General features: G+C 73.4%; 52 protein-coding genes (1 of these 52 cut by a window edge). 26 read left to right on the forward strand and 26 right to left on the reverse strand.

All coding sequences use genetic code 11. The features are described from left to right. The first annotated feature begins 199 nt into the window (after window positions 1-199). Window positions 200-631 (forward strand): GNAT family N-acetyltransferase, encoded by a 432-nt coding sequence (locus AC07AL_RS05950; RefSeq protein WP_478316964.1) that lies wholly within the window; start codon window positions 200-202, stop codon window positions 629-631. A gap of 69 nt (window positions 632-700) precedes the next feature. Next, window positions 701-1,225 (forward strand): GNAT family N-acetyltransferase, encoded by a 525-nt coding sequence (locus AC07AL_RS05955; protein WP_478316966.1) that lies wholly within the window; start codon window positions 701-703, stop codon window positions 1,223-1,225. Window positions 1,226-1,527: 302 nt separating this feature from the next. On the opposite strand, the gene AC07AL_RS05960 is transcribed toward AC07AL_RS05955, so the two are convergent. Next, window positions 1,528-2,094, reverse strand: coding sequence for a hypothetical protein (locus tag AC07AL_RS05960; protein WP_400844291.1), 567 nt, complete (start codon window positions 2,092-2,094; stop codon window positions 1,528-1,530). A 13-nt stretch (window positions 2,095-2,107) separates the two neighbouring features. After that, the gene (locus AC07AL_RS05965) at window positions 2,108-2,557 is read right to left on the reverse strand and encodes an ATP-binding protein (RefSeq protein ID WP_400844288.1); all 450 of its coding nucleotides are present in this window, start codon (window positions 2,555-2,557) and stop codon (window positions 2,108-2,110) included. Between the two features lie 161 nt (window positions 2,558-2,718). Here AC07AL_RS05965 and AC07AL_RS05970 point away from each other — a divergent pair, with 161 nt between their 5' ends. From AC07AL_RS05970 to AC07AL_RS05980, 3 genes are all read left to right on the forward strand, one after another. Continuing rightward, a complete protein-coding gene (locus AC07AL_RS05970) occupies window positions 2,719-3,666 on the forward strand; it encodes a helix-turn-helix domain-containing protein (protein WP_363618958.1) in 948 nt (315 codons plus the stop codon). Then, window positions 3,629-3,763, forward strand: a complete 135-nt coding sequence (locus AC07AL_RS05975) for a DUF397 domain-containing protein (RefSeq protein ID WP_400810825.1) — start codon at window positions 3,629-3,631, stop codon at window positions 3,761-3,763. The genes AC07AL_RS05970 and AC07AL_RS05975 overlap by 38 nt, the downstream gene beginning before the upstream one ends. A 129-nt stretch (window positions 3,764-3,892) precedes the next feature. Continuing rightward, the gene (locus AC07AL_RS05980; RefSeq protein WP_478316969.1) at window positions 3,893-5,143 is read left to right on the forward strand and encodes a chymotrypsin family serine protease; all 1,251 of its coding nucleotides are present in this window, start codon (window positions 3,893-3,895) and stop codon (window positions 5,141-5,143) included. A gap of 43 nt (window positions 5,144-5,186) precedes the next feature. Here the strand turns inward: AC07AL_RS05980 and hrpB are convergent, their stop codons facing one another. After that, entirely contained in the window at window positions 5,187-7,715 is a 2,529-nt protein-coding gene (gene hrpB / locus AC07AL_RS05985) for an ATP-dependent helicase HrpB (protein ID WP_478316971.1), read from the reverse strand. 4 nt (window positions 7,716-7,719) lie between these two features. Next, entirely contained in the window at window positions 7,720-8,574 is an 855-nt protein-coding gene (locus AC07AL_RS05990; protein ID WP_363584190.1) for a class I SAM-dependent methyltransferase, read from the reverse strand. Between the two features lie 414 nt (window positions 8,575-8,988). On the opposite strand from AC07AL_RS05990, the gene rpsA reads away from it, so the two are divergent. Both rpsA and AC07AL_RS06000 read left to right on the forward strand, forming a co-directional pair. Beyond that, on the forward strand, window positions 8,989-10,479 hold the full coding sequence (gene rpsA / locus AC07AL_RS05995; RefSeq protein ID WP_063347134.1) for a 30S ribosomal protein S1: 1,491 nt from the start codon (window positions 8,989-8,991) through the stop codon (window positions 10,477-10,479). Window positions 10,480-10,726: 247 nt separating this feature from the next. Next, window positions 10,727-12,943, forward strand: a complete 2,217-nt coding sequence (locus tag AC07AL_RS06000) for an MMPL family transporter (protein WP_363584189.1) — start codon at window positions 10,727-10,729, stop codon at window positions 12,941-12,943. Here AC07AL_RS06000 and AC07AL_RS06005 read toward each other — a convergent pair. Beyond that, window positions 12,923-13,348, reverse strand: coding sequence for a MarR family winged helix-turn-helix transcriptional regulator (locus AC07AL_RS06005; RefSeq protein WP_363584187.1), 426 nt, complete (start codon window positions 13,346-13,348; stop codon window positions 12,923-12,925). The two genes, AC07AL_RS06000 and AC07AL_RS06005, sit on opposite strands and share 21 nt — an antisense overlap. Before the next feature lie 62 nt (window positions 13,349-13,410). On the opposite strand from AC07AL_RS06005, the gene AC07AL_RS06010 reads away from it, so the two are divergent. Together AC07AL_RS06010 and coaE are read left to right on the forward strand one after the other, a co-directional pair. Continuing rightward, the gene (locus AC07AL_RS06010) at window positions 13,411-14,052 is read left to right on the forward strand and encodes an MBL fold metallo-hydrolase (RefSeq protein ID WP_363584185.1); all 642 of its coding nucleotides are present in this window, start codon (window positions 13,411-13,413) and stop codon (window positions 14,050-14,052) included. A gap of 88 nt (window positions 14,053-14,140) precedes the next feature. Further along, complete coding sequence (coaE, locus tag AC07AL_RS06015) at window positions 14,141-14,743, forward strand: dephospho-CoA kinase (RefSeq protein ID WP_400334352.1); 603 nt, start codon at window positions 14,141-14,143, stop codon at window positions 14,741-14,743. 3 nt (window positions 14,744-14,746) lie between these two features. On the opposite strand, the gene AC07AL_RS06020 is transcribed toward coaE, so the two are convergent. Then, complete coding sequence (locus AC07AL_RS06020; RefSeq protein WP_478316973.1) at window positions 14,747-16,087, reverse strand: sensor histidine kinase; 1,341 nt, start codon at window positions 16,085-16,087, stop codon at window positions 14,747-14,749. Window positions 16,088-16,188: 101 nt separating this feature from the next. Between AC07AL_RS06020 and AC07AL_RS06025 the strand changes: the two genes are divergently transcribed. Then, on the forward strand, window positions 16,189-16,728 hold the full coding sequence (locus AC07AL_RS06025; RefSeq protein ID WP_363584179.1) for a GNAT family N-acetyltransferase: 540 nt from the start codon (window positions 16,189-16,191) through the stop codon (window positions 16,726-16,728). A gap of 44 nt (window positions 16,729-16,772) precedes the next feature. Here the strand turns inward: AC07AL_RS06025 and AC07AL_RS06030 are convergent, their stop codons facing one another. After that, on the reverse strand, window positions 16,773-17,414 hold the full coding sequence (locus AC07AL_RS06030; RefSeq protein WP_400810817.1) for an HD domain-containing protein: 642 nt from the start codon (window positions 17,412-17,414) through the stop codon (window positions 16,773-16,775). After that, the gene (locus AC07AL_RS06035) at window positions 17,411-18,226 is read right to left on the reverse strand and encodes a CTP synthase C-terminal region-related (seleno)protein (RefSeq protein WP_400810816.1); all 816 of its coding nucleotides are present in this window, start codon (window positions 18,224-18,226) and stop codon (window positions 17,411-17,413) included. The genes AC07AL_RS06030 and AC07AL_RS06035 overlap by 4 nt, the downstream gene beginning before the upstream one ends. Before the next feature lie 79 nt (window positions 18,227-18,305). On the opposite strand from AC07AL_RS06035, the gene AC07AL_RS06040 reads away from it, so the two are divergent. Together AC07AL_RS06040 and AC07AL_RS06045 are read left to right on the forward strand one after the other, a co-directional pair. Further along, the gene (locus AC07AL_RS06040; RefSeq protein WP_400810828.1) at window positions 18,306-19,193 is read left to right on the forward strand and encodes a LysR family transcriptional regulator; all 888 of its coding nucleotides are present in this window, start codon (window positions 18,306-18,308) and stop codon (window positions 19,191-19,193) included. Window positions 19,194-19,348: 155 nt separating this feature from the next. Next, window positions 19,349-19,903, forward strand: a complete 555-nt coding sequence (locus tag AC07AL_RS06045) for a hypothetical protein (RefSeq protein WP_363630281.1) — start codon at window positions 19,349-19,351, stop codon at window positions 19,901-19,903. Window positions 19,904-20,060: 157 nt separating this feature from the next. On the opposite strand, the gene AC07AL_RS06050 is transcribed toward AC07AL_RS06045, so the two are convergent. From AC07AL_RS06050 to AC07AL_RS06070, 5 genes are all read right to left on the reverse strand, one after another. Continuing rightward, window positions 20,061-20,183, reverse strand: coding sequence for a hypothetical protein (locus AC07AL_RS06050; protein ID WP_478316976.1), 123 nt, complete (start codon window positions 20,181-20,183; stop codon window positions 20,061-20,063). 462 nt (window positions 20,184-20,645) lie between these two features. Beyond that, entirely contained in the window at window positions 20,646-21,905 is a 1,260-nt protein-coding gene (locus AC07AL_RS06055; protein WP_478316978.1) for an alpha/beta hydrolase, read from the reverse strand. A gap of 249 nt (window positions 21,906-22,154) precedes the next feature. Then, window positions 22,155-22,502 carry a Scr1 family TA system antitoxin-like transcriptional regulator gene (locus AC07AL_RS06060; protein ID WP_478316979.1) on the reverse strand — a complete coding sequence of 116 codons (348 nt, stop codon included), beginning with the start codon at window positions 22,500-22,502 and terminating at the stop codon, window positions 22,155-22,157. Window positions 22,503-22,581: 79 nt separating this feature from the next. After that, window positions 22,582-23,013, reverse strand: coding sequence for an SRPBCC family protein (locus tag AC07AL_RS06065; protein ID WP_363584163.1), 432 nt, complete (start codon window positions 23,011-23,013; stop codon window positions 22,582-22,584). Window positions 23,014-23,111: 98 nt separating this feature from the next. Beyond that, entirely contained in the window at window positions 23,112-23,756 is a 645-nt protein-coding gene (locus AC07AL_RS06070) for a CatB-related O-acetyltransferase (RefSeq protein WP_478316981.1), read from the reverse strand. A gap of 76 nt (window positions 23,757-23,832) precedes the next feature. On the opposite strand from AC07AL_RS06070, the gene AC07AL_RS06075 reads away from it, so the two are divergent. Together AC07AL_RS06075 and AC07AL_RS06080 are read left to right on the forward strand one after the other, a co-directional pair. Continuing rightward, window positions 23,833-24,471, forward strand: a complete 639-nt coding sequence (locus AC07AL_RS06075; protein WP_363618978.1) for a formylglycine-generating enzyme family protein — start codon at window positions 23,833-23,835, stop codon at window positions 24,469-24,471. Window positions 24,472-24,537: 66 nt separating this feature from the next. Next, window positions 24,538-25,044 (forward strand): GNAT family N-acetyltransferase, encoded by a 507-nt coding sequence (locus tag AC07AL_RS06080; protein ID WP_363584158.1) that lies wholly within the window; start codon window positions 24,538-24,540, stop codon window positions 25,042-25,044. 13 nt (window positions 25,045-25,057) lie between these two features. On the opposite strand, the gene AC07AL_RS06085 is transcribed toward AC07AL_RS06080, so the two are convergent. After that, window positions 25,058-25,981 (reverse strand): phosphotransferase family protein, encoded by a 924-nt coding sequence (locus AC07AL_RS06085; protein WP_400988478.1) that lies wholly within the window; start codon window positions 25,979-25,981, stop codon window positions 25,058-25,060. 116 nt (window positions 25,982-26,097) lie between these two features. Next, the gene (soxR, locus tag AC07AL_RS06090) at window positions 26,098-26,637 is read right to left on the reverse strand and encodes a redox-sensitive transcriptional activator SoxR (protein WP_400988480.1); all 540 of its coding nucleotides are present in this window, start codon (window positions 26,635-26,637) and stop codon (window positions 26,098-26,100) included. Between the two features lie 57 nt (window positions 26,638-26,694). On the opposite strand from soxR, the gene AC07AL_RS06095 reads away from it, so the two are divergent. Both AC07AL_RS06095 and AC07AL_RS06100 read left to right on the forward strand, forming a co-directional pair. Beyond that, on the forward strand, window positions 26,695-27,408 hold the full coding sequence (locus AC07AL_RS06095; protein ID WP_350881656.1) for a transketolase: 714 nt from the start codon (window positions 26,695-26,697) through the stop codon (window positions 27,406-27,408). 105 nt (window positions 27,409-27,513) lie between these two features. After that, window positions 27,514-28,407 (forward strand): transketolase family protein, encoded by an 894-nt coding sequence (locus tag AC07AL_RS06100; RefSeq protein WP_363584151.1) that lies wholly within the window; start codon window positions 27,514-27,516, stop codon window positions 28,405-28,407. Between the two features lie 41 nt (window positions 28,408-28,448). On the opposite strand, the gene treZ is transcribed toward AC07AL_RS06100, so the two are convergent. From treZ to glgX, 3 genes are all read right to left on the reverse strand, one after another. Beyond that, window positions 28,449-30,194: a malto-oligosyltrehalose trehalohydrolase gene (gene treZ / locus AC07AL_RS06105; protein ID WP_363630266.1), complete on the reverse strand. Its 1,746-nt coding sequence runs from the start codon at window positions 30,192-30,194 to the stop codon at window positions 28,449-28,451. A gap of 2 nt (window positions 30,195-30,196) precedes the next feature. Further along, window positions 30,197-32,686 carry a malto-oligosyltrehalose synthase gene (gene treY / locus AC07AL_RS06110; RefSeq protein WP_478316986.1) on the reverse strand — a complete coding sequence of 830 codons (2,490 nt, stop codon included), beginning with the start codon at window positions 32,684-32,686 and terminating at the stop codon, window positions 30,197-30,199. Window positions 32,687-32,756: 70 nt separating this feature from the next. After that, a complete protein-coding gene (gene glgX / locus AC07AL_RS06115; protein ID WP_478316988.1) occupies window positions 32,757-35,039 on the reverse strand; it encodes a glycogen debranching protein GlgX in 2,283 nt (760 codons plus the stop codon). 455 nt (window positions 35,040-35,494) lie between these two features. Between glgX and AC07AL_RS06120 the strand changes: the two genes are divergently transcribed. From AC07AL_RS06120 to AC07AL_RS06140, 5 genes are all read left to right on the forward strand, one after another. Then, a complete protein-coding gene (locus AC07AL_RS06120) occupies window positions 35,495-36,769 on the forward strand; it encodes an SAV2148 family HEPN domain-containing protein (RefSeq protein ID WP_371516519.1) in 1,275 nt (424 codons plus the stop codon). Between the two features lie 320 nt (window positions 36,770-37,089). Next, a complete protein-coding gene (locus AC07AL_RS06125; protein WP_478316990.1) occupies window positions 37,090-38,649 on the forward strand; it encodes a carboxylesterase/lipase family protein in 1,560 nt (519 codons plus the stop codon). Between the two features lie 129 nt (window positions 38,650-38,778). Further along, window positions 38,779-39,234, forward strand: a complete 456-nt coding sequence (locus AC07AL_RS06130; RefSeq protein ID WP_363584142.1) for a GNAT family N-acetyltransferase — start codon at window positions 38,779-38,781, stop codon at window positions 39,232-39,234. Window positions 39,235-39,376: 142 nt separating this feature from the next. Next, window positions 39,377-40,630, forward strand: coding sequence for an iron uptake transporter deferrochelatase/peroxidase subunit (efeB, locus tag AC07AL_RS06135; RefSeq protein WP_400810800.1), 1,254 nt, complete (start codon window positions 39,377-39,379; stop codon window positions 40,628-40,630). A gap of 188 nt (window positions 40,631-40,818) precedes the next feature. Next, the gene (locus AC07AL_RS06140; RefSeq protein ID WP_363584138.1) at window positions 40,819-41,520 is read left to right on the forward strand and encodes an exonuclease domain-containing protein; all 702 of its coding nucleotides are present in this window, start codon (window positions 40,819-40,821) and stop codon (window positions 41,518-41,520) included. 34 nt (window positions 41,521-41,554) lie between these two features. Here AC07AL_RS06140 and AC07AL_RS06145 read toward each other — a convergent pair whose 3' ends face one another. Beyond that, entirely contained in the window at window positions 41,555-42,571 is a 1,017-nt protein-coding gene (locus tag AC07AL_RS06145; RefSeq protein WP_478316992.1) for a polysaccharide deacetylase family protein, read from the reverse strand. Window positions 42,572-42,855: 284 nt separating this feature from the next. After that, window positions 42,856-43,749, reverse strand: a complete 894-nt coding sequence (locus AC07AL_RS06150) for a phosphotransferase enzyme family protein (protein ID WP_478316994.1) — start codon at window positions 43,747-43,749, stop codon at window positions 42,856-42,858. A 470-nt stretch (window positions 43,750-44,219) separates the two neighbouring features. On the opposite strand from AC07AL_RS06150, the gene AC07AL_RS06155 reads away from it, so the two are divergent. From AC07AL_RS06155 to AC07AL_RS06175, 5 genes are all read left to right on the forward strand, one after another. Beyond that, a complete protein-coding gene (locus tag AC07AL_RS06155) occupies window positions 44,220-46,361 on the forward strand; it encodes an MMPL family transporter (RefSeq protein WP_478317030.1) in 2,142 nt (713 codons plus the stop codon). Window positions 46,362-46,684: 323 nt separating this feature from the next. Then, on the forward strand, window positions 46,685-46,891 hold the full coding sequence (locus tag AC07AL_RS06160) for a cold-shock protein (protein WP_350881634.1): 207 nt from the start codon (window positions 46,685-46,687) through the stop codon (window positions 46,889-46,891). 157 nt (window positions 46,892-47,048) lie between these two features. Then, window positions 47,049-48,713: a DEAD/DEAH box helicase gene (locus tag AC07AL_RS06165; protein ID WP_478316996.1), complete on the forward strand. Its 1,665-nt coding sequence runs from the start codon at window positions 47,049-47,051 to the stop codon at window positions 48,711-48,713. 183 nt (window positions 48,714-48,896) lie between these two features. After that, complete coding sequence (locus AC07AL_RS06170) at window positions 48,897-49,118, forward strand: type II toxin-antitoxin system VapB family antitoxin (RefSeq protein WP_350881630.1); 222 nt, start codon at window positions 48,897-48,899, stop codon at window positions 49,116-49,118. Beyond that, entirely contained in the window at window positions 49,115-49,525 is a 411-nt protein-coding gene (locus AC07AL_RS06175; protein ID WP_363584130.1) for a PIN domain-containing protein, read from the forward strand. The genes AC07AL_RS06170 and AC07AL_RS06175 overlap by 4 nt, the downstream gene beginning before the upstream one ends. 13 nt (window positions 49,526-49,538) lie before the next feature. Here the strand turns inward: AC07AL_RS06175 and AC07AL_RS06180 are convergent, their stop codons facing one another. The 6 genes from AC07AL_RS06180 to cysD all read right to left on the reverse strand — a co-directional run. Next, window positions 49,539-50,267, reverse strand: a complete 729-nt coding sequence (locus AC07AL_RS06180; RefSeq protein WP_363584128.1) for a sirohydrochlorin chelatase — start codon at window positions 50,265-50,267, stop codon at window positions 49,539-49,541. 11 nt (window positions 50,268-50,278) lie between these two features. Next, a complete protein-coding gene (locus AC07AL_RS06185; RefSeq protein WP_400810792.1) occupies window positions 50,279-51,208 on the reverse strand; it encodes an ABC transporter permease in 930 nt (309 codons plus the stop codon). After that, window positions 51,195-51,998, reverse strand: coding sequence for an ABC transporter ATP-binding protein (locus tag AC07AL_RS06190; protein WP_363630256.1), 804 nt, complete (start codon window positions 51,996-51,998; stop codon window positions 51,195-51,197). Before AC07AL_RS06190 ends, AC07AL_RS06185 begins: the two co-directional genes overlap by 14 nt. 194 nt (window positions 51,999-52,192) lie before the next feature. Next, window positions 52,193-53,353 (reverse strand): aliphatic sulfonate ABC transporter substrate-binding protein, encoded by a 1,161-nt coding sequence (locus AC07AL_RS06195; protein WP_400810789.1) that lies wholly within the window; start codon window positions 53,351-53,353, stop codon window positions 52,193-52,195. Between the two features lie 195 nt (window positions 53,354-53,548). After that, window positions 53,549-54,883: a sulfate adenylyltransferase subunit 1 gene (locus AC07AL_RS06200; protein WP_363630252.1), complete on the reverse strand. Its 1,335-nt coding sequence runs from the start codon at window positions 54,881-54,883 to the stop codon at window positions 53,549-53,551. A gap of 2 nt (window positions 54,884-54,885) precedes the next feature. Next, window positions 54,886-55,073: the final stretch of a sulfate adenylyltransferase subunit CysD gene (gene cysD, locus AC07AL_RS06205; protein WP_478316999.1), read on the reverse strand. It continues 772 nt past the right edge of the window; 188 of the gene's 960 nt are visible here — the last part of the coding sequence; its start codon lies off the right edge, out of view; its stop codon occupies window positions 54,886-54,888.

The raw sequence follows: 55,073 nt of genomic DNA on the forward strand, positions 1-55,073 counted from the left end.
AACAAAAAACCCCCCCCCCCCCCCAACCCCCCCCTCCCCCCCCACCACTCCCCCCAGGGCCAACCCGGGGGGGGGACCCCAGCCCGCCCCCCCCCCCCCCCCCCCCCAGCTCGGCCCGTCGCCGTCGACGACCGCGCGCGGGGTCGCCGCCTTCGAGGTCTCGGGCGACGAGTGGAGCGGCGATCACGGCCGTGGATGCATGGCAGGCTGGCCCTGCATGGTGGTCAGTGATGTGTCGTGGGCCGATGACGAGGTGTTGGCGGTGTGTCCTGAGCTGACGGATGCCGAACTCGACGAGTTGTTCAGCGCGTCGTGGCCGAATCACAAGCCGACCTCCTTCGCGCCGATGCTGGCCCGCAGCCTGGCTTGGATCGCGGCGCGCCGGGGGAACCGGCTGGTCGGATTCGTCAACGTCGTCGGCGACGGCGGTGTGCACGCCTTCGTCCTGGACACCACCGTGCACCCGGACGAGCGCGGGCAGGGGCTCGGGACCCGGTTGGTGAGGGCGGCTGCCGACGAGGCGAGCGCACGCGGTGCCGAGTGGCTGCACGTCGACTACGAACCGCACCTGGAGTCCTTCTACGGTCAGTGCGGATTCCGGCCGACCGCCGCCGGGCTCATGCGACTCTGAGCGTTCCGCCTCCGTCGCAGGGATGACTGGGCAGTCTGAAGCGGTGGGTGATCGGTGAGGATCGTTGCCATGACTTACGTGATCGAAGCTGCTCGTCCGGGTGACTCCGCGCAGTTGGGGCCGTTGCTGCTGAGGGCTTGGCTGCAGACATACCCCAACCCGGAGGTGGGGATCGACGAGGACTGGATCCGTGAGCATCGCGGCTCGTCAGCTACCGCGGAAGGCATCAACCAGTGGCGGGAGTTCATCGAGGCAGCGAACCAGGACCCGGATCTGCTGTTCTGCCGTGTTCTCCGTTCTGAAACCGAGATCGTCGGCGTTCTCTGCGGGCGCCGCGGCGAGGTGGTCACTCTCGGACCGATGTATCTGCTGGAACACGTCCAGGGCCAGGGACTCGGTGGCCGCATGATGACCGAGTTCCTCACCTGGGCCGGAGCCACACCCATATGCCTATGGGCCACCGACTACAACGACAGCGCGGTCCGCTTCTACCAGCGCCACGGATTCAAGGCCACGAGCGAGCGAGAGCTTTGGCAAGGAAGGCTGCCCAACCTCCGTATGACCCGCGAGGTCGCACCCAGCCTCAACAGCTGAGCTACCCGCGTTGGCAGCAACTGCCTCGAAGGCCAGCTGCGGGAGAACCCACGCCACGAGCTCGTGGGTGGGGCGAATGCAGACTCGACGGCCCGCCGCCGGAAGGGGTGGCGGGCCGCCCCGTGGACTGCTGCTGTTTCTCGTGAACATCCACGGTCCTCAAGATCGGCAACCGCGGCTCAAACCGGCAGACAAACGCTACTGCTGGAAGTGAACGAAGCCAGGGCGGTGTGCGGCAGGTGGGCTCTGCGGGGGTTGGGGGCGGGTGTGCGCAGGAAGTCGGGTGGGTCGACTTCCTGTGTTCATGGGTGGGTTGCGTGGGTGGCTTGGGCTTGGGTGCGGCAGTGGGTGAGGGCGGGTTTGAGGCGGGGGTCGGGGGAGGGGCGGGCTGTGAGGAGTTCGCCGGCGGTGGTGAGGGTGGTCCAGTAGTGGGTGGGGTCGCCGGTGGTGGGGTGGGGTTGGGTGGCGGTGAGGGAGAGGTAGGCGGTGGTGAGGTTGCCGGTGGTGAACCAGCGGGTGAGGCCGTGTTGGTGGCCGGCGCGGATGCTGCCGTGGGCGTCGATGGCGGTGAGGAAGAGGTCGATGACGGCGAGGTCGCGGTCGTCGGGGGTTTTGGGGATGTCGAAGACGCCGAGGGCTTCGAGGAGTTCGCCGGTGTCGTTCTCTGTGCCGGGGCGGGGGTTGGCGAGGAGGGCGTCGTAGCAGTCGTCGAGGCGGCGTTGGGTTTCGGCGGCGGGGATGCCGAGGGCGGTGCAGACGGCGCGGGCTGAGCGCAGGGGTTGGCGGGTGCGGCGGGCGAGGGTGGCGTAGGTGTCGGCGGGGGTGGAGCCGGTGTCGAACAGGTGGCGGGCGGTGAGGGGGAGTCGCATGGTGGGTGCCTGTTCAGACGGTGAGGAGGGTGGACGTGGGGGAGGGTGCGGGGGCGATCAGGGCCCAGACGAACTTGCCGACGCCGCCGGCGCGGGGGCAGCAGCCCCATTTCTCGGCGAGTTCGTTGACGAGGAGGACGCCGCGTCCGTGTTCGTCGTCGGGGGTGGGGGTGTGGAGGGAGGGGCGGCCGGTGCCGGCGTCGTGGACTTCGAGGCGCAGGCGGTCGGCGGTGAGGGAGAAGCGGATCTCGATGAGGCGGTCGGTGGGGGCGTCGGTGTGCTGGACGGCGTTGGCGAAGAGTTCGCCGAGGAGGAGTTCGGCGGTGTCGCGGTAGCGGTCGCCGGTGGGGAGGGCGGCGAGGTAGGCGCGGAGCAACTGCCGGGCGACGGGGGTGGATTCCGTGCGGGAGTCCAGGCGCGCGGCGAACGTTCGGGGGCGGGGCGCGGTACGGATTTTGAGCATGGCGGGGCACCTCAGGGGGCGGATGGGGGCGTGCGAAGGTAGTGCGCAATCACGCTTTGCATTCGAATGATCGCGTTCTGGTGTCAATCATCGAGGTTCCAGAGGTACGGTGATGGCCGAAATCGGGTGCCATGGGCACGTGGTGCGTGAGGGGGCCGGCTGTGGCACATCGGCGGTTCAAGCGGGAGCTGACAGCGAGTTCGGCGGAGCTGTTCGGCGAGGAGCTGCGGTTCTACCGGGAGCTGGCCAGCTACACCCAGGAGGAGCTGGGCAAGCTGCTGCACTGCAGCCGGACGAACATCACCCGGTACGAGACCGGTCAGCGCCGCATGCCGCCGGAACTGGTGGAGAAGGCCGACGAACTGCTCAACACGGGCGGTGCGTTGAGGCGGATCTGGGGGAGGGTGGACTGGAACGCCGGGATTGAACATCCGGACTGGTTTCAGAGTCACGTCGACATGGAATCCGAGGCCGTGGCTGCGAGGATCTTTCAGCTGGCCGTCGTGCATGGCCTCCTGCAGTGTCGCGAATACGCCGAATCAGTCCTGGCGGTCAGTGATGCGGCTGGGAAGCCCAAAGTGATCGAAGAGCGAGCGGCGGCTCGATTGGCGAGGCAGCGGCGGTTCCTGGAGTTGGATGGGCCGACTCTGCTGGTGATTCTGGACGAGAGCGCCATCCGAACTGTTGTCGGCGGGCCAAAGGTGATGAGGCGGCAGATGCAGCACCTGCTGGACGTTTCGAGACTTCCGAACGTGATCGTCCAGGTTGTGCCATTCACGCGTCGACCGGCCAATGCTGACAAGTCCATGGTGATGCTGGAGATGCCCGACGGCCGCACCTGCGTCTACTCCGAGAGCCTCGATCGCGGGCACTCCAGCGATGATCCGGCGATCGTTGTGCGGCATCGGTGGAGCTATGATCTGCTCCACGAGGCGGCACTGCCAGTAGCCGACTCGCTCGCGCTGATCGCCGACGCGCTGGAAGGGTTCAGAGATGACGAGGAACGAGCTCGACTCGACAGTCTGGCGCAAGAGCAGCTACAGCGGAAGCAACGGCGGAGACTGCATCGAGGTGGCCCCCGGATTCCCCGGCCTCGTCCCCGTGCGTGACTCCAAGGACCCGCAGGGGCCGGTGCTCGTCTTCCCGGCCTCGGCCTGGGCGTCCTTCCTCTCCTCCGTCCAGGCCGGTGACTTCCCGGAGCAGTGATCCGCTGACGGGGGCGCGTCGCTTTCCGCATGCGCCTGTCGCAGCCTGAAACGCGCCTTCTGACCAGGCGAAGCGCGGTTCGGTCCCTACGCTGGATATCGGCCCGCCAGCCCCGTCGAAGGACCGCGTATGCGCCGCTCCCGTCTCATGCTGTCCCTGGCCCTGTCCGCCGTGACCGCCTCCGCCCTCGTCGCCGCCGACGCCGCGCCGGACGGGCCGGTCCCGTCGGTCAGCCTGCCGGTGCTCCGCGACCCGCAAGCCCAGCAGAGGCTCCACCGCATGACGGACCCGGTGCAGGACTGGGTGGAGTCCGGCGCTCCGGCGGCGGACGGCTACGCCGGGACCGTGATCGACGCGTCGAACCAGCACGCCGACATCTACTGGAAGGGCGAGGCCCCGACCGAGGTCCGGGCGCTGCTCGACGCGAACGCCGGCCCCGGCTACACCGTCGACGTTCACCAAAGCCCTTACTCCCGTGCGGAGATGCGTGCCGCGATCGACCGGTTCACCGCCGCTGTGGCGCCCGAGGCATGGACGTCGATCGGCCCGCAGGAGGACGGCACCGCCATCGCGATCACGTACGTGCCGACGAAGGCGACGCGGCCGACCGGCGGCGCCACGACCGAGCAGGCGTACTCCCGGATGGCCGCCGAGATCGCCGGGATGCCGGTGACGGCCACCGTCGAGGGCATCCCGGCAGCGCTGTCCGGCAGCCGGCACTCCGACAGCGCGCCGTACTACGCGGGCGCCGAAGTCAACACCGGCAAGGCCTCGTTCTGCTCGACCGCGTTCAGCGGTTGGAAGGACAGGACGAAGGTGCTGCTGACCGCCGCACACTGCGGCGCCGGCCGGTACTACAACGGCACCAACGGCTACATCGGCGACCTGTACGCGATCGGCGACGGTTTGGACGTCGGCATGATCGCGATCAACGGCGGCGGCGCCGGCCGGTTCTACGACGGCGCCTGGTCGGACAGCGGCGGTTCGTCGCGACGCACGTACGGGATCGGACGCAACAACGTGGGGGACCTCGTCTGCCTCAGCGGCGCCCAGTCGGGGTGGAAGTGCGACGTGGAGGTCAAGAAGGTCGATGTCGAGACGACGAACGACGAGGGGACGAAGATCAAGCCGGTGGACATCGCGGAGTCGAAGGGTGGTGACCGACGGGCGATCGGCGCGAAGGGCGACAGCGGCGGCCCCGCACTCGCCAACCCGTCCGGCGCGAACGGCGACATGGAGGCTCGCGGCGTGATCGTGGCCGGAAGGTCGGAGGTCGGTTGCCCGGCTGGATCGACGGCACACTCGACGACCTGCTACGCGCAGGTGCTCTACGTGCCGATGACGCCGGTGGTGAACCAGATGGGCTTCTCGATCTCCTGACGGCAGCGCGAGCCGGGAATCCCGCCCCCGCCGAGGAGGAGTGTCAGTTCCGCGGGTTGAGGCGGCGGGTGGGCTCCGCCGTCGACGGGTCTTCGGGCCAGGGGTGGCGGGGGTAGCGGCCTCTCAGCTCTGCGCGGACGGCGCGGTAGCCGTTCTGCCAGAAGCTCTCCAGGTCGCCGGTGACGGCGGCGGGGCGACCGGCGGGGGAGAGCAGGTGAATGGTCAGCGGGACGCGGCCGGCGGCCAGGGCAGGGGTCTTGGTCCAGCCGAAGAGTTCCTGCAACTTGACGGCCAGGAACGGGCGTTCGGTGCTGTAGTCGACGCGTATCTTCGAGCCGGACGGCACGGTGATGCGTTCGGGGGCCAGCTCGTCCAGGCGGCCTGCCTCGCCGGTGGCCCAGGGGAGCAGGCGTTGCAGGGCGGCAGTCGTATCGATGCGGGCGAGGTCGGCGCGGCGACGGGCGCGGGAGAGTTCGGGCTCCAGCCACTCGTCGGCGCGTTCCAGCAGTGCTTCGTCCGAGACGTCCGGCCAGGGGGCGCCGATCGCCGCGTGCAGGAAGGCGAGGCGTTCGCGCAGGCCGGAGGGGAATGTCAGCAGGGTGCTGATGCCCTCGCGGGCCAGGCCTTCGAGGATGGCGGTGCGGACGAGGGCCCGGTCGGGGCGGCTGAGCGGCTTCTCGGCGAGTTCGATCGCGCCCAACGACTCGACCCGGCGGGAGACGACCTCGTCGCGGCGGGTGTCCCAGTGGACTTCCTCGCGGGATTCGAGCAGCGAGGCACCGGCAAGCCGGGCGGTGTCCTCGTCCAGTGCCGCAGCGTGCAGGATCCGGGCGGACGGGGAACCGGCCGGGCGGTCGGCGACTGCGATGGCGAGCCACGGCAGTGCGCCGAGCGCGGTGCCGGGCGCGAGTTCGGCCGCCGTCCCGGAGGCCATCAGGTACGGGCTGCGCTCGCCGGGGGCGGGGCGTTCGACCCGGGCGCGGGCGATGCGTTCGGGGAAGGCGAGGGCGACGACGAGGCCGGCGGCGGTCGTGTCGGGTAGCTGAGTGGCGGCTTCGGAGCCGGCGGCGCGCAGCAGGCGGCGGACTTCCTCGCGCCAGCGGCCGGCGTAGGGGTCGTTGGAGGAGCGGACCGCCCGCCAGACCGCGCCGAGGTCGTCGCCGAGGGCGCGCGGCGGTTCCTCGGAGAGCAGGGCGACCACCTCGGCGGCCCGACGGGCGCCGACGGCAGAGGCGCCGTCCACGAGCGCCCGCCCCAGCCGGGGGTGCAGCCCGGTGCGGGCGAGGCGCACGCCGCGCGGAGTCGCCCGGCCGTCGGCGTCGACGGCGCCGAGGGCCTGGAGGGTCTGCCGGGCGGCGGCCATCGCCCCGGCGGGCGGGGCGTCGGGCAGGGCGAGGCCGGTGGCGTCCGGGTCGCCCCAGCAGGCGGTCTGGAGAGCGAACGTGGTGAGGTCGGCGAGGGCGATCTCGGGGGTGGGGAAGCGGGCGGCGAGGGCGTCCTCGGCCTCGTTCCAGCAGCGGTACACGGTGCCGGGGGCCTCGCGGCCCGCACGGCCGGCGCGCTGGCGGGCGGCGGCGAGCGAGGCGCGGACGGTGACCAGGCCGGCCAGGCCGCGGGCGTGGTCGGTGCGCGGTTCGCGGGCGAGCCCGGCGTCGACCACGATCCGCACGCCGGGCACGGTGAGCGAGGACTCGGCGACGGCGGTGGCGAGCACGACGCGGCGGCCGTCCGAGGGGGTGAGGGCGGCGTCCTGGACGGCCTGCGGGGCGCGGCCGTGGAGTTGTAGTACGTCCGCCGCCACGGTGGACAACTGCCCGGCGACACGGCTGATCTCGCCGACGCCGGGCAGGAAGCAGAGCACGTCGCCCGCCTGCTCGGCGAGCGCCCGCCGGACGGTGGCGGCGACGTGGTCGAGCAGCGCCGGGTCGACCCGGGTGCCGTGGGCGGGCCGGACGGCGCGCGGCGGCGGTGCCCACACCGTCTCGACCGGGTGGGAGACCCCGTGCGCCTCCACCACCGGCGCGCCGCCGAGGAGTTCGGCCCAGGCCGCGGTGTCGGAGGTGGCCGAGGCGCAGACCAGCCGCAGTTCGGGCCGCAGTGCCGCCCGGACGTCGAGGAGGAACGCGAGCGCGGTGTCGGCGTCCAGGTGCCGTTCGTGGCACTCGTCCAGGACGACCACGTCCACTCCGGGCAACTCCTGGTCGCGCTGGAGCCGTTGCAGCAGCACCCCGGTGGTGACCACCTCGACCACCGTCTCCGGGCCGACGCGACGGTCCCCGCGCACGGTGTAGCCCACCCGCCCGCCGACCGCCTCGCCCAGCAGCCAGGCCATCCGCCGGGCAGCGGCCCGGACGGCGAGCCGGCGCGGTTCGGCGACCAGCACGCGAAGCGTCGGACGCTCGGGATCGAGCAGACCGGCGAGCGCGAGCGGCACCAGGGTCGTCTTGCCGGTGCCGGGCGGGGCGGCGAGGACGGCGGTGCCCGGCCCGTCCAGCGCGTCGTGCAGTGCGGGCAGGGCGCTGCGGACGGGCAGTTCGCGCCAGGCGGGGTTCAGCGGGGCGGGGTTCGGCAAGGCGTCAGCCCCGCTCGGCGACGAAGATCGCGGTGCCGGGGATCAGCCGCCCGCGCAGCGGGGACCAGCCGCCCCACTCCTGCTCCAGGCCGACCGGCCATTCGGGCTCGACCAGGTCGGTCAACCGGAAGCCGGCGCCGACGAGTTCGCGGACCCGGTCGCCGATGGTGCGGTGGTGCTCGACGTAGCTGGCACGGCCGTGCTCGTCCTCCTCGACGTAGGGGGTGCGGTCGAAGTAGGAGGAGGCGGCGGTGAGGCCCTCGACGCCGGGCTCGTCGGGGAAGGCCCAGCGGATCGGGTGGGTGACGGAGAACACCCAGCGGCCGCCGGGGCGCAGCACCCGGTGCACCTCCCGCATCAGGGCGGCGGTGTCGGCGCTGAACGGGACGGCGCCGTAGGCGGAGCAGGCGAGGTCGAAGGAGGCGTCGGCGAAGGGCAGGACGGCGGCGTCGGCCTGGACGACGGCGACGGGGGTGGCGCCGCGGCCGAGGTCGATCCGGCGGGAGTGCTGGAGTTGGCGGTGGGAGATGTCCAGGGCGACGGGGCGGGCGCCGCGGCCGGCCAGCCAGCGCGAGCACTGGGCGGCGCCGGCACCGATCTCCAGCACGTCCTTGTCCGCGACCTCGCCGAGGAGGTGGGCGTCGGCCTCGTCGAGGCCTTCGGGGCACCAGGTGAAGCGGTCGTCGCCGAGGAACTCCCCGTGCTCGTCCTGGTACTCGTCGGCGTTGCGGTCCCACCAGTGCCGGCTGGCCCGGCTGCTCTCCCCGGTGCCGGCCGCGCGCCGTACCGCGTCGTCGCCGTCGCCGTCAAGATCATGCAGGTCGGACTGGGGGGTGGTGGCCACGGTGATAATGCCCATCGCGTAGGGTGTGGAGTGCGGAAGCGCCGCTGCCGAGACCGGGCCCGTCAAGGACCCGATCCTGGTGGTGGCATCCGGGGAAGGGCCCCCTTCGGGCGCCACCGCAAGGTGCGCAATCGGAGGATATGGCCTGATCCACACCGGGCTCCACCGTCTTGCCGCTCTTGGCGTTGACCGTGCCTGGCCGTCCCCGTATGCTACAAGTTGCGCTGCGGGCCTGCGCGCCTCAGACGGAGCAGGTCGCGCTCGCATCTGTCGAAGACCCCACGGTCGCAAGACGGACGCCGGATTTCTCGCTGTGCGGGAATGCCGGTGCGCCGTGTTCTTGGCTGTCCGGCTTTCGGTGGGAGCGATACGGGCCCTCCGCGTGGCATTACCTACGACTTTCATGTCCGTACCGGAGCCCTTTTCCTAATGACGAGCCCCACCGACTCCTCCCTCAGCACCACCCCGCAGGTCGCGGTCAACGACATCGGCGACGCCGAGGCGTTCCTCGCCGCCATCGACGAGACCATCAAGTACTTCAACGATGGCGACATCGTCGAGGGCGTCATCGTGAAGGTCGACCGTGACGAGGTCCTCCTCGACATCGGTTACAAGACCGAGGGCGTCATCCCGTCCCGCGAGCTCTCGATCAAGCACGACGTCGACCCGCACGAGGTCGTCGCCGTCGGTGACAACATCGAGGCCCTGGTTCTCCAGAAGGAGGACAAGGAGGGTCGTCTCATCCTGTCCAAGAAGCGCGCTCAGTACGAGCGTGCCTGGGGCACGATCGAGAAGATCAAGGAAGAGGACGGCATCGTCACCGGTACCGTCATCGAGGTCGTCAAGGGTGGTCTCATCCTCGACATCGGCCTCCGTGGCTTCCTGCCGGCCTCGCTCGTCGAGATGCGCCGCGTCCGCGACCTCCAGCCCTACGTGGGCAAGGAGCTCGAGGCCAAGATCATCGAGCTGGACAAGAACCGCAACAACGTGGTCCTGTCCCGCCGTGCCTGGCTGGAGCAGACCCAGAGCGAGGTCCGCCAGACCTTCCTCACCACCCTGCAGAAGGGCCAGGTGCGCTCCGGCGTCGTCTCCTCGATCGTCAACTTCGGTGCCTTCGTGGACCTGGGTGGCGTCGACGGCCTGGTGCACGTCTCCGAGCTGTCCTGGAAGCACATCGACCACCCGTCCGAGGTTGTCGAGGTCGGCCAGGAGGTCACCGTCGAGGTTCTCGACGTTGACATGGACCGCGAGCGCGTCTCCCTGTCGCTGAAGGCGACCCAGGAGGACCCGTGGCAGCAGTTCGCCCGTACCCACCAGATCGGCCAGGTCGTTCCGGGTAAGGTCACCAAGCTGGTTCCGTTCGGTGCGTTCGTCCGCGTGGACGAGGGCATCGAGGGTCTGGTCCACATCTCCGAGCTGGCCGAGCGCCACGTGGAGATCCCGGAGCAGGTCGTCCAGGTCGGCGACGAGATCTTCGTCAAGGTCATCGACATCGACCTCGAGCGTCGCCGCATCAGCCTGTCGCTCAAGCAGGCCAACGAGGCGCTGGGTGCCAACCCGGCCGAGGTCGAGTTCGACCCGACCCTGTACGGCATGGCCGCCTCGTACGACGACCAGGGCAACTACATCTACCCGGAGGGCTTCGACCCCGAGGCGAACGACTGGCTGGCCGGCTTCGAGAAGCAGCGTGAGGAGTGGGAGCGCCAGTACGCCGAGGCGCAGTCCCGCTTCGAGCAGCACCAGGCCCAGGTCATCAAGAGCCGTGAGGCCGACGCCGAGGCCGCTGCCGAGGGTGGCGACGCCGTCGCCGCCGCTGCCGGTGGCTCCTACTCGTCCAGCAGCGACGAGGGCTCCGGCGCTCTCGCCTCGGACGAGGCCCTGGCGGCCCTGCGCGAGAAGCTGGCGGGCGGCCAGAGCTGAAGCTCTGACCCGCTGCCAGTGCCTGGCGCATAGCTGAACGATGGGCCCCACCCGGAGAAATCCGGGTGGGGCCCATTTCGTTTTCCGCCTTTGGCCGGGGTCTTTTACTTCACGTTCTTTCGTTTTTCGCCTTCACTTATTTGTGGTTTATGTGAAGGAATTTTGTGAGATGTGGCTCATTGTCCGTCTATAGGTCGAACATCGGGTTGCACCTACATTGAGGGGAGCTGCCCGAAAGGCCTCCTTGATGCGCAACGCTCCCACCGCTGCCGGCGACCCCGCGGTCCCCGGGCGGCTCGCCGCCCTCGGCCGGTTCTGCTTCCGCCACCGCCGCTGGGTGCTCGGCCTCTGGGCCGCCGTCCTGGTCGTGGGCGTGCTGATCGGCGGCCGGGTCTTCGAAGGAACAGTGGCCGGTGCCTCCTCCGCCACCGCCGAAGCCGACCGGGGCAACGCGGTGGTCGCCGCGACCGACCCGGCCCGCGGCACCGTCACCGCCGTCGTGGACGGGAAGCCGGTCGACGACCCGGCCGTACGGGCCGCCGTCACCAAGGCCACCGCCGACCTCGCCGCCCTCCCCGGCGTCTCCTCCGCGCTCGACGCCTACGGCACCGGCCCGGCGCCCGCCGCACTGCGCTCCGCCGACGGCACCGCGAGCCTGGTCACCGTACGGATGGCCGACACCAGCACCTCCGCCCAGACCGACGCCGTCACCCAGCGCCTCGCCGCGCTGAACGGCGAGGCCGGCGCCCACGTCACCGTCGGCGGGGACCTGGTGCTCCAGGACGAGGTCAAGAAGCAGACCGAACAGGACACCCGCTTCGGCGAGATGGTGACGCTGCCGCTCACCCTGATCGTCATGGTGCTGGTCTTCGGCGGCCTCGCCGCGGCCAGCCTGCCGGTGATCGGCGCGGTCGCCTCGGTGGGCGGCGCGCTGCTGGCCATGTTCGGTTTCAGCCGGATCATGGACATCGACACCAGCGTGCTGCCGATCGCCACCGTGCTCGGGCTCGGGCTCTCGATCGACTACGCGCTGCTCATGGTGAACCGCTTCCGGGAGGAACGCGGGCACGGCGCGGGCATCGCCGCCGCCGTCGAACGCACCGCCGCGACCGCCGGGCGCACCGTCGCCTTCTCCGGCCTCACCGTCGCCGTCGCGCTCTCCGGCCTGTTCGTCTTCACCAGCCCGGTGCTCGGCGCGGTCGCCGCCGCCGGGGTGAGCGTGGTGGTGATCGCGGTCGCCGCCGCGCTGACCCTGATCCCCGCGCTGCTCGGCTTCGCCGGCTCCCGGATCAAGGCGCCCGCCGCGCCCGTCCCCGACGAGGGCTTCTTCAGCCGGACCGTCCGCCGGGTCGGCAAGCGGGCGGTGCCGGTCGCGCTCGCCTGCGTCGCCCTGTTGATGGCCGCCGGCGCGCCCTTCCTGCACGCCGACATGCGCAACTCCGGCGCCGCCGTGCTGCCCGCCTCCTCGGCCGGGCGGCAGGTCGCCGACGCCGTCGACCAGCGCTTCCCGCAGGCCGCGGCCGCGCCGATCACCGTCGTCGTCGAGGGCGGCGCGCCCGTCGCCCAGGCGTACGCGGACGACGTCGTCGCCAAGCTGCCCGGGGTCGCCGGGGTGCGGGCGGTGACCCCGGTGAGCGACTCGGTGTCCACCGTCGACGTGCTCGTCCACGGCGACCCGCAGGGCCACCAGGCCAAGCAGGTCGTCCAGGAGCTGCGGGCCGACCGCGGCGGGCTGAAGACCTATGTCACCGGCGGCGCGGCCTCGGTCGTCGACTTCAAGGACGAGCTGATGTCGCGGGGCCCCTGGGCGCTCGGGCTGGTCGCGGTCGGCACGCTGGTGCTGCTCTTCCTGATGACCGGCTCGGTGGTGATGCCGGTCAAGGCGCTGCTGATGAACCTGCTGTCGCTGGGCGCCTCGCTCGGCGCGCTCACCCTGGTGTTCCAGGACGGGTACTTCAGCGGGCTGCTCGGCTTCAGCCCCACCGGCGGGCTGGAGACCTTCATCCCGGTGCTGGTCTTCGCCTTCGCGTTCGGGCTGTCCATGGACTACGAGGTGTTCCTGCTCGCCCGGATCAAGGAACTGCGGGACAAGGGACACAGCTGCACCAGGGCGGTGGAGCTCGGGGTCCAGCGCAGTGGCCGGATCATCACCTCGGCGGCGCTGCTGATGGTGATCGTGTTCGCCGGGTTCGCCCTCGGGGACATGCTCATGGTCAAGCAGATGGGCATCGCGCTGGCCGTCGCCGTCGCGGTGGACGCCACCCTGGTGCGCTGCCTGCTGGTGCCCGCCGCGATGAGCCTGTTCGGCGAGTTCAACTGGTGGGCGCCCGCCCCGCTGCGGCGCCTGCACCGGCGCTTCGGGCTGAGCGAGCACGTCGAACTGCCGACCGTCGGCGCGACGGCCGTTCCGGCTCCGCGGCCGGAGGCCAGGGACCTGGTGGGTTCAGCGCAGTCGGCGCAGTAGGTCGACGCCCGCCCTCAGGGTCAGCCGCTCCTCCGGGGTGAGGCGGGCCTCGATGGCGGTGGCGATCCGCTGCTCCCGGCGGGCGCGCTGCTCCAGCAGGGCGGCGCGGCCCGCTCCGGTCGCGGTGACCAGCAGTTTCCGGCCGTCGGTGGGGTGAGGCTGCTGGGTGACGAGCCCGGCCTCGGTCAGCAGGGCGACGGTGCGGGCCATCGACTGGTGGCGGACGCGCTGGTGCTCGGCGAGTTCGGCGACGGTGCAGGCGCGTTCGTCGCGGACGAGGACGCCGAGGACGCCGGCCTGGTTCTGCGGCAGCTCGTCGTCCGGGCGCAGGGAGCGGACCAGGTCGCCGATGGCGGCGCGCAGCTCGGCGGCGAGTTCGAGGGTTTCGGGAGCCGGACTGTTCATGGGAGAAGCCTACCGGGAGTCTCCACAGCAAAACTGTACAGTCATGCTGTATGGTCTGCCGCATGAGGATCACCAAGTTCGGACACGCCTGCGTACGCCTGGAGCACGACGGGACGACCGTCGTCGTCGACCCCGGGGCGTTCACCGACCCCGCCGCGCTGACCGGGGCCGACGCCGTCCTGATCACCCACGAGCACATGGACCACTTCGAGGAGGCCCGGCTGCGCGCCGCCCTGGAGGCCGACCCGGCCCTTCGGGTGTGGACCAACAGCGCGGTGGCCGCCCAACTGGACGGCGTGGCGCAGCGCGTCGCCGTGGTCGGCGAGGGCGACGCCTTCGAGGTCGGCGGGGTCGGGGTGAGCGTGCACGGCGAGTGGCACGCGGTCATCCACCGGGACATCCCGCGGGTGAAGAACATCGGCTTCCTCTTCGACGGCCGGCTGTTCCACCCCGGCGACGCCTTCACCGTGCCGCCGCACTCGGTGGACACCCTGCTGCTGCCGCTCGCGGCGCCGTGGAGCAAGGCCGGTGAGGTCGTCGACTACGTCCGGGAGGCCGCCCCGCGGGTGGCGGTGCCGGTGCACGAGGCGACGCTGAGCCCGATCGGGCACATGATCGCCACCCGGCTGCTCGGGCCGGACGGGCCGGGCACGGGCGCGGAGCTGACCGTGCTCGGCGAGGGCGAGAGCCTGGAGCTGGGCTGACGGTGCCGGGAGGCGGGGCCGGGCCGGTGCTGGTTGCGCGGCGGTCGGCCGCTGGTCCCGGCGGTCCGGGCGCCGGTAACCTGACGCCATGCTGAAGATCGGACTGACGGGTGGCATCGGCGCCGGCAAGAGCGAGGTGTCCCGGCTCTTCGCCGCCCACGGCGCGGTGATCGTGGACTCCGACGTGATCGCCCGCGAGGTGGTCGCGCCCGGGACGGACGGTCTGGCGGCCGTGGCCGCCGAGTTCGGGCCGCAGGTGCTGCGCGAGGACGGCGCGCTCGACCGCCCGGCCCTCGGCGCGATCGTGTTCGCCGACCCGGCGCGGCTCCAGGCGCTGAACGCGATCGTCCACCCGCTGGTGCGCGCCCGGTCCGCCGAACTGGAGGCCGCGGCCGCGCCGGACGCGGTGGTGGTGCACGACGTGCCGCTGCTCGCGGAGAACGGCCTCGCCCCGCTGTACGACCTGGTCGTGGTGGTCGACGCGGCCGACGACGTGCGGGTGGAGCGGCTGGTGCGGCTGCGCGGGATGGCCGAGGACGAGGCCCGGGCCCGGATGGCCGCGCAGGCCTCGCGGGCGGACCGGCTGGCGATCGCCGACGTGGTGATCGACAACGGCGGGCCGCTGGAGGCGCTCGCGGCGCGGGTCGACGAGGTGTGGGCGGAGCTGGTGAAGCGCGCCGCCGCTGCCTGAGGTTCAGGCGGCGGTCAGCGGCAGACGGGCCCGGACGGCGAAGCCGCCCTCGGTGGTGGGGCCGGCGTGCAGGGTGCCGCCGAGGTCGTCGGCGCGGGTGCGCATGCCGTCCAGGCCGTGGCCGCCGGAGGGCAGCCGGAGTCCGTCCGGGTCGGCCGCCGTGGCGGGGGAGTTGACGATGTCGAGGCGCAGCCCGTCCGGGTGGACCTCGACGGTGACGGCGACCTCGGCGGCCGGGGCGTGCTTGTGGGCGTTGGTCAGGGCTTCCTGGACGATCCGGTAGGTGGCGTACTGCACGGCCGGTCCGGGTGCGGGCAGTCCTTCGGCGGGGCCGGTGAGGGTGAGGTCGACGGCGAGTCCGGCCTGGCGGGACTCCTCGACCAGGGCGGGCAGTCCGTGCAGTGAGGGGCCCTGGTCGGAGGCCGGGGTGAGGACGCCGAGCAGGCCGCGCAGCTCGGTGAGGGCCTGGAGGCCGAGAGTGCGGATCAGGCCGAGGGTCTCCCGGACGGCGGTCGGGTCGTCGGCGGCCGCGACCTGGCAGGCGCCGGCGTGCAGGGTGATGAGGGAGACGCGGTTGGAGACCACGTCGTGCATCTCCCGGGCGAGCCGGGCGCGTTCGGCGGCGGCGGCGCGCTCCTCGGCGTACCGGCGGGCCGCCTCCAGCAGCCGGTTGCGTTCGGCGAGCGCGGCGACGGCGCGGGCGCGATGGTGGGCGGTGAGGCCGAGGGCGAGCGGGACGGCGCCGAAGACCAGCGGGTCCTCGGCCAGGTTGGCGAGGGCGGAGAGGCTGCTGACGTCCCCGAGGTCCATGGGGAGGAGCAGGCGCACCCCGGCCAGCACGGCCAGGACGGCCGGCACCCGGGTGGCGCCGCGCCGCGTGGCCAGCCCGTAGAGGGCGACGGCGAGCGGGAGTTGGCCGCCCAGCAGGGTGACGGCGGCGACGGCCGCCGGGTACCGCAGGCGGACGGCGAGGGCGAGCGCGCCGGCCGCCACCAGGCCCGCGTTGACCGGTGCCGAGGTGGTCGGTCCGATGTCGGGGTCGCCCGCGGCGAGCGGGACGAGCACCAGCAGCACCAGGACGGTCGGCCCGAGCGCGACGATCGGGCCGGGCAGGCGCAGCGGCGGGCCCGGCAGCGGTACCGCGGCGAGGGCGGAGTCCAACTGGTCGGCGGGGTGGGTCCGGTGGGCCGCGCCGGCGTGGTGGGTGGCGTGGGGCTGGTGGGCGGCGTCGGCTTGGTGGGCGGCGTCGGGCTGGTCGGTGGACGGGTGGTGCTGGTGACGGGTGGGGTCCAACCGGCCGGTGGGGCGCCGGAGTCGGGGCCGCTGCTGGGTGGGCTGGCGCATGGGGGCATGCTCGCACACCCCGTCCGGCCCGGGGTGGCGAGCGGGCCGCAGTGGCCGGGAACAGCCTGGAATTCGCCTTCCCGGGAAGGGATCATGGTCGGATGGATGATCGTTTCTCTCCCGAGCCGCCGACCGTCGTCCGGCTGCCGCAGTACACCCGCGCCGACCATGACGAGATCCTCGGCCCCGGCGACGACCCGTACGGCGTCGCCTACACCGGACTGACCTGGCTGCCCAAGGACATCCACTTCGGCATCCGGGCCGCCGACGGCCGGCTCGTCGCGCACACCGGCCTGGTGCCGCTCCCGCTCACCGTCGGCGGCACCGACCTGGCGGCGATCGGCGTCGGCGGCGTCGCCGTCGCCCCCGACCGGCGCGGCGCCGGCCTCGCGCGGGCCGTGGTCCGGGCCGCCCTCGGCCACGCCCGCACCCTCGGCCACCGCCACGCGCTGCTGTTCTGCCGCCCGCCGCTGGCCACGTTCTACCGGGGGCTCGGATTCCGCGAGGTCGCGGAGGAGGTGACGGTGGAGCAGCCCGAGGGGCGGTTGGCGGTGATGCCGCTGCGCACCATGTGGGCGCCGTTGGCGGAGGGCGCCGGGTGGCCGGAGGGGCCGGTGCGGTTGCGCTCGCTGCCGATGTGACGTGCCCTGTGGGGATGGGGGGCGGGGGCGGGTTCTGGGCGGGGTCACTCCGGCCAGGCGGAGTTCTCGATCACGGCGACGAAGTCGGTCCGCTCGAAGTCCGGGTCGAAGTGGGCGAGGACGTCCGCCTTGACGTTGCCGAAGGCGGTCTCCGGCTTGGGCGCGACGCCGTCGTGGAAGGCGCGCAGGATGCCGCGCTTGAAGTCCGGGCGCGGATGGGCGGCGACCACGGCGTCCCGGTCGGCGGCGGCGAGGTCCGCGTACCCGATGCCGAGTACGTCCAGCTCCACGCCGGCGGTGGTCAGCGCGATCTCCGGCTCCAGGAACTCCGGGATGCCGGGCGTGGTGTGCAGGGCGATCGCCTCCCACACCAGGCGCACCCGCCGCTCGTCCACCCCGTGCCCGCGCAGGAACGCGGCGGCGGCCTCGGCGCTGTCCACCTCGAAGCGCCGACCGGAGGCGTGGTGCTCGGGGCCCAGGCCGAGATCGTGGAACATCGCGGCCAGGTACAGGAGTTCGGGATCGAAGTCGAGCCCCCGGCGGCGGCCCTGGAGGGCGCCGAACAGGTAGACCCGGCGGGAGTGGTGGTACAGCAGCTCGGTGGTGGCGTCCCGGACCAGCTCGGTGGCCTCGGCGGCGAGGCGGCTGTCGGGGATCCGCACCCCGGCGATCTCGGTGGCGGTCATGCGGTGGCCTCCAGGGTGGTGGTGCTCGGGTCGGTGCCCGGGACGGTGGCGGTCGGTACGGCGGCGGTTCGGTCGGCAGGGGTCGGGTCGGTCGCGGTCGGCGAGCCCGCCGCGTGGGCGACGGCGGCGCCGGCCAGCGCGCGGATCATGGCGTGCGCCCGGGTGCCGTCGCCGGACAGCTCCGGCTGGAAGAGCGAGGCGAGGAAGAACGGGTGGTCCGGCAGTTCCAGGACGCGCACCTCGCCCGCGCCGTCCGCGCCGCTGAACCGCAGCCCGTGCGCGCGCAGTTGGTCCAGGTAGTCGGCGTTGAGGCCGTACGCGCAGTGGTAGCGCTCCAGGGTGCGGGTGGTGCCGAGGACACGCTCGGCGAGCGTGCCGGGGGTGATCGCGACCGCCCCCTCGTGGCCGACCAGGGAGCAGGCCAGCGGCACGATCACCTGCTCGTCCCGCTCCGGGTGCTCCTCGCCGTGGACGGCCCCGTCGAGGCCGCAGACGTTGCGGGCGTACTCCAGCACCGCGTGCTGGAACCCGGCGCAGGTGCCGAGGAAGGGGATGCCGCGCTCGCGGGCCGTCCGGACGGCGGCCAGCGCGCCCGCCTCGCTGCGGTAGGGGCTGCCGGGGAGCAGCCAGACTGCGTCGAAGCCGTCCAGGGCGCCGGGCGCCCCGGCGTCCTCGGTGGGGATCCAGTAGGCGTCCAGGACGAGCTGCTCGCGCTCGGCGAGGGCGTCGAGCAGGCCGGGGATGCGGGCGTGCGAGCGGACGGCGGGGGAGCGGTCGCCGACCAGGGCGATCCGCGGGGTGAGGTAGGTCATGGGACTATCCTGACCCCGCACCCGAGATCAGCGCCAACGATGATTTCTTACCTCTCGATCAGAAGAGTTGATGACTGCCGTGGATCCGCAGCAGCTGCGCACCTTCGTCACCGTCACCCGCCTCGGCTCCTTCTCCGAGGCCGCGCGGGAACTCGGCTACACCCAGTCCGCGGTCTCCCAGCAGATCGCCGCCCTGGAGGCCGACCTCGGGACCGGCCTGCTCAGTCGCCGTCCGGTCGGCCCGACCGAGGCCGGCCTGCGGCTGCTGGAGCACGCGGCGCCCCTGCTGGTCCGGCTGGAGGCGGCGCGTGCCGACGTCGCACGCCTGGCCGGTGCCCCGAGTGCCCGGCTGGTGCTCGGTGCCACCCCGCTGGCAGTCGGAGCGACCCTGGGGCGCGCACTCGGCGAGGTGCGCCGGGCCCACCCGGCGGCCGACCTCGTCGTCCGGGTCCTCGCCCAGGACGCGCTGCCCGCCCAGGTCGCCACCGGCGAGGTCGACCTCGCCCTGATCGACGGCCTCGCCGCCCCCAGCGACCCGCTGCCGCTGCCCGACGTCGGCCCGCTCACCACCGTCGCCGTCGACGAGCAGCCCGTCGCCGTCGCTCTCCCGGTCGGCCACCCTCTGGCGGGCCGCACCGGCGTCGCGCTCGCCGACCTCTCCGCCGCCCGCTGGCTCGACGCCCCCGACCTCACCCCGACCGCCGCCCGGCTGCGCGCCGCCGCCGGCGTCGACGGCTTCCGCCCCGCCACCCGCTACCGGGGCACCGACGTGCACGGGCTGCTCGCCCTGGTCGCCACCGGGCACGGGCTCAGCCTGCTCCCGGCGTCCGTCCTCGCCGGGGCGCCCGGCGTCGCGTCCGCGCCGATCGCCGTCCCGCGGCTGGTGCACCGCACCGAACTGGTGCACGGCAGCCTGCCGGAGGGGCCGGCCGCGCTGCTGGCGCGGTTGCTGTCGGGCACACCCTGAGCCCGCTCCCCGGATCGCGCCGGGCGCCCGCGGTGTTTGTGGAGGCGCGATCACCGGGCGTTCACGTCCTGGGACTGACGGTGGTCGCATTGGTGGTGCTGTCATGGGCACAGTCGCCCGGCGCGAGGCCGGGCAAGGCCCAGGAGATCCCCCACATGATGCTCCGTCAGCGTCTCACCGTCGTCGCCGCGGCGGCCGTCCTCGCCGCCGCCGGGCTCGCGGCCGGCACCGCGCAGGCCGCCCCCGCCAAGGGCTCGCCCGTCAAGATCCGTCCGCTCGCGGCGAGTTGTTCGCAGGCCTACCTGCCGCTGCCCGACCCGTCCTGCACGCCGGGCGCCTACAACCCGGACGTCACCCAGGCCACCATCGGCCAGACCATCTGCGTCTCCGGCTGGACCTCCACCGTCCGCCCGCCGACCAGCTACACCAACGCGCTGAAGGCGCAGCAGATCGCGCAGTACGGCTACGCGGACACCAACCTGTCCGACTACGAGGAGGACCACTTCGTCCCGCTGGAGCTCGGCGGCGCCCCGCGCGACCCGCGCAACCTCTGGCCCGAGCCCCGCTACGGCAGCCAGACCGCGACCGGCAAGGACGGCGTCGAGACCAAGCTGAAGAACGCGGTCTGCAAGGGCAAGGTCGGCCTCGACGACGCCCGCAGCGCCATCGTGACCGACTGGACCACCGCGCTCAGCAGCCTCGGCCTCTGACCCTCTGACCCTCTGGTCCTCGTGCTGGTGCGGCGGTCGGTCCGTCCGGTCCCCTGTGCCGGACGGACCGACCTGCCGTCCGCCCCGGGCGCCGCCTCGGCGGTGCGCGGGGCCGTCTGTGGTGGTTCTGTGGTGGTGGCTGGGGCGCGGCGCCGGGTCAGCGGCCCGAGCGGCCCGAGCGGGCCGGGGCCGGGCCCGCGGTGGTGCCGGGCCGTGTGTGCGCGGCGCCGTCCGCCCGTTCCCGCTGCCCGGTCGCCTCGCGGATGCGGGCACTCGGCATGGCTGTTCCCTTCCCCCGTACGTTCTGCCGCCCGGCCGCCGGCCCGCTGCGCTCCTCTGTTCCGAGGGGCGGTCGGGCTCGGCTGCGTCGACGGCGGTCGAAACTTATGCCACCGGGCCGCCGGGAGCAAAGCGGGATACCGGTGGGTAGGCCGCCTTGCCCGGCCGTTGCGGGGGCGTTGGTGGTGAAGGTGTGTGCGGGCGTGTCGGAAGGTATGGCGGGCCTTCGGCGCCCGACCGGTCGGCGGGACGGCGCGCGGTCGCGGATTCCCCCTGTCGGGCGGGGGTTCGCCGGTCGGTCGCAGCCCCGGCCCGCCCGCCCGTGCGGGCCCGCGGCCGGTCGCGGCGGACGGCTGATGCCAAGGCTTTCCCCCGACCGGATCCGCCGCCCTCCCTCCGGGTGACCGGCACGCCCCGGCACGCCCCCGGCACGCTCCCGGCCCCGGACCGGACCGGTGGCGGATCAGGCGTGGGTGCCGGGGACGCCGAGCTGCTGGGCGAGCCAGGGGAGGGCCTGGGCGAAGGTGGCGGCCCCGGTCTGCCAGGTGTGTTTGCCGGAGCCGACGGCGGTGGTGGTGCGGATGCCGTCCTTCCGGGCGGCGTCGTTGAGGGCCCTGGCGGACTCGATCTGGCCGTGCTCCTCGTCGCCCTGCCCGAAGTAGCCGGAGACGCCCTGGTACTTGGGGTGGTGGGCGAGCACGGTCAGCGGGTCGTGGGCGGCCCAGGCGGTCGCGTCGCCGCCGTACAGCTCCTGGACGGTGTGGTCCTTGTCGCCGGTGGAGGGGCCCTTGTCGCCGGAGAAGTCGCCGAAGTGGGTGAAGACGTCGGGGTGTTCGACGGTGAGGTCGACGGCGCAGGTGCCGCCCATGGACCAGCCGGCCACGCCCCACCTGTGCGGGTCGGTGGCGGCGTTGAAGGTCTTCTGGACGAACGGCGGGACGTCCTTGAGCAGATGGCTCTCGGAGTTGCCGTGCGGGCCGTCGACGCACTCGGTGTCGATCCGGAAGCCGCCGGTCGCGTCGACGAAGACGAGGATCGGCGCGAAGCCGTTGTGCTTGGCGGCGAAGTCGTCCGCGGTCTTCACGGCGTTGCCGGAGCGGATCCAGTTGTCGGGCGCGGCGAACTCGCCGCCGATCAGCTCCAGCGCCGGCAGCTTCGGCCGGTTCTGGCTGCGGAACCACGCGGGCGGCAGGTAGACGAGCTCCTGGCGGTGGGTGAAGCCGCTGGCCGTGCTGGGGATGTCCACCTGGACGATGCGGCCGGTCCTCGTCTTCCCGTGGAGGGAGCCGAGTTCGGCGAGCGTGATCTGCTCCGGCAGCGGCTGCCCGCCCAGTTCGCCGATCGCGTCGTCGAGGGTCGGGTAGTAGCCGGTGGCGATGTTCACGCTGTTGGCGGCGCAGAACAGGGCGAGCAGCGCGGCCGGCGGCGCCAGCGCCCGGCGCCACCAGCGGGCGCCGCGCCAGCCGAACCCGAGCGCGCTGACCGCCGCGACCGCGACCCCGCCCCACAGCCACACCCCGAACGGGATCGGATCGGTGATCCCGGCGAGCGTGAGCACCCCGACGGCGGCGAGGGCGGTGAGCAGCAGCGCCGTCCCGAGGGCGATCGGGCCCCACCTCAGCCGCCAGGTCCGGTCCCGCCAGCCGAGGGCCGCCAGGAACAGGGCGAGGGCCGCGGCCTGGACGGTCCAGGGGAACCAGCCGCCGAGCAGGGAGACGTTCATCTGGCGGAGGCTAGGGGTGCCGGATGAGAAGTCGATGAGAGGCTGACAGGTCGCTGGGAGGCGGCTGGGAGGTACCGTCGGTGGCCCGCGTAGGCCCCGGTTGACGGGCGCGCGGCCGGGGGCGCTACATTTGAACGCGTTCAGGTTTGCTGCTCGGGGGAGTCATGGTGGTGGTGCCGACAAGCGCGCGCCTGCTGGCGCGTGCCTTCTTCCGCTGCACGGGGAGTGCGGAGGCGACAGGGAAGTGGGTCACTTGAACGTGTCTCTCTTCTGTGTGATGAGGTTGCGCGACTCGTCGAGGGGCAGGGCGGTTGCCATGATTTCGTCGAACGCCGCTCGATAGACATCGACTTGGTCCGGGTCCTCAACCCAGTCGCTGCTGAGCATTCCGTTGAGCAGGACCAGGTCGAGATCGCGTTGCCGAAATTCCAGGAGTGCGAACGGCCCGGTCATTCCGGGATGCGGCGGTGTCATGGCCGGCATGATCTGAATCCTGATGTTGGGGACCAGGCTGAACCGCAGCGGCTTGTCCAACTGGCCGGCCATCACGCCCGGGGCGCCAGGGGTCCTGTCGCTGCCGGGCTGGTCGCCAGTCACGCTCTACGTGGCGATGGGGCGGTAGGCGGCCCGCCGTACGGGAGTGCGGTCCGTCGTACGGGAGGGCCGCTTGCCGCCGTCAGGCGGCGAAGCGCTCGCGCAGTGCCGCCAGGCCGGCCGTGAACACCCCGTGGAGGCGGTCGGCGGAGTCCTTGCGGTGCTCGGCGTCGACGTCGTACGTGGCGCTCCACTCGACGAAGCTGGCGTCGAGCGCGGTGACCGGGGTGACCCGCAGCGTCGCCCGGTAGCCGTACAGCTCGAATGCCCCTTCGGGGAAGCTGTAGGTGTAGCTGCGGGCCTCCTCGTCGTAGGCGAGCAGCGTCTCGTGCAGTGCCACGCCGTCGATCTCGAACACCCGGACCGACCCGATCGCGTTGCCCGTCAGCTCGTTGCCGAGGCTGCTGGCCGGCAGGTTCGGGTGCCAGCCGCCGAGGTTGTGGAAGTCCCCGAGCAGCTCCCACACCCGCTCGGCCGGAGCCTCCACCACCGTGCTGACCTTCGTGCCTGCCATCGTCGTTGCCGCCTTTCGCGTGCCTCCGTACGGACGGGCACCATCCTCGGGCCGCCGCGCGGCAGGCGCCAGGGGGCCTGGCGGTCGGCGCCGGGGCGTCACCTGTCCGGCGAGGCCGCTTCGAGGTCGTCGACGGTGCCGGACATGACGGTGCGCAGGTGCCGGGTGAGGTGGTCGGTCGGCCAGTCCCACCAGGCGAGGGCGAGCAGGCGGGCGATGTCCGGCTCGCTGTAGCGGGTGCGGATGAGCTTGGCCGGGTTGCCGCCGACGATCCCGTAGTCGGGGACGTCGTCGACGACGACGGCGCCGGAGGCGATGATCGCGCCGTGGCCGATGCGCACTCCGGGCATCACCATGGCGCCGTAGCCGATCCAGACGTCGTTGCCGACCACCGTGTCCCCGCGGCCGGCGAGGCCGGTGATCAGGTCGAAGTGCTCGGCCCAGCTTCCGCCCATGATGGGGAACGGGAAGGTCGAGGGGCCGTCCATGCGGTGGTTCGCCCCGTTCATGAGGAACCGGACCCCCGTACCCAGCGCGCAGAACTTCCCGATCACCAGCCGCTCCGGGCCGTAGTGGTAGAGCACGTTGCGGGTCTCGAACGCGATCGCGTCGTCCGGGTCGTCGTAGTAGGAGTAGTCGCCGACGTCGATCAGCGGGGACGTCACCAACGGCTTGAGGAGCACCACGCGGGGCTGCCCGGTCACCGGGTGGAGAGTCGAAGGGTCCGGCGGAACTGAACTCATGGCGACACGACTCCGGCTCGTCAGGTGTGAAGCGTGGGCGGGACATCGATCATCCCACCGTCTAGGATCGCGGATCATGGACGCGAGCACCGGCATGATCACCGTTCCGTCCGGCCGCGTCACGCTGTCGGACCGTCGCACGCAACGGAGTTGGAGCGTCGAGCTCGCCCCCTACGAGCTGGCGGCCTGTCCGGTCACCCGCGAGCAGTACGGCGCCGGGGCCGGCGACCGGCTCCCCGCCGACAGCGTCTCCTGGTACGACGCCGTCCACTACTGCAACGAACTGTCCCGGCGCCACGGCCTCACCCCCGCCTACCACCAGGACGGCGAGTCCGTCACCTGGGACCGCGCCGCCGACGGCTACCGGCTGCCCACCGAGGCCGAATGGGAGCACGCCTGCCGCGCCGGGACGGACGGCCCCCGCTACGGGCCGCTCGACGAGATCGCCTGGCACCGCGGCACCTCGGGCGCGCGCCCGCACCAGGTGGGCGGTCTGCGCCCCAACGGCTTCGGCCTGTACGACCTGCTCGGCAACGTGTGGGAGTGGTGCTGGGACGTGTACGACGCCGAGGTGTACGGCGGCTACCGGGTGCTGCGCGGCGGCGGCTGGTTCGACGAGCACTGGAGCTGCCGCGCCTCCGTCCGCCGCCGCAGCCACCCCACCCTGCGGATCGACGACGTCGGCTTCCGGCTCGCCCGGTCGATCACCGCCTGAAGGCGCGCGCCGCGGGGAACCCGGGCCAGGTCACGGACCGTTGGGGTCTGCATGAACGATGCACCGGTGTCCCTCAGACCGATCGGCCAAGCCGACCTCGACCCGCTCGAAGTACTGCTGAACGACCCCCAGGCGGTGGGCCCGTTCCAGTGGTACGGGTGGCGCGACCCCGGGCGGTTCCGGCGCCGCTGGGCGGAGCACGGCCTGCTGGCGCCCGAGCAGTCGATGCTCGCGGTGCTGTCCGGGGACGAGTTCGCCGGGTTCGTCGCCTGGCGGCAGGTGGGCCAGGTGGACGTGGCGCCGTACTGGAACGTCGGCATCGTGCTCCGCCCGGAGGCGCGCGGCCGGGGCATCGGCACGCAGGCCCAACGGCTGCTGGTGGACTACCTGTTCGCCCACACCCCGGTGATGCGGCTGGAGGCGGACACCGAGGACGCCAACCTCGCCGAGCAGCGCGCGCTGGAGAAGTGCGGCTTCGTCCGCGAGGGCGTCCAGCGCAGCAGGGGCTTCCGGGACGGCCAATGGCGGGACATGGTCCTCTACAGCCTGCTGCGCACCGACCCCCGGCCCTGATCCGCAAGACCCGTCAGGCGACCCCGAACCACTCCTCCGCGAGGGCGTCCAGCGTCCGCGCGGAGGGCTTCAACTCCCTCAGGTACCACGGCAGGTTGCTGTACACGTGGAGCAGCGTGTACGCCATCAGCAGACGCGGCTCGAAGCCGCGCCCGTACCCCGCGAGGAGGCGGCCGAGCAGGCGGCGGTCGGCGCGGGTGGTGAACAGGCCGACGGCGACGAGGTCGTAGGCCGGGTCGCCGACCATGGCGGGTTCGAAGTCGAGCAGGCCGGTGAGGCGCCAGCCGTCGGCCGGGTCGACGAGCAGGTGCTCGCGCATGAACTCGGTGTGCAGCAGGGCGCGTTGCGGCGTCCGGGGCAGCGGCGCGGCGGCCAGGAAGTCCGGGATCTGCTCCAACCAGGCTTCGGGCAGGCCGCGTTCGCGCTGGCGGGCCACCGCCCCGGCCCGCTGCCGGTCCAGGAAGGCGCCCCAGTCGCCGGGGCCGAGGGTGTCGGCGAGCGGTCCGGGGTCGAGGGCGTGCAGGGCGGCCAGCGCCCGGCCGCAGTCGTGGGCGATCCGCTCCCGGTCGGCCTGCGGGATCCGCGGCCAGGCGGGGGCCAGGCCCTCGCCGGACAGTCGTGACATCAGCACGTAGCGCCAGCCGTTGACGTGGGCGCCGGCGGCCCGTACGTCGGGGGTGGGGATCGGCAGGGCGCCCTGGAGACGGGTGAGGACGCGCTCCTCGGTGACGCCGTCCTCGGCGCTGGCGGCGGGGAACAGCTTGAGGACGTGCGCGTCGCCCACCGCGTAGACCGGGACGGACCCTTCCGCGAAGCGCTCCAACGGCAGCCAGGCGAGGCCGAGTTCGGCGCAGAGCGCCTCGGCTCCGGGGCGCATCACCGCCTCGTCGCGCACGATCGCGTCCCACTGTTCTTCCGTCTCCACCACCGGCAGCATGGGCGCACGGTAGGCGGACCGGCGTCGCCGCGGCAAAGGCTTTTCAGCGGTCGGGGCCGGCCGGCCCCGGCGCCAGGGGTGGGCCAGGAGCGGGAAGCGCCCCGCGCCGGAGCGGTTCACTGGGGCCCGCAGACGTCGGTGGCGGCGGGGGAGAGGGGTTCCGGGCCGCCGGCCGGGTCGCGGGTGAGGAGGTAGCGGGCGCCGGGGCCGGTGTCGGCGGCGCGGTCGGCGGCGTTGTAGAGGGAGCAGCGGGAGAGGGAGAGGCAGCCGCAGCCGATGCAGCCGGTCAGCTTGGCCTTGAGGCGCTGGAGCTCGGCGATCTGCTCGTCGATGCGGCTCTGCCAGGATTCGGCGACCCGGTCCCACTCGGCGCCGCTGGGGGCGGGGCGCTCGGGGAGCCGGTCGAGGGCGACGCGGGCCTCGTCGAGGGAGAGGCCGACGCGCTGGGCGGCGCGGACGAAGGCGATCCGGCGCAGCGTGCCGCGGGGGTAGCGGCGCTGGCCGCCGGCGGTGCGGGTGGCGTGGATGAGGCCGAGGCTCTCGTAGTAGCGCAGGGCGGAGGCGGCGAGGCCGCTGCGGCGGCCGAGCTGGCCGATGGTGAGCAGGTCGTCGCGGTGCGGGCCGGGTGCTCGGCCGTGGTCCGGGGTCGCGGTCATGGGCACCCACTCTAGCCGCTTGACCTCAAGTCGACTTTAAGTTGCACCATCGTGGTCATGACGACGAACGCAACCGCGGACCTCGCGGAAACCGCCCGTTTCGAGGACCTGTCGGCGCTGATGGGCCTGATGACCGGCGACGAGAAGCACGGCCCGGCCGCCACCTCCACCCTGGACGCGCTCTGGGTGCTGTACGACCGGGTCCTGCGGGTGAGTCCGGAGCGGGCCGAGGCGCAGGACCGGGACCGCTTCCTGCTCTCCAAGGGCCACGGCCCGATGGCGTACTACGCGGTGCTCGCGGCCAAGGGCTTCATCGACCCCGGGGTGCTGCCGAGCTTCGGCGGCTACGACTCTCCGCTCGGCCACCACCCGGACCGGATGCTCGTCCCCGGGGTGGAGATCGCCTCCGGCTCGCTCGGGCACGGCCTGCCGCTGGGCGTCGGCACGGCGCTCGGGCTGCGGGCGCAGGGCCTGACCGACCCGGCGGTGTGGGTGCTGGTCGGCGACGCCGAGTTCGACGAGGGCTCCAACCACGAGGCGGTGGCCTTCGCCGGTGCGTACGGGCTGGAGCGGCTGCACGTGGTGGTGATCGACAACTCCTCGGCCACGCACGGCTGGCACGGCGGGATCGCGGCCCGGTTCGCGGCCGAGGGCTGGTCCGCCGTGACGGTGGACGGCCGCGACCACGAGGCGCTGTACCGCGCCTACACCGCCGAGCACCCGGGCCGCCCGCACGTGGTGGTCGCCCGGGTCGAGCCCAAGGACTCCTGAGCCCGAGGACTCCTGAGACCGAGGACTGCTGAGCCAGAGAACCCCCACGCAAGCGCCAACCAGCACGCAAGCGCCAACCAGCATGAACCGAAAGGCACTTCACCGATGGACACCATGCGCGACCGCTTCATCGACGTCACCAGCCGCCTGCTGGACGAGGACCCCCGGCTGGCCGTGGTGCTCGCCGACATCAGTGCGGCCGCCTTCGCCCCGGCCCAGCAGCGCCACCCGGACCGGGTGGTCAACGTCGGCATCCGCGAGCAACTGCTGATCGGCGCGGCCGGCGGCCTGGCGCTGACCGGGATGCGCCCGATCGCCCACACCTTCGCCAGCTTCCTCGTCGAACGTCCCTTCGAGCAGGTCAAGTTGGACCTCGTCCACCAGGGCGTCGGCGCCGTCCTGGTGAGCGCGGCCGGCTCCTACGACTGGCCGGCCGGGGGCCGCACCCACATGTCCCCGGGCGACGTCGCCCTGCTGGACACCCTGCCGGACTGGACGGTCCACGTGCCGGGCCACCCGGACGAGGCCGAGAGGCTGCTGCGCCACGCCGTCGCGGACGGCGACCGCAACGTCTACGTCCGCCTCTCGGAGCACCGGAACGCGCAGGCCCTGCCGGTCGAGGCGGGCCGGTTCACCACCGTGCGGCAGGGCTCGCGCGGGGTGGTCATCGCGGTCGGGCCGATGCTGGACGCGGTGCTCGCGGCCACCGAGGGCCTGGACGCCACCGTGCTGTACGCGGCGACGGTGCGCCCCTTCGACGCGGCCGGGCTGCGGGCGGCGGTGGGGGAGCGGGCGGACGTGGTGCTGGTGGAGCCGTACCTGGCGGGCACCTCGGCGAACGAGGCGCACGCCGCGCTGGCCGACCGCCCGCACCGGGTGCTGGGCCTGGGCGTGCCGCGCGAGGAGCACCGGCACTACGGCTCGATCCCGGAGCACCTGACCGCCTACGGCTTGGACGCGGCCTCGCTGCGGGAGCGGATCGGCACCTTCCTCTGGTGACGTTCCTCTGGTGACGTTCCTGTGGTGACGCGCGGGGTGGGTCAGCGCGCGACGGTCGCCACCGCGACCACCGCCACCGCGTCCGCCCCCAGCCGTACCGCCGTCCCGTCCAGCGCCGCCGCCCCGAAGGCCGCTACCAGTTCGCGCCCGGTCCCGTCCAGTGGCAGGGCGGCCTCGGTGGGGCCGAGGTTCACGGCGATCCGGTACGGCCCCCGGTGCACGACCAGCCAGCGCGCCGCCTCGTCGTACGCCACCCGCACCGCGCCGAGGTCGGGGTCGGACAGCTCCGGCCGGTCGCGGCGCAGCCGGATCAACGTCCGGTGCCAGGTGAGGAGTTCGGCGTGCGGGGCGCGCCGGGGCTCGGTCCAGTCGAGGACGGAGCGCAGGACGGTGGCGGGCTCCTGCGGGTCGGGGACGGACTCGGCGGCCCAGCCGTGGTCGGTGAACTCCCGGCGCCGGCCCTGCCGGACGGCCTCGGCGAGCTGCGGGTCGGTGTGGTCGGTGAAGTACTGCCAGGGGGTGGCCGCGCCCCACTCCTCGCCCATGAACAGCATCGGGGTGAACGGCGAGGTGAGCACCAGCGCGGCGCCGCAGGCGAGCCGGCCGGCGGTGAGGCAGGTGGAGATGCGGTCCCCGAGGGCCCGGTTGCCGATCTGGTCGTGGGTCTGGAGGTAGCCGAGCAGCCGGTGTCCGCCGTCCGGCGGGAAGGGGCGGCCGTGGCCGCGGCCGCGGAAGCCGGACCAGGTGCCGTCGTGGAAGAAGCCACGGGTGAGCGTCTTGCTGAGGGCAGCGAGCGGGTGGCGGGCGAAGTCGCCGTAGTAGCCCTGGGATTCGCCGGTGAGCGCGCAGTGCAGGGCGTGGTGGAAGTCGTCGCTCCACTGCGCGGTGAGGCCCTGGCCGCCGGCCGCGCGCGGGGCGGTGGTGTGCGGGGTGTTGAGGTCGGATTCGGCGATCAGGAACAGCGGGCGGTTGGTCGCGACGGCCAACTTCTCGACCTCGTGGGACAGTTCCTCCAGGAAGTGGACGGCCCGGTCGTCCGCGAGGGCGTGCACGGCGTCCAGCCGCAGGCCGTCGATCCGGTAGTCGCGCAGCCAGCCGAGCGCGCTGCCGGTCAGGTAGCGGCGCACCTCGTCGGAGCCGGGGGCGTCCAGGTTGACCGCCGCCCCCCACGGCGTGTGGTGCCGGTCGGTGAAGTACGGGCCGTACGCGGGAAGGTAGTTGCCGGAGGGGCCGAGGTGGTTGTGGACGACGTCCAGCACCACGCCGAGGCCCTTGCGGTGGGCGGCGTCGACGAAGCGCTTCAGCCCCTCGGGCCCGCCGTACGGCTCGTGCACGGCCCACGGCGAGACCCCGTCGTAGCCCCAGCCGTGTCGGCCGGGGAACGGGCAGACCGGCATCAGTTCGACGAAGTCGACGCCCAACTCGACGAGGTGGTCGAGGTGTTCGGCGGCGGAGTCGAAGGTGCCGCGGGGGGTGAAGGTGCCGATGTGCAGCTCGTACAGCACGGCGCCGGGCAACGCGCGGCCGCGCCAGCCGGTCTGCGACCAGCGGAACGCGGCGTGGTCGACCGGGCGGCTGGGGCCGTCGGGGCCGTGCGGCTGCCAGGGGGAGCGCGGGTCGGGCAGTGGCGGCCCGTCGTCGAGGCGGAAGGCGTAGTCGCCGGCCGGAGCGCCGCCGGTCCACCAGCCCGGGCGCTCCGGGCACCGGGCCAGCGGATGGGCGGCGCCGTCGACCTCGACCTCGACCCGGTCGGTGGCCAGGGGCGCCCACACCTCGTAGGTCCGCACGCTCAGCTCCTCCTCGTCAGCAGGGCCACCGGCCGGTCCGCCAGCAGCCGCGTGACGGGCACCGGGCCCGCCGGGTGGGTCCGCAGCGTCAGCAGGTCCGTCCAGGGCCCGCCCTCGGGCAGCTCCAGGACGGTGCCGCGCCAGCCGCCGGCGCGTTCCAGCCCGTACGGGAGCCGGGTGACGGCGGTGACCACGTCGGCGCCGCGGGCGAAGGCCAGCAGGTGGTCGGCGGCGGGGCCGGTGGCGCTCAGCGGCCGGTAGGGCCCGAGCGGGCGCTCGCGCCGCAGGTGCAGTGCCGCCCTGGTGAGGTGCAGCTTCTCGCGGGCGAGGTCGCCGGGGCGCGGGGCGGCCGCGTCGGTGAGCCGGACGGCGAGCGCGCCGAGGTCCACCACGCCCCGGTTGTCCGGGTCGACGAGCGTGTACAGCGGTTCCTCGCTGCCCTGGTAGAGGTCGGGCACGCCCGGGACGGTGAGGTGCAGCAGCGCGGCGGCGAGGGTGTTGGCGCGGGCGTAGGGGGCGAGGGCGTGCACCAGGCCCTCGATCCGGGGCAGCAGCCCGGGGTTGGTGTGGACGGCGCGGGCGCGCGCGGTGAGCGCCTGCTCGAAGCGGGTGTCGGGGGTGGTCCAGGAGGTGTGCAGCTTGGCCTCGCGGGCGGCCTTGAGGAGGGCGGCGACGAGTCGGTCGGGGTCGATCGGCCAGGCGGCGACGAGGGTGTGCCAGAGCAGCCAGTCGCCGTCGCGGGCACCGTGGTCGTGGTCGTGGTCGTGGTCGTGGTCGCCGTCGGGCCCGGCGGCGGTGGACCAGGCGGCGGCCTCGGCGGCCCAGGCCTCGGGCCGCTCGGCGAGCACGGCGAGCCGGGCGCGGGCGTCGGCGCTGCGCTTGGTGTCGTGGGTGGACAGCACGGTCATGCTGTGCGGCCAGGCGCGCTCCAGGTAGCGGCACCAGTCGTGGAACCGGGCCGGCGACAGCCCCGGCCGGCCGGGCTCGCCGCCGACCTCGTTGAGGCCGGGCAGCGCGTTCCACCGGTAGAAGGCGGTGTCCTCGACGCCCTTGGCGGCGACGGCGGCGGCGGTCTGCGCGAAGCGCTCGCAGAACTCGTCCTTGTGCGGCCCGCTCCCCAGCTCCCCGAGGGCCAGGGCGGCGACCAGCCGGTCCGTCGGGTCGGCCGAGCCGCCCAGCGCCGCGCGCACCTGCTCGGCCGAGGCCGGCGGCACCGGCTCCCCGGGCCGGGCGTACGGCCGGTACGCCGGGTAGCCGGTGAACAGCCGCCGCAGCGCCGCGCGCAGCCGCCAGGGCGCGTGGTCGGCGTGCGCGGGCTCGGCGGCGCCGATCCGCAACGCGATCCGCACCAGCCGGTCGACCTCGGCGGCCAGCTCGCCGTGCGGCGCGGTCATGTCGGCCCGCCCGCGCCGGGCGGCGGCGACCGCCGGGTGGGGGTCGGCGCAGGACTCGCCGCCCGGCGCGGAGCCGGTCAGGAACGCCGCGTACGCCCCGGCCAGCCGGCAGGCGCCCGCGTGGTCGGTGAGCACGCCGTCGATGCGGCGCAGCGCGTCGTAGCCGGTGGTCCCGGCGACCGGCCAGTCCGCGGGCAGCCGCTCGTCGCCGGTGAGGATCTTCTCGACGACGGTGTACGCCCCGCCGGTGGCGCCGGCGAGGCGGCGCAGGTAGCCGCGCGGGTCGGCGAGCCCGTCGGGGTGGTCGATCCGGAAGCCGTCGACGACGCCGTCGGCGTGCAGCCGCAGCAGGGTGGCGTGGGTGGCGGCGAACACCTCGGGCTCCTCGACCCGGACGGCGATCAGCTCGTTGACGGTGAAGAAGCGCCGGTAGTTCAGTTCGGTGCGGGCCAGCCGCCACCAGGCGAGCCGGTACCACTGGCGGGCGAGCAGCTCGTCCAGCGGCAGCCCCGAGGTGCCGGGCCGCAGCGGCAGCTCGTGGTCGTGGTAGCGCAGCACCTCGCCGTCCACCGCCAGCTGGTCCAGCACGGCGCCGAGCCGGTCGCCGAGCAGCGGCAGCAGCACCCGGCCGCGCGCGGGGGCGTCGGCGGGGCCGGGCTGGGCCGCCCAGTCGATGTCGAACCAGCGCGCGTACGGCGAGTCGGGGCCGTCGCGCAGCACCTGCCACAGCGGCTGGTTGAGCCGCTCGGGGACGGGCACCGCCATGTGGTTGGGCACCACGTCGACGAGCAGCCGCAGGCCGTGCCGGTGGGCGGCGTCGGCCAGCGCGCGCAGGGCGCCCTCGCCGCCGAGCTGCTCGCTGACCCGGCCGTGGTCGACGGTGTCGTAGCCGTGGGTGGAACCGGGGGCGGCCTCCAGCAGCGGGGACAGGTGCAGGTGGGAGACGCCGAGGGCGGCGAGGTAGGGGACGGCGGCGGCGGCGTCGTGGAGGGTGAAGCCGGGTTGCAGCTGGAGGCGGTAGCTGGCCGTGGGGGCGGTGGCGGATGAGGGGGAGGTGGCGGCCGGGCGGGGCGGTGCGGGCTCGGCGGCGGAGGTCATAGGTCCATGAGTACCCGGGGGAGCCCGCCGCCAAGACCCGCTGCTGGTCCGAACAGGTGAGCGCGGGGTGTCAGGCCGGCCGCTGGAGCACCATCAGCGAGCGGTCGGTGAGCCACAGCGCGTCCCCGGCCTTGACCCGCGCGCCCGTGCCCGGGGCGGGCAGCCGGGCCTGTGCGGTGTCGACCACGACCTGCCACTCCTGCCCGTGGTCGGCGGGCAGGGTGAACTCCAGCGGCTCGAAGTGCGCGTTGAACATCAGCAGGAAGGAGTCGTCGACGATCCGCCCGCCGCGCCGGTCCGGCTCGGAGATGGCGTAACCGTTGAGGAAGACGGTCAGCGACTTGGCGTAGCTGGCGCCCCAGTTGCGCTTGGTCATCTCCTCCCCGCCGGGGGTGAACCAGGCGATGTCGGTGAGGTCGTCGTGGCCGCCCGAGTCATGGCCGCCGGAGGGGTGACCGCCGGAGGGGTGACCGCCCGAGGGGTGACCGCCGGAGAGGTGGCCGCCCGAGGGGTGACCGCCGGAGAGGTGGCCGCCCGAGGGGTGACCGCCGGAGAGGTGGCCGCCGGCGGCGAGCGTCCCCGGCCCGGGGCGACCGGGGACCGGCCGCCCGTGGAAGAAGCGCCGCCGCCGGAACACCGGGTGGTCGCGGCGCAGCCAGATCATCCCCTGGGTGAACTCCAGCAGCCGCGCCTCGGGCCCGTCGCCGTCCGGCCAGTGCAGCCAGGTGAGTTCGTTGTCCTGGCAGTAGGCGTTGTTGTTGCCCTGCTGGGTGCGGCCGAGTTCGTCGCCGTGGGAGAGCATCGGCACGCCCTGGGAGAGCATCAGGGTGGCGATGAAGTTGCGCTGCTGGCGGGCTCTGAGCTCCTCGACGGCCGGGTCGGTGCCGGGGCCCTCGACGCCGCAGTTCCAGGAGCGGTTGAAGGACTCGCCGTCGCGGTTGTCCTCGCCGTTGGCCTCGTTGTGCTTGTCGTTGTAGGAGACGAGGTCGCGCAGGGTGAAACCGTCGTGGCAGGTCACGAAGTTGATGGAGGCGATGGGGCGGCGGCCGTCGTCCTGGTAGAGGTCGGAGGAGCCGGTGAGCCGGGAGCCGAACTCGGCGAGGGCGGCGGTCTCGCCGCGCCACAGGTCGCGCACGGTGTCCCGGTACATGCCGTTCCACTCGGTCCACAGCGGCGGGAAGTTGCCGACCTGGTAGCCGCCCTCGCCGAGGTCCCAGGGTTCGGCGATCAGCTTGGCCTGGGAGACCACCGGGTCCTGCTGGACGAGGTCGAAGAAGGAGGAGAGCCGGTCGACCTCGTGGAACTGCCGGGCCAGGGTGGCGGCGAGGTCGAAGCGGAAGCCGTCGACGTGCATCTCGGTGACCCAGTAGCGCAGTGAGTCCATGATCAGCTGGAGCACGTGCGGGCTGCGCATCAGCAGGCTGTTGCCGGTGCCGGTGGTGTCCTCGTAGAACCGCTGGTCCTGGGCGAGGCGGTAGTAGGAGACGTTGTCCAGCCCGCGCAGGGACAGCGTCGGTCCGAGGTGGTTGCCCTCGGCGGTGTGGTTGTAGACGACGTCCAGGATCACCTCGATCCCGGCCGCGTGCAGGGCCTTGACCATCGACTTGAACTCCTGCACCTGCTGGCCCCGGTCGCCGCTGGAGGCGTAGGAGGAGTGCGGGGCGAAGAACCCGATGGTGTTGTAGCCCCAGTAGTTGGTCAGGCCCAGGTCGCGCAGCCGGTGGTCGCGGACGAACTGGTGCACCGGCATCAGCTCGATCGCGGTGACGCCGAGCTTGGCCAGGTGCTCGATCACCGCCGGGTGGGCCAGGCCCGCGTAGGTGCCGCGGATCTCCTCGGGGATGCCGGGGTGCAGCCGGGTGAGGCCCTTGACGTGCGCCTCGTAGATGACGGTGCGGTGGTAGTCGGTGCGCGGCGGGTGGTCGGTGCCCCAGTCGAAGTACGGGTTGATCACGACCGAGTGCATGGTGTGCGGGGCGGAGTCGAGGTCGTTGCGGCGCTCGGGCGCGCCGAAGTGGTAGCCGTAGACGGCCTCGTCCCAGTCGATGTGCCCGCTCATCGCCTTGGCGTACGGGTCCAGCAGCAGTTTGGCGCTGTTGTGCCGCTGGCCGAGGCCGGGGTTGTACGGGCCGTGGACGCGGAAGCCGTAGCGCTGGCCGGGCTGGACGCCGGGGAGGTACGCGTGCCGGACGAAGGCGTCCGTCTCGCGCAGTTCGACGGCCGTCTCCGAGCCGTCCTCGTCGATCAGGCACAGCTCGATCCGGTCGGCACTCTCGGAGAACACCGCGAAGTTGGTGCCGGCCCCGTCGTAGGTGGCGCCGAGGGGGTAGGGCTTACCGGGCCAGACCTGCATGAGTCCTCAACTTCCTTGCATTCAACGGAAACTGACGTGTAGTCCGATAACGCGCCCGGACCCGGACGCTCTCTTCCCGGCCGGGCGGCCGGGCATGTGCGGCGCTCGCGCGCCGTGACGCACGGCACAGTGCGCATACTCCCCGAGCCTTCCCCCGGCGGCCGGGACATGTGCTGCCGGTTCGCCCGAACGGGTGTCCAGTCGGCATTCCTGTGATAAGTGCGGGCCGGTGGCGGGCGGGCTTGTGGCGAGCGGGCCTGCGATGAGCGGGGCCTGCGACGGGCGTGGGTCTGTGAAGGGTGGGCCTGGTGGTGGTGCCGGGCCCCGTGGGCCATCCGGCTGCACACCGCTCGCGGCGGGCAGTACCCTTGATCGTCCGGCCGTCCCCGGGCCGGTGGCGTTCCATCAGCCGCGCAGGGGCGGAGCGTAGAGCAGCAAACCAGGTGAGGTGGCGCATGGTGTTCCCCGCCGGCGGCCGCGGCCCGGGGCCCGACGGCCCCGACCGGGGCGGCGCCCGCAGCGAGGCGCCCACGGTCGTCATGCGCCCCACCCTGTCCGGCCGTCCCCTGGTGCCCGCCCAGGGCGGCCCGGTCGAGGTCCCCGCCCTCGCCTGGTCCGCCGCCGAATGGGAGGACGCCTACCAGCGGGTCCGCCTGTCCGGCCGCGCCTACGTCTGGCTCAACCTCGTCGAGCAGCGGCTGCGCTCCCTCGTCGACGAGGTGCTGCACCCCATCTACGCCCCCGCCCACGGCGAGGACTGGGTCACCGCCGCCGCCGGCCCCGCCGGCGAGGAGTGGGCGCACCGGGCCGGCGCCGTCCGCGAGGTCAGCCGCCGCAAGGGCTACCTGCTCGACCCGGCGGACGACGACCCGCTGGTCTTCCTCACCCTGCCCCAGCTGCGCGAGCTGATGGTCCAGCACTGGCCCTGCTTCGAGCCCTACCTGTCCGACCGGCGCGAGATCGAACTCGCCCTGGACGAACTGGAGGTGGCCCGGCACGTGGTCTCCCGCAACCGGGTGCTCACCCAGACCGTCCTCGCCCAGACCGAACGCGCCGCCGCCCGCCTGCTCGCCGTCCTCGACGGCGGCGCCGGCGGCGTGCCCGCCGACGTCGTCGAGTCGCTGGTGGCCGGCCGGTACGCGGACGTCGTCGCCGTGCACGCCGACCGCGTCCGCCTCCAGCGCGACCTGCCCGTCGAGGACCTGCTGGACGGCGCCCGGCGTCTGGACGCGCTCGGCATCGGCCTCGGCATGCTCTGCCAGAACTACACCGGCAAGCGGCTGGTGCGCCTGGCCGGCGACGGCTGCCGGGTCCGTCTGCTCTTCCTCAACCCGGCGAGCAGCGCCGTCCGCCGCCGTGAACGCGAACTCGGCCTCGGACGCGGCGAGTTGTCGCGCTCCATCGAGATGAACATCATGCACGTGCGCCGGGTGCGGGCCCGGCTGCGCGACCAGGGCGGCTTCGAGATCCGGGTCTTCGACGAGACCCCGCGCTTCACCGCCTACCTCGTCGAGGGCCCCCGCCCGACCGGCCAGGTCGGCGGCCGCCGCCAGAGCCGCGACCTCGGCGTCATCCAGCCCTACCTGCGCCGCGCCCGGGGCATGGAGTCCCCGGCCCTGGTGCTGCGCGGCGGCGCCGGCCAGCAGCCCGGCGGCAGCGAACAGGGCCTGCTGGAGGTCTACCGCGAGGAGTTCGAGGGCGCCTGGGGCGACTCCCGGCCGGTGTCCTGAACCCTCCCCCCACCTCTGACGGACCATCGGATCCCTCTCTCCACCCCCGGGTGGAGACCCGGAACTCCATCCGTGCGGCGGCGACACCCCCGGGCCGCGCCGCACAAGCTGGAGGCGGGGTCGCGGCCGCACGAGCGACGCGACGACGTCGAGGGGAGTGCGCCGTGGTGTACGGAACAAAGCGCGGGACAGGACGGGGGGCAGCGCGCGGAAGGCTGCGCGAAGGGCCCGGGGCGGGGCTCGGGACGGGGCCTGGCGGAAGGCTGCCGGGGAATGCCCGCCGAACCGCCCGCCGGCGCTGGCCGTTCGCGCTGGCCGGCGTGGCGGCAGCCCTGCTGGGCCTGCTGCCGGCCGTCCCCGCCGAGGCCCGGGAGGCGGGCGGCTGCCGTACGGCGACCTCCGCCGGCCGCCTGCAAGGGGTGGCCCAGGACGGCCGGTGCGCCTACCTGGGCGTCCCGTACGCGGCGCCGCCCACCGGCGAGCGCCGGTTCCGCCCGCCGCAGCCCGCCGCGCCCTGGCCCGGAACACTGCGCGCCACCCAGGCCCGCCCCGGCTGCCCGCAGGACCTGAGCGCGGGCGGCGGCGGCACCGAGGACTGCCTGTACCTCAACGTGTGGTCGGCGCACCACGGCGGCGCCCGCAAACCCGTCATGGTCTTCCTGCACGGCGGCGCGGACGAACTCGGCGCCGCCGCCCAGCCCGTCTTCGACGGCGGCCTGCTGGCCGAGCGCGGCGACGCCGTCGTGGTGAACCTGGACTACCGGCTCGGCATCCTGGGCTGGACGGAACTCGGCGCGCTCGACCCGTCCTACGCCGGCTCGGGCAACAACGGGCTGCGCGACGAGAGCGCCGCGCTGACCTGGGTGCGCCGGCACATCGGCGCCTTCGGCGGCGACCCGGGCAACGTCACCGTCTTCGGCCAGTCGGCCGGCGCGATCTCGATCAGCGCCCTGCTGGCCGGCGACCACCCCGAGCGCCTCTTCCGGCGCGCCATCGTCGAGAGCGGCCCCGGCTACCTGGTGCACACCGCGGCCGCCGCGCGGGCCACCGCCGGAAAGGTCTTCGCCACCGGCGGCATCCACACCGTCGCGGACCTCGACCGGCTGAGCACCCAACAGGTCCTCGAACTCCAGGAACAGGTCCAGCACGGGCTCTCCGGACTGTCCTCCGCGGTCTTCTTCGGCCCCTCCATCGACGGGGCGCTGGTGCCCGGCCCGGTCGTCGAACGGATCGCCGCCGGCAGCGCCCGCGACGTCGACGTGATGACCGGCACCACCGAGAACGAGACCGACTACTGGGCGCTGTTCGACCCCACGCTGCCGGACCTCCCGCTGAGCGCCTACCGCAACCTGCCCCCCGTGCTCGCCGACCGCAAACAGCAGATGTACGACCGGTACGCCGCCGACCGCCCCGGGGCCACCGAGGGCCGGGTGGTGAACGCGATGCTCACCGACCAGACCGAGCGGATCCCCACCCTGCGCCTGGCCGAGGCCCAGTCCCGCTGGCGGCCCACCCACGTCTACCAGTTCGACTGGCACGTGCCCTACGTCCCCGGCCTGCCCGCCGCCCAGAACCTGGGCGCCATGCACACCCTGGAACTGCCCTTCGTCTTCGGCGGCCTGGACCTCGGCGCGATCCCGCGCGGCGCGCAGACCGTCGCCGCCCAGCGGCCCGAACTCACCCGGCTGTCCGAGCGGATGGCCGACGCCTGGGCCTCCTTCGCCCGCGAGGGCGACCCGGGCTGGCCGTCCTACACCGCCGACGCGCGGGCCACCCGGATCTGGGACCTGAACCCCAGCGTCCAGTACGCCCCGCACGACGACGAACGCGCCCTCTGGGACGACTACTCCTTCCCCGCCCTGGACCTCGGCACCCGCTGAGGCCTTCCCGCCTTCCCACCGGAGCAGGGGGCCGGGCCACCGCCCGGCCCCCTCGGCACGCCCCGCCCCGGCGTCCGGCCCCTGAAACCCGCTGGCCAGGCCGGTGCGGCCGCTGCCACACTGCGGGCCGTGAACAGCCTCCCCGCCTGGACCCTGCGCCCCGCCACCGCCGCCGACGTCGAACCCGTCGCCGAACTCAAGGCCGTCGTCCTGCGCGCCGACCTCGAACGCCTCGGCCGCTACGACGACGACCGGGTCCGCCGGCGCCTGCGGGCGGGCTTCTCCAGCCGCCACAGCTCCGTCATCCTCGTCGACGGCGCCTTCGCCGGCTCCGTCACCGTCCGCCCCGCCGAGCAGGGCGGCCGCTGGATCGAGCACTTCTACCTCGCCCCCGCCCACCAGGGCCGCGGCCTCGGCACCGCCGTCCTGCGCCACCTCCTCGCCCAGGCCGACGCCGCCGGCGAGCCCGTGCGCCTCGACGTCCTCCAGGGCAGCCCCGCCCGCAGCCTCTACGAACGCCACGGCTTCGTCCTCGACCACGAGGACCCGATCGACGTCTACCTGGTCCGCGAGCCCGCCGCCTGAACCGGGGCCGGCCCGTTGGTCGGGGCGTGGCGCCCGGTGACGCTCGCCCGGGTGACGCGAGTAGGCCGGACGGATGGTGACCGGCGGTCGGGCGCGGCGCTCACCCGAGCACCGGGCCCGACCGCTTGTTAGCGTCCCGTCCATGATCGACAGCCCGCACTCCACCGGCTCCGAACACCCCCGCGCCACCCGCCGCGGCCTGCTGCGCACCGCCCTCGGCGCCACCACCGCCGGAGCCCTCACCCTCACCGGCGCCCGCCCCGCCCAGGCCGCGCCCCGCACCGCCACCCGGCGCATCGACTTCCACGGCCTCCACCAGGCCGGCATCACCAACCCGCCCCCCGGCTACGGCACCTTCCTCGCCCTCGACGTCAAGGCCCGCGACCGCAAGGCCCTCGAAACCCTCCTGCGCACCCTCACCGACCGCATCCGCTTCCTCACCGCCGGCGGCACCCCGCCCGACCTCGGCCCCGCCGCCGCCCCCTCCGACAGCGGCACCCTCGGCCCCGACCTGCCCGCCGACGACCTCACCGTCACCGTCGCCGTCGGCGCCTCCCTCTTCGACACCCGCTACGGCCTCACCCGCCACCGCCCCCGCCGGCTCACCGCCATGCGGCCCTTCCCCGTCGACGCGCTGCGCCCCGCCGAATGCCACGGCGACCTCTCGCTCCAGATCTGCGCCGAGAACCGCGACACCGTCCAGCACACCATCCGCGACCTGCTGCGCAGCACCAACGGCCTGATCCGCCCGCGCTGGCAGCTCGACGGCTTCCAGAACCGCTCCCGCCCCACCGGCGCCGCCCGCAACCTGCTCGGCTTCAAGGACGGCATCGAGAACCCCGACACCACGAACGCCCGCGAGCTGGACGCCCTCGTCTGGGTCGGCGAGGGCGGCGACGAACCGCGCTGGGCCGCCGGCGGCAGCTACCAGGTCATCCGCGCCATCCGCACCCTCGTCGCCGGCTGGGACGAGGTGCCGCTCAAGCAGCAGGAACGCCTGATCGGCCGGCGCAAGAACGACGGCGCCCCGCTCGGGGCGGCCGGCGAGACCGACACCCCCGACTACCGCAACGACCCCGACGGCGCCGTCATCCCCCTCGACTCCCACATCCGCCTCGCCAACCCCCGCACCGACGGCACCCGCGACAGCCGCATCCTGCGCCGCGCCTTCAACTACGACCGCGGCCTCGATTCCGACGGCGAACCCGACCTCGGCCTCGCCTTCTGCTGCTACCAGCAGGACGTGGCCCGCCAGTTCGAAGCCGTCCAGACCCGCCTCAACACCGAACCCCTCGCCCGCCACCTCCGCCCCACCGGCGGCGGCTACTTCTACGTCCTCCCCGGCGCCCACGACACCACCGACTGGCTCGGCCGCACCCTCCTCACCGCCACCTGACGCCCCGGTTCGCGCGCCCGTCGCCCAACCGGGGCGCGGGCGCCCGCCGTTGGGGCGACCTGCCGAAACCGAGGGGGCCGTCCGCCGCCGTACCGGCCCGCACCCCGACCGCCCCGGCGGCCGGGATGTCGGTGGGGCGGGTGATGATGGGGGCTGTTTCGAGAGGCAGGACGGAAGGACACCCCCTTATGAGCTGGTGGCAGCAGCCACTGGTCGGCTTCGACCTGGAGACCACGGGCACCGACCCGGCCGTGGACCGCATCGTCACGGCCGCGCTCGTGGACACCGTCGGGGCCCGCCGGGTGGGGGCCGCGCACTGGCTGCTCGACCCCGGGGTCCCGATCCCGGCCGAGGCGGAGGCGATCCACGGCATCGGCGACGACCTGGCCCGCGGCAAGGGCCGGCCGGCCAAGGAGGCGGTGGAGGAGATAGCCGGCGCGCTCTGCGAGCGGCTCGCCGCAGGGCGCCCGGTGGTCGCGTTCAACGCGCCGTTCGACCTGTCGCTGCTCGACGCCGAGCTGCGCCGGTACGGGCTGGTGCCGCTCGCCGAGCGCCTCGGCGCCCCGGTCGGGCCGGTGCTGGACGCGCTGGTCGTCGACCGGGCGGTGGACAAGTACCGCAAGGGCTCGCGCACCCTGCAGCGGGTCTGCGAGGTGTACGGCGTCGAGCTGACGGACGCGCACGAGGCGGGCAGCGACGCGCTGGCGGCCGTCCGGGTCGCCGTCGCCCTCGCCGAGCGCTACCGGGCCGAGGTCGGCGACGTCGCGCCGGCCGAGCTGCACGAGCGCCAGATCGGCTGGTACCGGGAGTGGGCCGAGGGCTTGCAGGCGTGGCTGCGCCGCGGCAAGGACCCGCAGGCCGTGGTCGACCCGCGGTGGCCGATGAGGTGACCGCCCCCGGTGAGGCCGGCGGGCCGGGCGGGGCCTAGCCGGCCGGCCAGTCGAAGGTGTAGCCCTGGGCGACCAGCCAGGGCAGCAGCTGCTTGAGCGCGGCCACGGTCTGGGTGCGGTCGCCGCCGCCGTCGTGCATCAGGATCACGCCGCCGGGCTTGAGCTGCTTCTGCACGGTGGAGACGATGGCCGGCACGCCCGGGCGGGACCAGTCGCGCGGGTCGACGGACCAGCCGAGCGAGGACATGCCGAGGCTCGCGGTGATCTGCTCGTTGTCGGCGTTGAAGCCGCCGCCGGGGGCGCGGAACCAGCTGACCCGGGTGCCGGGGCCGCCGGCCTTGACGATCATGTCCCTGGCGGCGGAGATCTCGTAGGCGGCCTTGTCGTGGGGGAGCTTCGCGAACGGCTGCGGGTGGTGGACGCTGTGGTCGCAGAGCCGGTGGCCGGCCGCGAGGACGCGCTTGACCAGGGCCGGGTTGGCGGCGGCGTTCTGGCCGATCTCGCAGAAGGTGGCCTTGGCGTGGTACTGGGCGAGCAGGTCGAGGATCTGGCCGGTGGCGGGGCCGGGGCCGTCGTCGAAGGTGAGCGCCACGGTGTGGCCGCCGGAGGCGGTGGAGCCGATGACGGTGCCCGGCTTGACCGGGGCGGGCGGCGGCGCGGGGGTGCCCGAGGGCGTGGTCGCGACGGGCGTGGTGGTGACCGGGGTGCTCGGCGTGCCGCTGTGGGGCGCGGCGGTCGTCTCGGCCGGCGCCTTGGGCGTGCGCGGCTTCGGGACGGCCGGCGGGGCGGCGGAGGCGGGTGCGCTGTCGGAGCCGGGGGCGGGCGCGACGGTGGCGACGGGGCCGTCGGTCGGCCGGGAGTCGGTCGGCGCGATGGTGATCGGGGGCTGGGTGCTGACGCCGGCCGTCGGCTGGAGGGCTCCGCTGGCGGTGCCGCACGCGGCCAGGCCCAGGGTGGCGGCCGCCACGACGCAGCTTGCGACCAGCCGGCGGCGGGCCGTGAGGGCCGTACGGGTCGGAGGGGAGGGCCGGCGGGTGGCGGAGTGGGGCATGGCGGCGGCTCCTGTGGTGCAGAGGGGTGCAGAGGACGGGTGCCGATCCCTCGGTCAGGATGACTGTCCGATAGGACGCCGAGCGTACGTGCCCCGGTTGCGGAGCGGACCGGAGCGCCGTAGGAGTCTTCTCACACGCGCCCGGGTTGGCGCCCCCGCGGCCCGCCGGGTATCCCGGGGGCCGTGACGGGGGCGTCCCGGCACTTCAGAGGCCCGGCACTTCAAGGCCCGGCACTTCAGGAGCCCGCCACTTCGGAAGCCCGACGCCCCGGGAGCCCGACGCCTCAGAACGGGTACCAGCGCACCTCGGTGGCACCCTCCCGCAGCGAGGCGACCCGGCGCCGGAACTCCGCCAGCGCGGCCGGATTGCCGGGCACCTGCTGGGCGACCCAGGAGGCGCTGGCGGTCTCCCGGGCCCCGCGCAGCACCGCGAAGCCGGGCCAGGCGCGCACGTCCCAGCCGTACGCCTCGACGAAGGCCCGGTACTCCTCGCCGGGCACGCCGTACCGGTCGTGGCTGAGCGCGAGGACCGCCAGGTCGTGTTCGCGCAGGTCGTGCGAGACGTTCTCCAGGTCGAGCAGGACGGGCCCGTCCGGGCCGACGTGGACGTTGCGGGGCAGCGCGTCGCCGTGGATCACACCGGGGTGCAGGTGCGGGGCGAGGTCGGGCAGGGCGGCGGCGAAGCCGTCGCGGCGGTGGCGCAGGAAGGCGACGTCGGCCGGGTCGACGTGGCCCTCGGCGGAGGCCAGCCAGCGTTCGACGGGGGCCAGCAGGTCGCGGTGGGCGAGCGGGAAGGGCGGCAGCGGCAGCCGGTGCAGGGCGCGCAGCAGCGGGGCGAGGTCGGCGGGGCGGGCGGGGCGGACGGCGGGGGCGAGCCGGTGCCAGAAGGTGACGGGGTGCCCGTGGGCGAGCTGGGGCTCGGCTTCCACCGCGTCGTACGGGCGGACCACCGGGACGTCCTGGGCGGCGAGCCAGTGGGCGACGGCGAGTTCGTGCCGCGCCCGTTCGTACAGTTCGGGGCCGCGGCCGACCTTGGCGACGACGGCCGGGTCGCCGAGGTCGAAGACGGCGTTCTCGCCGAGCGCGAGCAGCCGGGCGTCGCCGGGGCCGGGCAGTCCGGCGGACTCGCAGGCGTGGGCGAGCAGCAGCCGGGCGCGGCCTTCGTCGAAGGGGATCATGGCGGTGCTCCGTTGGGGCGGCGTTCATCCGGAGGCCTCCGGACGGTGATCATCATGACGGACCGGGGTGGGGTTTTCCCTACCCTCCTACCCTGACATCTCCTCCCAGGGGGTAGGGGAGAGATCCACCCTGAGGGGGAGCTGTCTCCACCCGGAGCACGAGGTCAAGGGGCGTGCGCCCGGGAGAAACTGGGTCGGGGCCGCTTCGGAGCGGCCTGACGGGGGTTGGACCACGGGGGCTCCTTGCCGGGCGGCAAGCAAGTACTCGTAGGATGACGCCCAAATCCACTTACCTGCCGACCGGCTAGGGAGCGCCGCCGCGCGTCTCCCACCGGTCCAGCCGTCGCCCGGCGTCCCGTCCCCCAAGGGCTGCGGTGAACCATGCCCAGGAGGCATCGAGCATGTTCCACCGACTAGGACAATTCGTCGTACGCCGCGCGTGGTGGGTGATCATCGCGTGGGTGATCGGAATGATCGCCGTCCTCATGACCGCGCCGAAGGTCAGCTCGCAGACCGACGAAGCCGCGTTCCTCCCCAAGCACTACGAGTCCATCCAGGCCGCACAGGTGCAGGAGCGCGCCTTCCCGGCCGCCTTCACCCCGGGCGCGCTCGCACTCTTCGAGCGCAACGACGGCGCCGCGTTCACCGACGCGGACAAGGCCGCGATGGGCAAGCTCGTCCAGGACCTGACGGCCAAGAAGATCGACGGCGTCGAGAAGATCATCCCGCCGTCCGACCAGCTGGGCATATCCCCGGACCACAAGTACGCGATGGCCATGATCGCCGTCGACAAGTCGAAGCAGCAGGACCAGAACGGCACCGCGGACATCGCCAAGGCCCTCCGCGACGACGGCAAGGCACTGGCCTCCGGCACCGACCTGAAGTTCCAGCTCGGCGGCCCCGCCGCCCAGGCGCTCGACCAGAAGGAAGCCTCCGGCTCGGCCGAGGGCATCATCACCATGGCCACGGTGCTCCTGGTCATCGTGATCGTCGGCATCATCTTCCGCGGCATCCTGGCCGGCCTGCTGCCGGTCCTGGTCTCGCTGATGATCGCGCTGCCCGCCTCCATCGGCCTGATCAACTACGCGACCGACATCTTCAACCTCAAGAGCACACCCATCCTGATGGCGATCCTGATCGTCGTCGTGCTCGGCGTCGGCACCGACTACTTCCTGTTCCTCGCCTTCCGCTACCGCGAGCGACTGCGGGCCGGCGACGGCCGCGATGCCGCCGTGGCCAACGCGGTCGGCCGGGTCGGCGAGGCGATCGCCTCCGCCGCCGGCGCCGTCACCATCGCCTTCGCCGCGCTGATCCTCTCCAGCCTCGGCATGTTCCAGGCGCTCGGCCCCGCGCTGGCGATCGCGGTCGTGGTCACCGCCCTGGCCTCGCTCACCCTGGCCCCCGCGCTGCTCGCGGTCATCCCCGCCCGCGCCGTCTTCTGGCCCGGCAAGAAGTGGACGGACGAGCCGAGCACCGCGCGCTTCACCGCGCTCGGCCGGGTCGTCCAGAAGCGCCCGGCGCTGGCCGCCGTCGCCTCCGGCGGCGTACTGGTCGCCCTGTCCGTGGGCGCGCTCGGCTACAACGGCCTCTTCGACATGGCGGGCAGCTCCATGCCCAAGGACAAGGAGTCGATGGTCGTCCAGGACAAGATGGCCAAGGGCTTCTCCGCCGGCGCCGCCGACCCGAGCCAGGTCTACCTGAGCAGCACCGACGGCAAGAAGCTCGACCCGGCCTCCTTCCCGGCCTTCGCCGACAAGCTGCAGGGCGTCGGCGGGGTGTCCAAGGTCTACCTGCCGAGCGCCGACGCCAAGAGCATCAGCGCCGACGGCGCCACCGCCCAGTTCACCGTCATGCTCAAGGACGCCCCGACCAGCAACGAGGCGATCGACGCGGTGACCGAGCTGCGCACCGTCGCCCACGCGCAGGCCCCGGCCGGCAGCGAGGCCAAGGTCGGCGGCCTCACCTCGGTGTTCAAGGACATCAACCTGGCGATGACCCACGACTACAAGCTGGTCTTCCCGATCGCCGGGCTGCTGATCCTGCTCATCCTGGCCCTCCAGCTGCGCAGCGTGGTCGCCCCCTGGTACCTGATGGCCTCGGTAGGCCTCGGCTTCAGCGCCACGCTGGGCGCCACCACGCTGATCTTCCAGAAGATCGGCAACGAGACCGGCCTGATGTTCATGATGCCGATCCTCATCTACCTCTTCGTGGTGGCGATCGGGACGGACTACAACATCCTGATCATCGCCCGTCTGCGCGAGGAGGCCCGCGCGGGCCGCAGCCCGCGCGAGGCGGCCCGCGAGGCGCTGCGCCACGCCGGCCCGACCGTCGCCGCGGCCGGCTTCATCCTGGCGGCCTCGTTCGGGACGTTCATGCTCGCCGGCAACACCTTCATGATGGAGTTCGGCTTCGCGATGGCCTTCGGCATCGTGCTGGCGGCCTTCGTGATGGCGATGTTCTTCACCCCGGCGCTCACCGCGCTGATCGGAAACCGGGCCTGGTGGCCCGGCCACGGCGCCGACCCCGAGCACGGCCACGGCGCAAGCCTCGGTGCCGGCCCGGCGCCGGCGGCGGACGCGTACGGCGTGCCGGAGCCGGCCGGACGGCGCTGATCGCCTCGTTCGGACACGGGCGACGCCCGACCGACGCGCCAAACAGGCGGCGTCCCGCTTCGGCGGGGCGCCGCTTGCCCCCTTTCCCTGGCCGTCAAACGTGATCTGTTGAGCACAAAAGTCCCCGGTCAATCGGGGTGTCGCCGTGCTACAGTCGACTCAGTTGCAGTTTTGGTTCCCATGAACGCATGTGTGCGCCTGCTGGTCCAACCAACAGGCGCATTTGTTTTGTCCGGTGTTTCAGTCTCCGGATGGGGATCGCGGCTACTCCGGGGTTCACGCGGTGTGAATCCCTGATGCCCCAGTTTTTTGAGGAGACGGTTATGGCTACCGGCACCGTGAAGTGGTTCAACAGCGAAAAGGGCTTCGGCTTCATCGAGCAGGCCGAGGGCGGCCCGGATGTGTTCGCGCACTACTCGAACATCCAGGCCAACGGCTTCCGTGAGCTCGTTGAGGGCCAGGCCGTCGAGTTCGACGTGACCCAGGGCCAGAAGGGCCCGCAGGCCGAGAACATCCGCGTCATCGGCTGACGTCAGCCTCCACGCTGACTCGCGATCTCGCGAAGCGGGGGCCCGTACCACACGGTGCGGGCCCCCGCGCATGCCGCCGTACGGCCGGGGCGGCGAGTTTCCTACCGACGGCCGACCAGCCCCCACCCGGGGCTGCCGACCGACGTACGGAGACTTCGTGACCACCCCTGCCCGCCCGCCGCGTGACCGCGCCGCCCGCACCACCGACCAGGCCCGCCGCGGCGAGAACCCGCGCGCCACCGGCGACGCCGAGCGCGCCCGCAAGCCGCGCGGCCGCACCGGCGCCCCCAAGAACACCCGCGCCGCCGTGCCCGAGGCCGCCGACTTCACCGTCGTCGAGGGCACCCCGGCCCGGCCCCCGGCGGACACCTTCGCCGAACTGGACCTGCCCAAGGGCATCCTCAGCACGCTCACCCGCGAAGGCGTCACCGCGCCGTTCCCGATCCAGGGCGCCACGCTGCCCGACTCGATCGCCGGCCGCGACGTGCTCGGCCGCGGCCGTACCGGCTCCGGCAAGACCCTCGCCTTCGGCCTGCCGCTGCTCGCCCGCACCGCCGGGCGCCGCGCCGTCGCCCGCTACCCGCTGGCGCTCGTCCTGGTGCCCACCCGCGAGCTCGCCCAGCAGGTCACCGACGCGCTCACCCCCTACGCGACCGCCGTCAACCTGCGGATCACCACCGTCGTCGGCGGCATGTCGATCAACCGCCAGGCCAACGCCGTCCGCCGTGGCACCGAGGTCCTGGTCGCCACCCCCGGCCGGCTCGACGACCTGATCGGCCGCGGTGACGTCAACCTGTCCGACGTCGCCATCACCGTCCTCGACGAGGCCGACCAGATGGCCGACATGGGCTTCCTCCCGCAGGTCAGCAAGCTGCTGGAGCAGGTCGCCGAGGGCGGGCAGCGGATGCTGTTCTCCGCGACCCTGGACCGCAACGTCGACCGCCTGGTCAAGCGCTTCCTCACCGACCCGGTCACCCACTCGGTCGACCCGTCGGCCGGCGCGGTCACCACCATGGACCACCACGTCCTCCAGCTGGACCAGGCCGACAAGGCGTCCACCACCGCGCACATCGCCTCCCGCGACGGGCGCGTGATCATGTTCGTGCACACCAAGCACGGCGCCGACCGCCTCACCAAGCAGCTGCTCGCCACCGGCGTCCGGGCCGCGGCCCTGCACGGCGGCAAGTCCCAGCCGCAGCGCAACCGGGTCCTCGACCAGTTCCGCGACGGCCACGTCACCGCGCTGATCGCCACCAACGTCGCCGCCCGAGGCATCCACATCGAAGGCCTCGACCTGGTCGTCAACGTCGACCCGCCGGTCGACCACAAGGACTACCTGCACCGCGGCGGACGCACCGCCCGGGCCGGCGAGTCCGGCACCGTCGTCACCCTCGTCCTGCCCGAGCAGCGCCGCGAGGTCAACCGGCTGATGACGGTCGCGGGCATCCGCCCCACCGTCACCAAGGTCCGCCCCGGCGACGCCGACCTCGCCAAGATCACCGGTGCCCGCACCCCCAGCGGCGTCGCGGTCGCCGTCGCCGTCCCCGCGCCCGCCGAGGCCCCCGCCGCCAAGGCCGACGCCAAGTCCGGCAACCCGCGCCGCCGCCCTGGCAAGCGCTCCGCGCTGCCCGCCGACGTCGACATGAACGGCAACCCGCGCCGCCCCCGCCCCAAGCAGCGCATGGGCGGCGCCGCCGCCCAGGGCGACCGCCCCCAGGCGGCCGGCTTCATCGGCCGCTCCTCCGGCCGCGCCAAGCCCGGCAGCGGCGCCAAGTCCGGCTCCAACTACGGCACCGGCCGCCAGCGCCGCGCCATCGACTGATCCCCGGCGACCGCCCGACGGCCCGGCCCCCTCGCACCGAGGGGGCCGGGCCGTCTCGTCGTGGGCCCGGCTGTCCGACGGACACCATCACCCCGCGGCGGTCCGACCCGGGCGAACCTCCGTTGATGTTGGTCATGTGCAGTGCTATGTACATCACCACCATCGATCGACGGAGGTATCCGGATGTCCGTGACACAGATCGACATCGATGACGACGCACTGGAACGAGCAATGACGCTCGCCGGAGTTCGGACCAAGAAGGACGCAGTCAACCTGGCACTGCGCTTCTACGCCGAGCGGCAGGAACGTGCTGCCCGGATCAGCCGGCATTTCGAGCGGGCTCGGCACTGGGGAGCCGTCGAGGACGCAGAGCGGATGCACCGAGCGGAGAAGGACGCCCGGTGATCTATCTCCTCGACACCTCCGGACTCGTCCGGTTGTTGGGCGAGCCCAAGCTCCTGGCCGTCTGGTACGACGCGATCGACGCGGGGTCGATCGCGTCGTGCTACCCGCAGCGCGCGGAGTTTCTGCACAACGCGCGCAGCGGCCGGGAGTACGACGAGATCACCGAGATGTTCGCCGACCTGTACCCGGACGTCTCGGTACCGAAGAACGCTGGGCGCTGGATCGACACGGTTCAGCGGCGCACGGCCCTCGCCGGGCAGCACCGTAGTGCCTCCGCGGTCGACCTCATGATCGCGGCGACGGCCGCGCACCACGGCCTCACGGTCCTCCACGACGATGCGGGCTACCGCACGGTGGCGCGGCACGCCGCCGACCTGAGCGAGCACAGCATCCTCGATCACGAGTGAGTCGGCCCCGTGGTCAGGCGGTGAGCGTCCGGGGCATCGTGGCAGCCGTACGCGCCTCGTCGTAGCGCTCCAGGAGGAGGGTGGCGAGTTCGGGGGCGGGGCCCAGGACGGCGGCGACGGCGTCCGCTCCGGCGGCGGCCTCGGCGATGCGGTCGGGCAGGAGGCCCGGGGCCAGCAGGTAGGGGGAGACGGCGGTGCGGGCGGCGCCCGCGGCGCGCAGGGCGGCCAGGGCGTCGGGCACGCGCGGGCCGGTGGCGGAGGCGTAGGCCACCTCGACGGCGGCCCAGCCGCGGCTGCGGCGCCACGCGGCGGCCACCGCGCGGGTGGCGGCGTCGGCGGCCGGGTCGGAGGAGCCGGCCGCCGCGAGCACCACGCCGGTGCGGGCCCGGACGGCGGCCGAGCGCACGTCCACCCCGGCTTCGGCGAGGCGGCGGTCCAGGGCGGCGAGCAGCAGCGGCGACGGGCCCAGGACGGCGGCGACGGGCAGGGCCGCGCCGGCCGTGCGCAGGGCGGCCGGGACGTCGTGCTTGGCGTGGTAGGCCCGGTTGAGCAGCAGCGGGACGGCCACCGCGTCGTCGAGCCGCCCGACGACCTGCGGGATGCGCGGCGCGCAGTGGTCCAGGTAGGCGGTGGCGACGTCCAGCCCGGGGCGCAGCGCCCGCACCTCCTGGACCAGTGCGGCCACGGTCGCGGCGTGCCGCGGGTCGCGGCTGCCGTGGGCGATCAGCAGGAGGGCGGGCATCGGCGTCGGCCTTACTTGACGGCGGCCAGCAGGCCGCGGTTGCGCAGCACCCGGCGCTCGACCGGGGTGAAGACGAGCAGTTCGATGGCGATGCCGACGAACAGGATCAGGATGATGCCGAGCAGCACCCCGGACATGTCGGAGAACTCGCGCTGGTCCTCCAGGAACCGGCCCAGGCCCCGGCCGAGGTCGGGGGAGGAGGCGACGAGTTCGGCGGCCATCAGGGAGCGCCAGGAGAACGCCCAGCCCTGCTTGAGGCCGGCCAGGTAGCCGGGCAGCGCGGCGGGGATCAGCACGAGCCGGGCGCCGGTGAGGCCGGTGGCGCCGATGGTGCGTCCGGCGCGCAGGAACAGCGGCGGCACCTGGTCGATGCCGGCGACCAGGCCGTTGGCGATGGAGGGGACGGCGCCGAGCAGGATCACCGCGTACATCATCTGGTCGTTGATGCCGAGCCAGATGACCGCGGCCGGCACCCAGGCGACCGAGGGCAGCGACTGCAGGCCCTGGAGGACCGGGCCGATGGCGGTGCGCACCGGCCGGACGCGGGCGACGACCAGCCCGATCGGGGTGCCGATGACGCCGGCGAGCAGGAAGCCGGACAGGCCGCGCCAGACGCTGGTCCAGATGATCGAGAACAGCGTGCCCTGGTACCAGAGCTCCTGGGCGGAGTGCCACACGTCGGTCGGGCTGGGCAGCTTGTAGGCGGAGGTGAGGTGCAGGCTGTAGGCGCCCTGCCACAGGGCGAGCACCACGAGGACGCCGATCAGTGGCGGCAGGGCCTTGGTCCGCAGCGCCTCGCCGAGCGAGCCGCGCTGGGCGGAGACGGCGTCGAGGGCGTCCAGGCCGGCGCCGACACCGGCGGTGTCCGTGGCGGCGGCCCTGTCGGTCCTGTCGGCCTTGTCGGTCTTCTCCAGGACCGGGGTGCTGTCAGTGCTGGCCATGGCGACGGATCTCCCCACGCAGTTCTTCGGTGATCTCGATGGACAGGTCGGCGACGCCGGTGGACTCGATGCGGCGCGGCTGCGGCAGGTCGATCCGCCACTCGCGGGCGACCCGGCCGGGGCGGGAGGAGAGCAGGACGACGCGCTGGGCCAGGCGCACGGCCTCGCGCACGTTGTGGGTGACGAACAGGACGGACAGCTGCCGCTCGGCCCAGATCCGGGTGATCTCGTCGTGCAGCACGTCGCGGGTGATGGCGTCGAGCGCGGCGAACGGCTCGTCCATCAGCAGCACCTGGCTGCCCTGGGCGAGCGCGCGGGCCATCGCGACGCGCTGGCGCATGCCGCCGGACAGCTCGTGCACGCGCTTGCCGTACGAGCCCTTGAGGCGGACGAGTTCGAGCAGGCGCTCGGCTTCGGCGCGGCGCTCGGGGCGGGGGACGCCGGCCAGCTTGAGGGCGAGTTCGATGTTGCGGCCGGCGGTGAGCCAGGGGAACAGCGCGTGCTCCTGGAACATCAGCGCGGGACGGCCGCCCGGCACCTCGATGGCGCCGGCGGTGGGCTGGTCGAGGCCGGCGACCAGGTTGAGCAGGGTGGACTTGCCGCAGCCCGAGGCGCCGAGCAGGGTGACGAACTCGCCGGGCGCGACGTCGAGGGTGATGTCGTCCAGGACGTGGGTCTGCGTGCCCGGGCGGCCGAAGGACTTGTGCACGTGCGAGATCCGGACGGCGGGCGCGGCGCCGCCGGCGTCGGCGCCGGCGGTGTCCGCCGAGGTGGTCAGTGCCGGTGTCATCCGGGCACCTCCTGCGTGAGTGGTCTGGCTGAGGGCTGGCGGAGCGGGGCCGGGGCCCGGCCCCGCCCGTCCCGGTGGGCATCGATCGCGGATCGACCGGGCGGGCGGGGGTCCGGACCGCGGAGTCGGGGGCGGACTCGGCGCGGCTCGGCGTTACTCGGCACCGCTCGGTGCCGTTTCGGAGCCGGGTGGCGCTACTTGGCGCCGAGTCCGGCGTCCGCCACGGGGCCCTGGCCCTTGGCCGCGAGCACCTTGTCGAGCAGGGTGAGGTCGTAGATGCCGTTCAGGTTGGGCTTCTTGAGCAGCCCGGCGGTGACGGCGTGGTCGGCCTCGGCCTGGAGGGTGTTCGCCAGCGGGTCGTCGAGGAAGTCGATGTCGGCCCAGGCCGGGTCGAGGATGGCCGGCTCCAGCGCGTTGCCGGCCTCCTTCTTGATCGCGTCGTTGGCGTCGGCCTTGGCCTTGTCCGGGTTGGCCTTGATGAAGGCGTTGGTGTTCACCGAGCCGCGCAGCACGGCCTCCACCACGTCCGGGTGCTCCTTGAGGAACTTCTGCGAGACGATGATGTTGGTGATCACGAACTTCTTGTCCGGCCAGACGTCCTTCTCGTTGAGCAGGACCTTCGCGCCGAGGGTGACCAGCTTGGAGGCGGTGGGCTCGGGCACCCAGGCGCCGTCGATGGAGCCCTGTCGGTAGGCGTCGGGGGTGACCTTGTTGTCCGTGCGCACCACCGAGACGTCGCCGGCACCGGACGCCGCGTCGACCTTGAAGCCCTTGCCGGCCAGGTAGTTGAGCAGCGCCACGTCCTGGGTGTTGCCCAGCTGCGGGGTGGCGATCTTCTTGCCCCTGAGGTCGTCCAGCGAGGGGATCTTGTCCGGGTTGACCACCAGCTTGACCCCGCCGGAGGCCGAGCCGCCGATGATCTTCAGGGACTGGCCGTCGGACTTGGTGTAGCCGTTGATCGCGGGGGAGGGGCCGATCCAGCCGATGTCGATGGAGCCGGCGTTGAGCGCCTCGATCTCGGACGGGCCCGCGTTGAAGACCTGGGTCTTGATCTGGGTGGCGCCCAACTCCTTCTGGAACAGCCCCTCCTGGAGGCCGACCAGGGCGGTGCCGTGGGTCAGGTTCGCGAAGTACCCGATCTTCACGGTGTCCGCGGACAGCTTCGCGCCGGAGGCGCCGGCCGAACTGGCGGCGGAGTCGGCGCCCGCCTTCTTGTCGTCCGCCTTGGAGCCGTAGCTGCACGCGGACAGCAGGGTCACGGCGGTCAGGCCGGCCACCGCGGCCACCGCGGAGCGTCTGATCCGGCCGGCGTCGGGGCGGGCACGGGTATGCGAGAGGGCCGGGTTCGGGGCCATGGTGAAGTCCTGTTCATCGACGGACCGTCAGGAGGCGGTCTCGGGGACGTGGCGGTCGCCCGTCGGGGCGGCCGGGGGTCGCAACTCAGCGCTGTCGGCCCGCACATCGGGTCAGGCCGCCCTGGCCGCTGCCGAGGACGCCGCTGCCGATGCGGCCGCCTTCCTTGTCCATGTCCGAGAACGCCTCGCTGGGCATCAGACCCAGTCCTCCTCAGCGGGTTCGGTGGCGCGTACGGTCGCGAAGGCCTCGCCCGCCATGCCGGCGGTGAGGGTGGTGCCGTCGGCCGGGTCGATCAGCAGGAACGAGCCGGTGCGGCGGTTGTCGGAGTAGGCGTCGAGTGCCAGCGGCTCGGCGGTGCGCAGCACCACGTGGCCGAGGTCGTTGACGTTCAACCCCTCGGCGCCGGAGCGCTGTTCGAGGGTGTCGCCCGCCTTGGTCGGCAGAGCGATGCGGTAGGTGATGTCCTTGACCAGCGCGCGCACGGTGCGGGTGGTGTGCTTGAGCAGGACCTTGTCGCCGGCGCGCAGCGGGCGCTCGTAGAGGTGGCTGACGGTGGCCTCGATGTCCCTGGTGGGCGCGGGGATCACGCCGGCCGCGATCAGGTCGCCGCGGGAGACGTCGAGGTCGTCGGCGAGCCGGATGGTGACCGACTGGGGTGCCCAGGCGAGGTCCGTCTCGCGGCCGAGCGCGTCGATCCCGGCGACGGTGGTGGTGTGGCCCGAGGGCAGTACCGTCACCGGGTCGCCGACCCGCAGCACGCCGGAGGCCAACTGCCCGGCGTAGCCGCGGTAGTCGGGGTGCTCCTCGCTCTGCGGGCGGATCACGTACTGGACCGGGAAGCGGGCCGGCTCGGCGCCCGGGTCGCTGCCGACCGGGACGGTCTCCAGGTGCTCCAGCAGGGTCGGGCCGCCGTACCAGTCCATGTGCGCGGACGGCTCGACGACGTTGTCCCCGGCGAGGGCGGAGATCGGCACGGCCACCACGTCGCCCACGCCGAGCGAGGCGGCGTAGGCGGTGAACTCCTCGGCGATGGCGGCGAAGACGGGCTCGGCGTAGTCGACCAGGTCCATCTTGTTGACGGCCAGCACCACGTGCGGCACCCGCAGCAGCGCGGCGACGGCGGCGTGCCGGCGGGTCTGCTCGACGACGCCGTTGCGGGCGTCGACCAGTACCACGGCCAGTTCGGCGGTGGAGGCGCCGGTCACCATGTTGCGGGTGTACTGCACGTGCCCGGGGGTGTCGGCGAGGATGAACCGCCGCCGGGGGGTGGCGAAGTAGCGGTAGGCCACGTCGATGGTGATGCCCTGCTCGCGCTCGGCGCGCAGGCCGTCGGTGAGCAGCGCGAGGTCGGGCGCTTCCTGGCCGCGGCCCAGCGAGACGCGTTCGACGGCCTCCAGTTGGTCGGCGAGCACGGACTTGGAGTCGTGCAGCAGGCGGCCGACCAGGGTGGACTTGCCGTCGTCGACGGATCCGGCGGTGGCGAAGCGCAGCAGCGACGTGGCGGTTGCTTCCTGGGTGGTGCTGGTCATCGTTAGAAGTACCCCTCGCGCTTGCGGTCTTCCATCGCGGCCTCGGACAGCTTGTCGTCGGCCCGCGTCGCGCCGCGCTCGGTGAGGCGGCTGGCGGCGATCTCGGCGATCACGGCCTGGATGTCGGTGGCGTCCGAGTCGACGGCGCCGGTGCAGGACATGTCGCCGACGGTGCGGTAGCGGATCAGCC

This window comes from Kitasatospora sp. NPDC043949 (genome assembly GCF_056435365.1).

What these genes read in the sequence shown, in the direction of transcription:
- AC07AL_RS05950 (WP_478316964.1), top strand. Translation starts at nt 200, where the DNA reads ATGGCAGGCTGGCCCTGCATGGTGGTCAGTGATGTGTCGTGGGCCGAT.
- AC07AL_RS05955 (WP_478316966.1), top strand. Translation starts at nt 701, where the DNA reads ATGACTTACGTGATCGAAGCTGCTCGTCCGGGTGACTCCGCGCAGTTG.
- AC07AL_RS05960 (WP_400844291.1), bottom strand. Translation starts at nt 2,094, where the DNA reads ATGCGACTCCCCCTCACCGCCCGCCACCTGTTCGACACCGGCTCCACC.
- AC07AL_RS05965 (WP_400844288.1), bottom strand. Translation starts at nt 2,557, where the DNA reads ATGCTCAAAATCCGTACCGCGCCCCGCCCCCGAACGTTCGCCGCGCGC.
- AC07AL_RS05980 (WP_478316969.1), top strand. Translation starts at nt 3,893, where the DNA reads ATGCGCCGCTCCCGTCTCATGCTGTCCCTGGCCCTGTCCGCCGTGACC.
- AC07AL_RS05990 (WP_363584190.1), bottom strand. Translation starts at nt 8,574, where the DNA reads ATGGGCATTATCACCGTGGCCACCACCCCCCAGTCCGACCTGCATGAT.
- rpsA (WP_063347134.1), top strand. Translation starts at nt 8,989, where the DNA reads ATGACGAGCCCCACCGACTCCTCCCTCAGCACCACCCCGCAGGTCGCG.
- AC07AL_RS06000 (WP_363584189.1), top strand. Translation starts at nt 10,727, where the DNA reads ATGCGCAACGCTCCCACCGCTGCCGGCGACCCCGCGGTCCCCGGGCGG.
- AC07AL_RS06005 (WP_363584187.1), bottom strand. Translation starts at nt 13,348, where the DNA reads ATGAACAGTCCGGCTCCCGAAACCCTCGAACTCGCCGCCGAGCTGCGC.
- AC07AL_RS06010 (WP_363584185.1), top strand. Translation starts at nt 13,411, where the DNA reads ATGAGGATCACCAAGTTCGGACACGCCTGCGTACGCCTGGAGCACGAC.
- coaE (WP_400334352.1), top strand. Translation starts at nt 14,141, where the DNA reads ATGCTGAAGATCGGACTGACGGGTGGCATCGGCGCCGGCAAGAGCGAG.
- AC07AL_RS06020 (WP_478316973.1), bottom strand. Translation starts at nt 16,087, where the DNA reads ATGCGCCAGCCCACCCAGCAGCGGCCCCGACTCCGGCGCCCCACCGGC.
- AC07AL_RS06025 (WP_363584179.1), top strand. Translation starts at nt 16,189, where the DNA reads ATGGATGATCGTTTCTCTCCCGAGCCGCCGACCGTCGTCCGGCTGCCG.
- AC07AL_RS06030 (WP_400810817.1), bottom strand. Translation starts at nt 17,414, where the DNA reads ATGACCGCCACCGAGATCGCCGGGGTGCGGATCCCCGACAGCCGCCTC.
- AC07AL_RS06035 (WP_400810816.1), bottom strand. Translation starts at nt 18,226, where the DNA reads ATGACCTACCTCACCCCGCGGATCGCCCTGGTCGGCGACCGCTCCCCC.
- AC07AL_RS06045 (WP_363630281.1), top strand. Translation starts at nt 19,349, where the DNA reads ATGATGCTCCGTCAGCGTCTCACCGTCGTCGCCGCGGCGGCCGTCCTC.
- AC07AL_RS06050 (WP_478316976.1), bottom strand. Translation starts at nt 20,183, where the DNA reads ATGCCGAGTGCCCGCATCCGCGAGGCGACCGGGCAGCGGGAACGGGCG.
- AC07AL_RS06055 (WP_478316978.1), bottom strand. Translation starts at nt 21,905, where the DNA reads ATGAACGTCTCCCTGCTCGGCGGCTGGTTCCCCTGGACCGTCCAGGCC.
- AC07AL_RS06065 (WP_363584163.1), bottom strand. Translation starts at nt 23,013, where the DNA reads ATGGCAGGCACGAAGGTCAGCACGGTGGTGGAGGCTCCGGCCGAGCGG.
- AC07AL_RS06070 (WP_478316981.1), bottom strand. Translation starts at nt 23,756, where the DNA reads ATGAGTTCAGTTCCGCCGGACCCTTCGACTCTCCACCCGGTGACCGGG.
- AC07AL_RS06075 (WP_363618978.1), top strand. Translation starts at nt 23,833, where the DNA reads ATGGACGCGAGCACCGGCATGATCACCGTTCCGTCCGGCCGCGTCACG.
- AC07AL_RS06085 (WP_400988478.1), bottom strand. Translation starts at nt 25,981, where the DNA reads ATGCTGCCGGTGGTGGAGACGGAAGAACAGTGGGACGCGATCGTGCGC.
- soxR (WP_400988480.1), bottom strand. Translation starts at nt 26,637, where the DNA reads ATGACCGCGACCCCGGACCACGGCCGAGCACCCGGCCCGCACCGCGAC.
- AC07AL_RS06095 (WP_350881656.1), top strand. Translation starts at nt 26,695, where the DNA reads ATGACGACGAACGCAACCGCGGACCTCGCGGAAACCGCCCGTTTCGAG.
- AC07AL_RS06100 (WP_363584151.1), top strand. Translation starts at nt 27,514, where the DNA reads ATGGACACCATGCGCGACCGCTTCATCGACGTCACCAGCCGCCTGCTG.
- treY (WP_478316986.1), bottom strand. Translation starts at nt 32,686, where the DNA reads ATGACCTCCGCCGCCGAGCCCGCACCGCCCCGCCCGGCCGCCACCTCC.
- glgX (WP_478316988.1), bottom strand. Translation starts at nt 35,039, where the DNA reads ATGCAGGTCTGGCCCGGTAAGCCCTACCCCCTCGGCGCCACCTACGAC.
- AC07AL_RS06120 (WP_371516519.1), top strand. Translation starts at nt 35,495, where the DNA reads ATGGTGTTCCCCGCCGGCGGCCGCGGCCCGGGGCCCGACGGCCCCGAC.
- efeB (WP_400810800.1), top strand. Translation starts at nt 39,377, where the DNA reads ATGATCGACAGCCCGCACTCCACCGGCTCCGAACACCCCCGCGCCACC.
- AC07AL_RS06140 (WP_363584138.1), top strand. Translation starts at nt 40,819, where the DNA reads ATGAGCTGGTGGCAGCAGCCACTGGTCGGCTTCGACCTGGAGACCACG.
- AC07AL_RS06145 (WP_478316992.1), bottom strand. Translation starts at nt 42,571, where the DNA reads ATGCCCCACTCCGCCACCCGCCGGCCCTCCCCTCCGACCCGTACGGCC.
- AC07AL_RS06150 (WP_478316994.1), bottom strand. Translation starts at nt 43,749, where the DNA reads ATGATCCCCTTCGACGAAGGCCGCGCCCGGCTGCTGCTCGCCCACGCC.
- AC07AL_RS06155 (WP_478317030.1), top strand. Translation starts at nt 44,220, where the DNA reads ATGATCGCCGTCCTCATGACCGCGCCGAAGGTCAGCTCGCAGACCGAC.
- AC07AL_RS06160 (WP_350881634.1), top strand. Translation starts at nt 46,685, where the DNA reads ATGGCTACCGGCACCGTGAAGTGGTTCAACAGCGAAAAGGGCTTCGGC.
- AC07AL_RS06170 (WP_350881630.1), top strand. Translation starts at nt 48,897, where the DNA reads ATGTCCGTGACACAGATCGACATCGATGACGACGCACTGGAACGAGCA.
- AC07AL_RS06180 (WP_363584128.1), bottom strand. Translation starts at nt 50,267, where the DNA reads ATGCCCGCCCTCCTGCTGATCGCCCACGGCAGCCGCGACCCGCGGCAC.
- AC07AL_RS06185 (WP_400810792.1), bottom strand. Translation starts at nt 51,208, where the DNA reads ATGGCCAGCACTGACAGCACCCCGGTCCTGGAGAAGACCGACAAGGCC.
- AC07AL_RS06190 (WP_363630256.1), bottom strand. Translation starts at nt 51,998, where the DNA reads ATGACACCGGCACTGACCACCTCGGCGGACACCGCCGGCGCCGACGCC.
- AC07AL_RS06195 (WP_400810789.1), bottom strand. Translation starts at nt 53,353, where the DNA reads ATGGCCCCGAACCCGGCCCTCTCGCATACCCGTGCCCGCCCCGACGCC.
- AC07AL_RS06200 (WP_363630252.1), bottom strand. Translation starts at nt 54,883, where the DNA reads ATGACCAGCACCACCCAGGAAGCAACCGCCACGTCGCTGCTGCGCTTC.